Below are 57,671 nucleotides of genomic sequence, written 5' to 3' on the forward strand. Positions count from 1 at the left end.
ACCATAGCAAGAGTGAACCACCTGATCCCTTCCCGAACTCAGAAGTGAAACCTCTTAGCGCTGATGGTAGTGTGGGGTTACCCATGTGAGAGTAAGTCATCGCCAGCTCATTATTCCAAACACCCCAATCTCGAAAGAGATTGGGGTGTTGCTTTATGGGCGGAATAAAGGCGAAGTTTAATCCACAAATCTTTAGACATTAGATGTTTATAAAAATATAAACTAAAGGAAAATGGATCAGAAAACTATTTAAAGAAGTATAGAAGAAGAGCCTAACTTTAATTAAGTAAACTCTTCCGAGAATAATTATTTCAATTGCCTACGTGCATGTTTTAGAGCAGTGCGTAAGCCTTCTTCAAGAGTAGGATGATAAAAAGGTTTTTCTAGAATTTCATTTAAAGTTAATTCTTCACCAATAATCCAGCTTAATAGGTGAGCCATATGCTCCGTTGCCTCGGTAAATAACTCGGCACCAAGTAGCTTTTGGCTTTCTCGTTCTATATAAACTTCAATAGCCCCTTTATTCTTTCCGAGAACAATACCTCTTCCTTGTCTTTCATAAGATGCCTCACCTGTGACAAACTCTACTCCATTATCTTTTAGCTGTTTATAACTTTGCCCTACAATTGCCATTTCTGGATGACTAAATACTATTCCTAATGGAGTGAGAGTCTTAACTGATTTAACTTGTGGATAATTCAGACAGTTCTGAACAACTTTTTTGCCTTCATGGGCAGCTTCATGTTGTAGTGGCGTTGAAGTATAAGCATCCCCAGCAATAAAAATTGGATAGTTATCTAGTTGTTTTGTTTTAGCATTTATAGGTAATAACTTAATATCCTGAAAAGATTTATCAATATTCTCTAATTTTAGCGTATCTAGTAAGCTCGAACGGCCTGTTGCAGATAATACATACTCAGCTTGAATAGACTTTTCTCTTTCATCAATTTTATAATTTAATATAACGCCATTAGAAGTAGACTTTACTTTGGTTGGTAATGTTTCAAATAAAAAATTTAACTCTTTACTTAGCTCTTCTTGAGCAAGTTGCTGTAATTTAGAGCTAGTAAATATTCCAATTCTTTTACTACGAGCAAATATAGTTGTTTCTACTCCCAACCGATGCATAGCTTGTGCGATCTCAAGAGCAATTACTCCACTTCCAATAACGGCAATAGATTTAGGTAGAGTATCTAATTCAAATATTTGGTCTGTGGTAATAAGGCGATCACCTAATTCTTGTTTCCATGTTTGATCATAATTAGGAGTGGAACCAACTGCCAGAATAAAGCTTTTTGATTGGTATTGTTTACCATTCACTTCAATAGTTTCCGAATCAATAAAATGTGCTTTACCTGAAATTTTATGTTCAGTTGGCCATTGCTCTACATCTTTAAGGGTTGCCTTCGTAAAACGGTTACGTAAGGTTCTTACATGCTCCATAACCTGATCAGTATTAATATCTATGGACGCACTCAATCCAACTTCTTGTGTATTTTCGATGTCATACATACGATTTGCTGTAGAGATAAGAACTTTACTTGGCATACAGCCTACACGTGCGCAAGTGGTATCCCATGGTCCATCATTTATAATTAAAATATTATTGGTATGTTTAACGGCTTCTTTATAAGCGCTAATACCAGCAGTACCTGCGCCAATGATAATTATATCGAACATTGTGATTAAGCTATGCTAATAGATATTTAGAATATATAGAAAAACCCTCTTGAACAGAGGGTTTGGTTCTAATTATTTAGCTTTAAAATGTAAATTTTTGCTCAAAAGGTGATTTTAAAGTAGTTGAAACAGTTCCATTTTGATTAATAGACTGACCTTCAATATTTATACTATTAATTACATGTTTGAAATTTAATATAGTTCCATTCGGAGACTGTTTAAAAGTGAAAATATTTTGTCCTTCCAGATAGATGCTACCATTAAATTTCTGTGTATTCGTTGTTGGAGATTGATTCTCAACGCGACTTCCTTCAATACCAGTAATACTTGGTAAACTCAATACTTGATTACCGTTGAGTTTCACTTGATATGTTGCATTATTCGTATTCCCAGGGGTCGAATTTACAACAAATGAAATTGGTTCTGCGTAAGGAACATTAGGGTTATCATTGATAAGTACGTTAAAACCAGACCCCCCTTGAATTACATATAGATCACCATCAGTTGATGTATTATCTTTGTATACGCTCATTGCACCTGTAGTGACTTCTTTTTCGGTTGGTTGACCTGTTTGTGGATCTTGAACAGTAGTCGTTGTGGTAATTTTATAATCGCTTGTGGTTGAGTTAATTAATACAAATCTCTTTTGTTTGGTTTGTTGAAGTCCCCATGATTGTTGGAATGGATATGCAAAAGCTCCAGTGATAGTTACATCTTGGAAATTTTTATCCTTATTTTCATTTTCAAAAATATAAATTCTAGTATTAGATTGATATTCTTGTAGATTTGGAGAGATGTTGTCAGAGGCGAGTTTAATATTCTTTAAATCATCTGCTGTAATATCAAAATCCCAATCATTATAACCTGTAAGTAATGATTTTATTTCTTCCCCTTTAAAAACGTAGCAGGCGCGATAGTCTGTAGTACTATTAATAAAACATTTGTCACGATAGTGATCTGAATATTTAGTGAGATCTACTTTTCTAATATCTAGAGTTAATTTTAAAGGTCCTTGTGCAAAAGTATCTAATGCATGATCGATATAACCTTTTGATAAATTTTCATCATTAAGATCATAGGCACCAAATAAATATTTTCCTTCTTGCTTTACGCTATTTAAAACAGAAGTAGCTAGTTCCTGATTTGTTGAAGGTGGAGTTGGTGTTGTTGTGGAACCAGAACTTGAACTTTGATCATAATAGCCTCCACTACCTCCGCCACCACAAGCTGATAAAAAAACAGCTAAAGTAATCCCACATACCCCTTGAGTAAGTTTCATCATTATCCCCATATAAAATGATATGTTATTTAAAATAATTTTTAGTTTTTTAAAATAACATATATTTCATGAGGTTGCTCACGATATTTATATTAAGAAATTTGTATTAGATACTTGTTCCCATACTTACACCGACTGTAGGTCGAACCTGCATAGATGAACATGCACTAAGAATAAGGCAACTTACCAGTAAAAATATAAGTTTATTCATAATAAAACTGAGAAATTTAAAGCGATTTGAATACTTTAGCTGAAGACTATTTATATATCTGTTGAATTGATGCAGTCGTATATATTCTTTTTATTAATGAAAGCTCCATTTTTAAGTAAAAATAGAGCTTTGGGTTAGTTCGTTCACTAATTTAATCGTCTAACAAATCCATTTGCTTGGCTAATTGATAAAGATTGTTTGAACGGTTTCCTGTACGACAAAACATAAGAACAGGTTTTGGAAGTTCATTATAGTGATTTGCAAAAGTACGAACATCAAGCTCAGTAATTTGACCTGCAACTACAGGTTGGTAAACGTAATCTAGACCTGCTTGACGTGCTGCTTCTTCAATTTGAGCACTTGTTGGTTGTTCTGGACCACCTTCCATGTCAGGACGGTTATTGATAATAGATTTAAATCCTTTTTCTACCACTTGTCCCACATGTTCTGGACCAATTTGACCTGCGAAACCAACATTATCTGACATTTCGTCACTCCAAAATTTAATAAAACCTCTTATGCTGTATCATAGCATTAAGCTTAACCTGAGATACAAGACACTAAAACGTTGTTCCTACATAGATAAAATTTATGTAAAAGAACAGCTATAGATTTTTAAAAGGCGATCAGGATGTTTTTTGTAAATTCATTACTTCGACCATAATGCCACGGAGCACATATGCACGCTTATACGGTTGAGCCTTTATATGTTCCATGTGATCAGGAAATGATCGCAGCTGACTTTTATATTCCAAAAACAAATAATAAATCCGCGGTAATTATCATGGCACATGGTTTTGCCGGTTTACGTCAATTCAAGCTTATCCAATATGCGCAGCGTTTCGCTCAGGCAGGCTATGCTGTTATTTTATTTGATTATCGATATTGGGGTGGGAGTACAGGTAAGCCCCGAGAGATGATTTCTATCAATTCTCAATTGGAAGATTGGAAGACCATTATTCAATATGCATCCACTTGTAAACTTATAGATAATCGAAGAATTGTTTTGTGGGGCACATCTTTAAGTGGGGGATATGCTTTAAGTCTAGCTTCTGAACTGAAAAATATTCAGGCCATTATGGTACAAATTCCATATGTAGACGGTGCTGAAACAGCAAAACTATATCCATTACAGCGTTATCCCCAAGCTTTAAAGTTGTCGAGCCAAGATTATATGGGTTCTAAAATGGGCCTTAATCCTAAGAGATTACCTGTTGTTGACCAATTTAAATTATGTTTTATGCCAACAGCAGATAGCTACTATGGGTATTTGTCGATTGTAAATCCAGATTATTATTGGAGTGGAGAAGTTCCTGCACGCGTCTTTTTTAATTTGATGCGTTACCGTCCAATTCAACTCGTACGTCAGATTAATATTCCAGTTTTATTTATTGCTGCTCAGCATGATTCTTTAATTCCAATTGAGTCTAGTCGTGAAGCTGCAACCAATATTGCGCCTTTTGTGAGTTATCATGAGTGGGATATGAAACATTTTGATATCTATCACGGTTCATGGTTTGAAAAAGCAGTGACGACCCAATTAGAATTTTTACATCAGCATATAGGAGTGATGTAAATGATTATTGTATGTGCATCGTGTGGTGCAAAAAATAGAGTTCCAGAGGAAAAACTTAGCGCGCAACCGAGTTGTGGACAATGCCATCAGCCATTACTCCCGCTTGCGCCGATTGAGTTAAATGAACAAAACTTTAGTAACTACATCACGAATAGTGATCTGCCTATTTTGATAGATTTATGGGCAGAATGGTGTGGACCTTGTAAAATGATGGCGCCACATTTTGCACAAGTTGCAAAACAAAATCCACGTGTTATTTTTGCCAAGATTAATACTGAAGAATCTCCTCGCTTGAGCCAAGCATTTAATGTGAGAAGTATTCCTACCCTTGTATTAATGAATAAAACCACAGAAGTTGCTCGAATGAGCGGTGCATTACGCGCTCCTGAATTGCAGCAGTGGCTAGATCAACAACTTCAAACGAATTTCAGGAGCTAAGGTGTCAGAAGCTTATACCAAACCAGAAGGAATTTTATCCTTACAAACGATTGCCATGCCAGCAGATACAAACTGGAGTGGTGATGTGTTTGGTGGGTGGATCGTGTCACAAATGGACTTGGCTGGAGCAATTCACGCAGAGCGTTTTAGTCGTGGACGCTGTGCCACGATTTCCATTAATCAGATGACCTTTTTGGTTCCGGTAAAAGTAGGCTTTGTCATTAGCTGCTATACCAAAATCTTAAAAGTAGGTAATACATCTATTCAAATGCAAATTGAAGTTTGGGATAGTCATGATGATTCTCGTGCTCCAATTCGTATTACCGAAGGGGTTTTCACCTTTGTCGCTGTTGATGTAAAAGGTAATAAGCGTCAGATTCCAGAAGAAGCGAAACAGAAATTCTTAGAAACTCAATAAAATATTTAAAGCCTGAATATAAGTATTCAGGCTTTAATTTTTATCACTAAAACATTGTATTAGCGTTTTTACTTTGCTCTGGAATGTTTTGTATAACATCCCAATGCTCTACAATTTCTCCATTTTCTACACGGAAAATATCAATAATTGCTCGGCCTCGGTCTTTTTCGTTTTCAGTCGAATGGACATGTAAAACGACAAGATTACCTTCAGCAATCGCACGTTTAATCTCATTTTTAGCTTGTGGATTTTTTTGGAATTTCTCAGTGAAGAAATTAACAAAAGGAGCTTTCCCATCAGGAACGTTAGGATTGTGCTGAATATATTGATGGCCAATATAACGGTCGGCATATTCTTTAACTTGATGTTTTAAAAAGACACCTTCATAAAAGTCGACTACTATTTTTTTATTTTGGGCACTTATTTTATCGATTGTCTCAGTTTTTGTTTGAACAATTTTATTGGTTTTATTTGTGGGCTCGGCAGCGTAAGTCGTAATTGCTGTAAATATGAAACTGGTAAATAACGAGGATAGAATCAATATTTTTTTCATTGTGACCTCAAGATATAAAATTGTAGTTTTTATATCTTGAGGTAAATAACAATCTAAAAATATTTTAGATTAGTTATCATTTCTTACGTTTAGGTAACCATGCCCAAAGCATTTGGCATTGGATTGGTTCATTACCTGCATCATCAATAACTGTCACTGGAATAACAAGTTCACCTTTCTCATGATCAGCAATATATTTTTGCTGTTCTGTAGAGAGGGTAGCTGTTGCTGTTAAACCGCCTTCAACTACTTTCAAATAATCAACGTGCAATGATTTGATTAATAAAATGCGGTTATCAGGAATATGTAAACCCGTTAAAAAACCTGTCGCAGTCTCTGCCAAAAGTGCCATTGCAGCAGCATGCACACCTTTAATATGGTTCTGCATGTTTTTCTGGTTTTCTAAGCGAACAGTCACATGGTTTACATCTACTTCCAGATAGCGAATATTGGCTGTACCCACCATTGGCACAATACGGCCAAATGCCTTGCTCCAAAGCGTACTCCGAACACCTTTAGGAAATTTTGAAGTCGCTTTTACCAGTTTTAATAGTCGATTGGATTGAGACATGGGATTACCTTAACTTTGAATGTCGCTAAAAGATATTAATCTTTAAAGTTATTAAACTGTAATGGCACACCGAATTGTTGTTCACGTAAAAAAGTCATGACTTGTTGCAAAGTGTCACGTTTTTTATCGGTCACACGGATTTTGTCGCCTTGAATAGAAGATTGCACTTTAACGCCGCTTTCTTTAATGGCTTTATTAATTTTTTTTGCTGTATCAGAGTCAAGACCATCTTTAAGCTTAATCACTTGTACAAAATTTTTACCTGAAGCAGCCGCCTTTTGTGGATCAAGTGCTTGCACATCAATTTTACGTTTATAAAAATGGTTTTCTAACATGTTATAAACTTGTTCACACTGGAAATCACTTTCTGTGCTGATTTTGATCTCTTTATTTTTTTCGTTTAGTTCGATAGAAACATCGTGACCACGGAAGTCAAAGCGTGTTGCAATCTCTTTTTGTGTGTTTTGAACCGCATGATTAACTTCAAATAACTCTAATTCAGAAACAATATCGAAAGAAGGCATAGTTTAGACCTTTACAAAGTGAAAGAATATTTGAGATGCTAAGAGGGTTTTCTTCATTTGCCAAGTGTTGTTTACATCAAAGGAGTGCACAATGATCCGTAAACAAGAAATTACAACATTTGAGTTCCCAGAAAATGCTGTTATCTGGGATGTCCGTGATTCAAGTGCTTATGCAGAAGGGCATGTTAAAGGTGCGGTAAGTCGCCCGATTAATGATTTAAATGCTGATATTTTGAACCAGGTCGCTGCGGATCAGCCGATTTATATTTTATGTGGTGGTGGTAGCAAAGCTCCTCGTGCAGCTGAGAAACTAGAAGACTTAGATGCCTCGCGTGAATATGTCGTGCTGATGGGGGGGACGCGTGCAGCTCGTGACGCAGGTTTACCTCTAGAGCAGGGCGCATAAAAAAAGCACCTTCGGGTGCTTTTTTATTGGAACTAAATTTTCTCAAGTGCACTATTGAGATTTAAAATACGGTTTCTTGGGTTTAACTTTCTTTTGAAAGCGCTCAGCACTTAATTTCTTTAATAGACTTTCCGGAACAGGACAAGTCTCACCCAAAATTTGGGCAACAAGTACTTCACTGCAAAGTGGCGCAAATAAAAAGCCCTTTGAACCTAAACCTGCAAAGGTAGAAATACGACTTTCACTCTGCATTTTTCCAACTACTGGGAAATAATCTGGACTTTGAGCACGAACCGCTGCTCGACCTTGCCATTGTTCTACAGGTGGTAATTGTTTTGCATAAGTAGGGAAGACACTGTGGATTAATTCAAAGTTATGCACATGGTCGTCGATGAGTACGTTTTGATCTTCTCTGTTTGGGTAGAAAGATGCCCCTAAAATGAGTTGAGAAGAGTCAAGCTGCATACAGTAGCCACCATAGCTATACGCTTCATGCAAAGGTAAAGGCGCAAAAGAGTTATTAACCCAGCTCACTTGTCCACGTATGGGCTTTAAAGGGGGATAGTTCTCAAATAAAGCGGCACTTTCTCGGGCACAGCACACCACAACATGATCTGCCTCTGCAATAACATCATTATTAGTCTTTAATTGAACTGTATTGTCAAAAGATTTGAGTGCCGTGATATTAGCAATTTTTAATTCAATACCTGAATGCTGCAAAATTTCATCACGTAACTGGTGTGGAGAAACTGCTCCAGCCTCGCTTAATACAATATGGGGATAGTCCGATTCAAGTGAGCTTGTTTGATGCGTAACAATATCAGCAGGATATTGATCAGCAAGATCGAGAAGATCTTGGGCATTTTTTAATGCCATTTGCTGTATTTGAATTGGGCGAAATGCTTGAAATTTTTTATAGAAATTCAGCGCATGTTGCCAGCTTAAAGTCATTAGATGCTCATGACTTTGTTCAATTGGGCAGAGCTTTGGGTTGAGCAATGCTAGAGGGTTGCCAGAAGCTCCTGATAAAGGCGCTGTACGCTCGAATAGGGTAACTTGGTGCCCACGCTCAGCAAAAGCCCATGCTGTGCTTAAACCAGCAATTCCTGCGCCAATAACGGCAATATGCTGCTGTTTAAAATTGAAAGTATGGTTATCTGGTTCTAGTGCAGTGTCTTCACTTAACGGTGCTTTCCACACTGCTTTAAGCATTTCACGTTTATGCCCGAAGCCGCGAGGACGTGAAATATCAATGTCATGGGCTTTTAGTCCACGTTTGAGAACACCCGCTACACTAAATGAGGCAAAGGTAGTGCCATAGTCAGAAAGACGAACAATATTGTTTAAAACGTTTTGTTCCCACATGTCTGGATTACACGAAGGTGCAAATCCATCTAGGAACCAAGCATTCACTGCTTTCGTTTTTACCATACTTGGAAAAATATCTTGTGCATCTCCTAACCATAGGTCGATGCTGAAACGGTCTTCTGGAAAACTTAAACGATGGCAACCTGCAATAGGTAAGGGATATTGCTCAATAAGTTGTTTGGAAAGCGGTTTAAGTTCATCCCATACATTTAAAGCACAAATGAGATCAGCTTTGCTTAAAGGAAATTTTTCTACGCTAATTGCATGTAAATGACTGTGGTTATTTGGACGGACTTGTTGCCAAAGCTGCCAGAGTGCAAGAATATTTAAACCAGTACCAAATCCGGTTTCTCCTACACTAAAATATTCAAAGTCTTGTAAATTGGCTAATCGTTCTGATAGGTCATTGCCATTTAAAAATACGTGTCTTGTTTCGAGCAGACCATTATCTTTAGAAAAATAGACATCACCAAATTGTTTGGAAATGGGAACCTCAATACCATCAATAGATTCCCAATCCAGCTCAGCAGTTTGTATACGGTTTGATTTGTTCATTCGGTTTAATAAATCGCTCAGAATTACCACTGACGACGACGTTTGGTGTAAACATAACTCGCAATAAAGAAACCAAGTAGTACGCCACCTGCTAGTGTTACTGCGCCATATAAGAACATTTGTGCGCTACGTTCACTTTGTAAAACTTGTACCTGAACAGACAAGTTATCGTTCTTTAGCTGTAACTCTTGGTTTTGTGCAAGTGCTTCAAGGTTTGCATGTTCTAGCTGTTTTAGGCGAGATGCTTGATCTTGAACTAAAGCTTTGATTTTTGCATCTTGCTGTTGCTTATTTTTTGCGATTTGTTCTGCTGTAAGCGGCTGTGTTGTAGCTGCCGCTGTTGTAGCGGTTGGTTTAGCTACAGTTGCAGAAGTAGGCGCTGGTTTAGCTGCCTGAGTTGCAGGCACAGTGGGTGGTGTTGCTGGTGTCGCAGCAGGTTCAACTGCGCCAGCAGTTGAACAGATCAAACACAAGCCAAGAAAGCTTTTGGTTGCAAACTGCATGCGTTTACCCTTTTGGAAATGCTTTATTAAACGGTTTGACATCAATGTGGCTATAAATGCCTTCTTTCAAAAATGGTTCTTCTTTTAACCATTCATCTAAAGCTTCACGACTATCAAACTCTACAATCATGGTACTACCATAAAAACCAGCTTGAGGATCATTCGGATCTTTTGGCATAGCTCCAGCGGCAACAAGACGACCTTCATCATCAAGTTTTTGTAAACGTTCGATATGTTGAGGGCGTACTGCTAAACGTTTCTCTAGAGTTCCTTCGTTATCGGTACAGCTTAGAACAAAAAAAGGCATGTCATCGTATCTCTATAATCAAACCGAAATCACATTAAGCTTCTGGTGACTTAAAATGTTTACGTAAAATAATGAACTGAATAATGATAAATGAAAACATGACGATCATGTCACCAAATGCAGTAAATTCGCCCCAATATTTTCCGCCGTGAAATAAAAACGCGAAGAAAACATGTAAACCAGACATTACGACAAACATGGCAGCCCAAGCGAAATTTAAATTTTTCCAACCTTTTTCGCTTAGCTCTAAAATTGGGTCGAATAAACGTTTAATCAGAGGCTTACGTTCTTTACCAAACCAAGGTGAAACCAAGAAAGCACCAGCAAATACCAAGTTCAAAATCGCAGCTTTTAAACGAATATAAAAATCATCGCTTAACATAAGGGTAATGCCACCAAAAATAACCGTCATAAACAGTACAATCCACTGTTGTTTATCTAAACGGAATTTTTGAATAACAAACAAAGCACCATACACGACAAGCATTGAAATAATTAAGCCTGTTGTAGCGACCAGAATATTATTGTTATTTACGCCGCCAGCGGAACCGATCAGTTTAAGCAAAGGGTGATGTGCGTTCGCAGGATCAACAGTTTTATATAAATAGAAGAAAATAATTAATGGAACAAAGTCCAGAAGTGCTTTCATGTTAGAGTATCTGATCAGGTTTGGTGAATGGCATAGTATAAAAGATGCAAGGCATAGATTTACATACACATAGCAATATTTCTGATGGAACTTTGTCTCCGGAATTGCTGGTGCAAGCTGCTGTGGATGTGAAGCTGCATACTTTGGCACTCACTGATCACGACACAATGGATGGTTTGCAGCGTGCAAAAAATGCTGCACAAGCCCATGATTTAAAAATCATTTCTGGTGTAGAGATTTCAAGCCAATGGTCTAGGCCAAGCACAAAAAAAAGCTATGGCGTGCATATTGTGGCTTTAAACATGCAAGATGAAGCACCAATTTTGGAAGCATTAGAACAACAAAAAAGAATTAGAGCACAAAGAGCAGAAGTCATTTGTGAACTGTTAAAAAAGTGTATTGGCTTTGATATTTATCAAGATGTACTCGATAAAGTTGAAAATCAGCCAGATCGTATTACCAGAACCCACATTGCCAAAACCTTGGTTGAAAAGAATGTGGTGAGCCGTCCTCAACAAGCTTTTGACCGTTTTTTAAAGGAAGGTAAACGCGCCTTTGTAAAGTTTGAAGGCTTGGGTTTACAAGAAACGGTTGAGGTCATTCATAACAGTAAAGGCTTGGCAGTTTTAGCTCATCCAACTCGTTATGACCTATCGGCAACCAATACGCGTTATTTGATTGAGTTATTTGCGAGTTGTGGTGGTGACGCCGTAGAGTTACCGCCGCCTGTAGATCCTTTATCTACTCGCCAAATGATTGATCGTATGATTGATCAGCATCATTTGGCTGTTTCAATTGGTAGTGATTTCCATGGAGAAAATATGCCATGGATTAAATTGGGTAACACCCCTAAGCCAAAGACTGACCAGCAGGGTATTTGGGAGCGTTTTCTTTAATAGCGCTCTAGAGTAAGTTGTTATCTTGAGCTTGAATTGGAGGAGGCGTTGGTTTACCCAGCGTTCCTAAAAGTTCAATTTCAATACTACGTACCATGGCATCTAAGGGTAAGTCATTACTTTGAGTACCGAAAGGCTCTTCGATTTCAGAGCTTAGAGCATCTAGACCTAAGAATGTGTATGCCAAAATTCCGACCAGTAGAGGTGTTGCTAATCCAAGTAAAGAACCCAAACTAAATGGCAACATAAAGCAGAAAAAGTAAACAGTGCGGTTGAGCAAAACTGAATAAGCAAAAGGAATAGGAGTGTTTGCAATACGGTCACAGCCAGTCTGTACCACACTTAAATCTGCAACATTCTTATTCATTTGAGCATAAATAATATCTGAGATTTCACCTTCTTTAAGCGCTTGTAATAATTCCCATTGAATAAGGCTAAGTGTATATTGCGGCGCGTTATTCTGTTGGTATAGCTGGGTCAATGCTTGTTGGCTCATGCCACTGGTTTGTATTAACTCGGTTGGGTTGGCTGTTTGGCGGCGTAAGCGGTCACGTAACACATTTGCAAACACAATAACGTGGTGAATGACTCGTTCACGGCGAGCCTGAGTTAAAATACGACAGTCGCGGTCAAAGTGTCGTGAAGTCGCAATCAGTACGCCCCATAATTTTCGTGCTTCCCACCAACGGTCATAACATGCTGTATTTTTAAAACCTAAAAAGATCGAAAGTACGACGCCAATTAAGGTGAAGCCAACTAAAGGAATTTCTGGAAAACGGTAGAGATTAATATATTCAACCCCACCAATGATTGCCGAAATCAGCATTACCACCCCTAAAGAGGGCAAAATTTTAGGTAATATCGTCCCTCGCCAAGAGAATAAAACTTTAAAAATACTGGGCTGTTCACGAACAATCATTTTATTTTAAACGTCGCTATTTTTGTTTTTGATATTCTAAGCTTAGTGAAGCTTTGTCAATATCATTGAACGGCTATTGTGATAGGGTTGAGCAGTTGTTGTTCAGCAAAAGAAAAGCTACCTTCTGGTGAGATAATAAAATGGTCTAGTAAACGTATTTCAACGAGCTGACAAGCCTGCTGAAGTTGCTTTGTGAGTTTAATATCTTCAGGAGATGGCTGTGCAGAACCAAATGGGTGGTTATGTGCTATCACTAATTGGCAAGCATGTTGTTGTAAGGCATAACGTAAGGTTTGATTCACTGAAACAGCGCAGTGTTGAACTGATCCAAAAAATAACTTTTTAAAATGCAGTTTCCGTAATTCGGCATCTAAGCAAAGTACTGCGAAGACTTCTTGTTTTTCACCTTTTAGTTCATAACGCAGATAATCTAGAACCAAATGAGATGAATGAAGGCTTAGCTCAGTCTGACTAAAATGATAGTCGAGATAACGCCGTCCAAGCTCTTTTACAGCCAGTAATTGGGAATACTTAGTAGCTCCAATACCATTAAATTGAGCTAATTCATTGAAAGAAGCATCGAAAACAGCATTGAGGCTTCCGAATTGTTGAATCAGTAAGCGGGCGAGTTCAACTGCTGAATGTTGACGTGAACCTGAGCGAAGAAAGATCGCAAGTAATTCAGAGTCAGAGAGGCTTTGAGGGCCTTGTTGTAATAACCTTTCTCTTGGCCGTTCTTGTTCTGGCCAATTTTTAATAGAAGTATTCATATTCCCCAGCAATATTCTGCTTAAAATTTTATTTTGTTTGCCCAATCAATCTTGGGTCTGCGCGTATTTAATGCTATTGTGAGCGCCACTGCAACAGAAAGGTATCCTGTTCGTGAGCTTTGATTTAAGTGTTATTCCTCATAAAAACATTGTTTTAGCTGTTACAGGTGGGATTGCTGCCTATAAGAGTGCCATTTTGGTCCGTCGTCTTAAAGATTATGGCTTTGACGTTCGGGTTGTGATGACACACGGAGCTCAAGCATTTATTACCCCTCTAACGTTTCAGGCTCTTTCTGGAAATCCTGTACATACCGAGCTTTTAGACCCTGAGGCTGAAGCTGGAATGGGCCATATTGAATTGGCTCGTTGGGCTGATTTGTTACTGGTTGCTCCTGCAAGCTGTGACACCTTGGCTAAGTTTGCTAATGGTTTGGCAGATGACTTACTCAGTACTTTATTTTTAGCGACTAAAGCGCCTGTGTGGGTTGCCCCAGCAATGAACCAGCAAATGTGGGCTGCAAAAGCAACTCAGCGTAATTTGCAAACGCTAGTTGAAGATGGCGTGCATGTGATTATGCCAGATTCTGGTGAGCAGGCTTGTGGTGATGTGGGTTTAGGCCGTATGCCAGAGCCAGAAGAAATTGCCCGTCAAGTCGCTGGTTATTTCCATCAAGCCCAACGTGCGATTGCTGAAAAATTTGGTTTGTTGGCAGGTAAGCGAGTTGTGATTACTGCTGGACCAACACGTGAAGCGATTGACCCAGTTCGTTATATCTCAAATCATAGTACCGGTAAAATGGGCTTTGCTTTAGCAGCTGCATGTTATGCAGCAGGTGCAAAAGTCACTTTAATTGCTGGTCCTGTAAGTTTAGATACACCAAACGGTGTGCAACGTGTAAATGTCGCCTCAGCACGTCAAATGTTAGATGTCAGCATGAACTCACTTGAGACTGGTTGTGATATTTTCATTGCGACAGCGGCAGTAGCTGATTATCGCGTTGCGGAAGTGGCTGAGCACAAGATTAAGAAAGCAGGGGATGAGCTGAATGTTTCCCTTGTAAAAAATCCGGATATTGTGGCAACCATCGCAGCTCAGGAAAAACGTCCATTTATGGTGGGCTTTGCTGCCGAAACGCAGAATGTTGAAGAATATGCAGCAGGTAAACTGGTTGCTAAAAAATTAGACATGATTGCGTGTAACGATGTTTCTCGTGCTGATATTGGTTTTGCTTCGGATGAAAATGCGATGACTGTGTTCTTTGCTGAAAGCTACCATATGAAAAAGCGTGAGTTAGAAAAAGCATCTAAACAAGAAATTTCTCAACAGCTGGTTGAAGCTATTTCGGATGCATTACGCCGTAAATAAGCTTTGAGCTTAATAAAAAAACCGCGAATAAATCGCGGTTTTTTTATATGTCTTGGTTTAACAATCAAGGAATTTCATCTTCAAATTCAGGTTTAACCTGAACAATGAAGTCTTGACGGTTAAGACCACGCCACAACGCAAATGCTGTACCGATATAAATCGAAGAGTAAGTACCGACAAAGACACCCACAAACATTGCAACAGAGAACCAGTGTAAGCCATCACCACCTAAGAACATCATTGCAAGTACTACGAGCAATAAGGTCATTGAGGTATGAATAGTACGGCGTAAAGTCTCAGTTAAAGCAATATCCACGATTTCACGTGGAGTTGCACCGCGAATCTTACGGAAGTTTTCACGGATACGGTCTGAAACCACGATGTTATCGTTAAGCGAGAAGCCAATCACCGCAAGTACCGCAGCTAAAACTGTAAGGTCAAATGGCCATTGGAATAATGCAAATGCACCAATAATGATGATGATGTCATGGAATAAAGACATTACGGCACCCATCGCGAGTTTAAACTCAAAGCGAATAGTCACGTAGATCAACATTAAGATCAGCGCAAGAGCAACCGCTCCAGCCGAACGAACATAAAGCTCATTACCCACCTGACCACCTACAGAGTCCACTTTATGAACTTCGGCAGCATTATTTGGTAATTGCACAGCTTTGGTAATCGCGTTATTAAGATCTTCAACCTTAACTTCTTGTACCGGCATACGCACGAGTAAGTCTTTATTACTACCTAGCGTTTGTACTACCGCATCTTTAAAACCAGCTTTGTCGAGAGCCTGAATAACTTCAGACTGATTTGCTGGTTGCGCATAGTTAAGCTCGGCAGAAACACCACCTGTAAAGTCCAAACCTAAGTTAAGACCTTTAGTCGCGATAAAGAAAATACTCGCTAAAGTAATAAGGACCGAGAAGATTGCTGCTGGTTTAGCAATCTTCATGAACGGGATGATTTTTGCATCATCCGGACGACCATATTGTTTTGAAGGCTGTTGAGTCACTTTAGTCATCATAGATCTCCTTAAATGCTCAACTTTTTCAAATTACGGCGTTTACCATAAATGAGCTGTACGATTGCACGTGTTACTGTAATTGCAGTAAACATCGAACACACAATACCAATCATTAATGTTACGGCGAAACCTTTGATCGGGCCTGTACCAATTGCAAATAGAATGAATGCAACGAGGAACGTGGTTAAGTTCGAGTCAAAGATGGTGTTATAGGCTCGATCATAACCCGCCACAATGGCCTGTTTGGGTGAGGCACCCCATAGCATTTCTTCTCGAATACGCTCACATATCAGTACGTTGGCATCGACCGCCATACCAATGGTAATAACGATACCAGCAATACCTGGTAAGGTGAGGGAAGCCCCTATCCAAGACATCACGGTTAAAATCATTGCTAAGTTAAATACAAGTGCAAAGTTTGCAATTAAACCGAATACGCGGAAGAACACGACCATCCAGATTGCAACAAGTAAGAAACCGATTTGAGTAGAGAGTACACCTTTATCAATGTTTTCTTGACCAAGGCTTGGACCAACAACACGTTCTTCAACAAAGTACATTGGCGCAGCTAAAGCACCAGCACGCAGCATTAATGCAAGTTCAGATGCTTCTTGAGGAGAACTTAACCCAGTAATACGGAAAGTTGAACCTAAAACAGCTTGAACTGTTGCAGCGTTAATTACGACAGACTCGGTATATGGCGTACGAACTTCTGTTTGAGCACCAGTTTTTGGATCTGTAACGTAGCTAATCTTTTGCTTATTTTCGATGAACAATACCGCCATGCGTTTACCAACAGCATTACGGGTTGCATCTGACATGAGCTTACCACCAGCACTGTCGAGCGTAATATTTACTTCGGCACCGCCAGAGTCTTGGCTAAAGCCAGAACTTGCATTTTGAACACGTTCACCAGTCAAGATACGGTTACGTTGCAACAAAAGTTGACGACCGCTATCTAAAGATTGATAAGCAAAAACTTCTGTACCCGGAGGTAAAGGTTGACCGTTATATTTACCCGTATATGGGTCAATATATTGATCATTTAAGTCAGATACCAAACGGAATTCGAGGTTAGCAGTACGGCCTAAAACACGTTTAGCTTCTGCTGTATCTTGAACACCCGGTAATTCAACGACAATACGGTTGCTACCCTGACTTTGTACTAATGCTTCTGCAACACCAAGTTCGTTAATACGGTTACGTAGTGTTGTTAAGTTCTGATTGACTGCATATGCTTGAATTTCTTGACGGCGTACATCGGTATAAGAGAGTTTTAAGGTAGAACCTGTCGTGCTCGCTAATGCCTGTTGGGTATATTCATTACCATTACGACGTAAAAAATCCATTGCTGCATCACGATCAGCATTGTCAGCAAATTGAACAGTGATCACATTATTATTTAACGCAAGGTTGTTAAATTTAATTTTGTTTTCACGGAACTGACGACGCAAATCAGTTGCAGAGGTTTCCATACGTTGGGAAATGGCTTTGTCCATATCTACTTCTAGCAAGAAGTGGACACCACCACGTAAGTCCAAACCAAGTTTCATTGGTTTAGCCCCAATTTTTTGCAACCATTCTGGTGTAGTTGGTGCAAGGTTTAGGGCAACAACATATTGATCACCTAAGTCACGGCGTAATACTTCTTTTGCTTTTAACTGCGCTTCAGAAGAGCTGACACGCAAGAGGGCAGCATTATTTGTAAAAGTATTATCGTGGCTCGCAATATTTGCTGTTTTTAAAATTTGCTCTGCTTTTTGCACCACACTTTGATCAATTTGGGTACCAGCTTTGGCACCGGAAATTTGAACTGCGGGCTCATCCGGATATAGACTAGGCAGTGCGTATAATGTACTGACTACCAGAACAACCAGAATCAGTAAATATTTCCATGCAGGGTAACGCATTCGCTTTCTTCTTAAATGAAAAAGCCGTGCTAAAGCACGACTGTTTTATGATTAAAGGTTATTTAGAGTGCCTTCAGGTAATACAGAAATTACGCTGGCACGCTGAATTTTTACTTCTACACCACGGTTAAGTTCAACAACCGCATAGTCACCTTCAAGTTTGGTTACTTTGCCCATTAAACCACCAGCAAAAACAACTTCGCTACCTATACCTAAGCTTTCGATTAAAGAACGGTGCTCTTTTGCGCGTTTTGCTTGAGGGCGCCAGATTAAGAAATAGAAGATTGCAACGAATACAACAATCATCAAAATGTTTGGCAAAAGACCCGGGCTTTGGGCTGCTGCTGGAGCTGCATGTGCAGTAGAAATGAACAAGCTCATTTTAATTTCCTAAAGTTAAAAAATATGAGTCAGATACCTGACATAATCCTAATTCGTTTTGCAATTTACCTTGTCTTGCGGTTGAGCGCAAATCTCGCTTATTCATCGACAGGGCAAGGTGGAACTTCTAATCCGCGGCGGGCATAAAAGTCCTGAACAAATTCATCAAAAGTGCCATTATCTAATGCATCACGCATACCTTCAGTTAAACGTTGGTAATAACGTAAGTTATGAATGGTACCAAGCATAGACGCTAACATCTCTCCACATTTTTCAAGATGGAACAGATAAGCACGGGTAAAGTTCTTACATGTGTAGCAATCGCAGTGTGGGTCAAGAGGACCTTGGTCATGGCGATATTTACTATTACGAATACGTACCAGACCATCAGTGACAAAATAATGACCATTACGTGCGTTACGAGTCGGCATTACGCAGTCAAACATATCGACACCACGGCGCACCGCTTCAACGATATCTTCAGGTTTACCTACGCCCATTAAGTAACGAGGTTTGTCTTGTGGCATTTTGTTTGGAAGATAATCTAAAACTTTGATCATCTCTTCTTTTGGTTCACCTACAGATAAACCACCAATTGCATAACCATCGAAACCAACTTCAAGTAAGCCATTTAAAGATTCATCACGTAAATCTTCATACATGCCGCCTTGAATAATGCCGAATAAGGCATTTTTATTTTTAAGTTCATCGTGGTGATGCGTTTTACAACGTTTTGCCCAGCGCAAAGAAAGCTGTAATGATTTTTGTGCTTCTTCGTGTGTTGCAGGGTATGGTGTACATTCATCAAAAATCATGACGATATCAGAGTTCAATACATGCTGAATTTCCATTGAAATTTCAGGCGATAAAAATACTTTTGAACCATCAATCGGAGAGCGGAAAGTAACACCTTCTTCCTTAATTTTACGCATAGCGCCAAGACTAAATACTTGGAAGCCGCCAGAGTCGGTCAAAATTGGCTTATTCCATTTAATAAAGTCGTGCAATCCGCCGTGTTGCTTGATTACTTCAAGGCCCGGACGTAAATATAAATGGAAGGTATTACCTAAAATAATTTGTGCCTGAATATCTTCGATATCACGCGGCAACATGCCTTTGACTGTACCGTAAGTCCCCACTGGCATAAAAACAGGTGTTTCAACAACACCATGTTCTAAAGTTAAACGACCACGACGGGCACGACCCGACTGACCTAATTTTTCAAACTTCATCTAAAAATCCTGAACAATAGCAAGCAATACCGTAGGGCAGTGCAAGGGCGAAAAAACAGTTCGCTGCTAAATAGGGGCTGTAACATTATGAGCTTTAAAACGGGAAGACCAATTTAAAAACACAAATAGCCCTAAAAATAAGAGGGCTATTTTCCTTGATTCTGCCAAGTAGTTCTACTACTAAATGTAGCTGGCTATAAAATAGGTCAATTTTCCGATTGAATGAGCACTTTTTTATTTAGACTAAAAGTTAGGTTTATAGTCAAAATTGTCTGTAGCCAAATTATCGCGAAAAGGACGAATTGCTTTTTTAGATAACGTCATTGTATTGATCAGGTTGTTTGGGAACACTTCAATCTGGTTGTTAAATACTTCGACATTGCGGTTAAAAATGCTGATTGCCGCGCCAACATTTTCGTTTTGTTCCTGAATATCGTCCATCATTTTGCTATAAAGCGTATCTGCTTTTAGTTCAGGATAGTTTTCAACTACGACATTTAGGCTACGGATCAGCTCTTTGCTCATTTTTTCAATCTGCTGTAATTGAGCAATATCAGTATGATCGACATTTAAACTGAGAATTTGCTGACGTAAAGCAGTCACCTTTTCTAAAGTCGATTTTTCAAACTGAGTATATTGATTGAGTGTAGTTTCTAGTGCTTCAAGTGTTTTTACTTTTTGGCGTTCGAAATTTGCAACCTCTGCCCAAGCGCGTTTGGTCGCGTTAAAATAACGCACAATGTTGTTACGAATGTGGATGCCCCACGCAATCAGTACGATGAAAATCCCCAAGAAAATGAATAAGCCTTTCATTTTCACTCCTCTTATTTTTATTCTCTCATTGAACCTTTTAACTTCTTATTGTTTATAAGTTGCTAGTTCAGCACTACGAGAGATTTATTTAATTAAATTAAGCATGAATTGCTGAAATTTTTCATATTGCGGCATGGTCATGGTACGTAAATGTCCACGTAATGCTGGAATATCATGAATTTCACTACGTTTGCTGGTGGTTTGAAAAAGATCTTGCTCACCGAGATAACATAATATTTGCTCTTCATGATGATAAATTAAATCACCGGTAAAATGTTGAAAAAAATCATGAAGTTTTAAAGTTAAACTTGGACTAATTTCTTTAGCTAACTGGTGCTGGTCAGTACCGAAGATATTGAGCTCTTGGTTAATCAGAATATCAGTACTTTGCCATTCGCATAAGTATGGTTCAAAAAAGCGAGAACGTTGATTACTTACAGCAATACCTAAGGCTGGCATTTGAAAAATAAAAGCGCCCCATAGGTCTTTATGAATCTCTTTTACTATTTTTTTATCGCTGTTCTGATCTTGAAGAATAGGTAAATTATTTACATAGTGGTATTTAAATAGCAGGACTTGATGATCTGTAATGCCATCATTCCATGTCACTGAAGCAAACTCTGTAATTTCATTAGCTTCATTGCCTCGATTAAACAATGGGAAATATTGTTTTAGTCTGCTCAAGACTAAAATGGGTTGGGCTTGAATTGGTAGATAAGCTGGTAACTGCTGAAACTGTAGGCCATAACGTAAAGCAGTCATACGCTGCTCTAAATAGTGAATGACTTCGGTTAGAGGCTTTTGCGGTTCATAGAGCAAATAGGCTAGGAAACCAGTTAAAAATGCCCATAACAGACTCCAAATATATTGAATATGAGGATGAAAAAAATATCCAAATAATAGCGTCGTAATACTGCAAATACCTAACAAATACGGCAATACATTAACAAAACGAAGGTTATGGTCTTCACGCCATGGATGTAACGCGTTTAAGAGTTCTTGATCTGTTTGTGACTTTTGTCCCACGTCCCAAAGTCGAGCAATATTACGAAAGACCTGTGCATTTTTTTTACGTCTTATATGAAGTGCTTGTTTTACGGTATCAATTGGCATGAAGGTAATGGGATGATTATAATAAAGTGCTAAGCCTAGATTATCTTTTAAATTGAAAGAGATAAATAGAAATAAGTTTTAAATAAATAATTACTTTTATGACTTCGGAATTTGAGTTTCATCAATGAAATGCTGCAATATATTTGCAAACTGCTCAAACTCTGGCATTGAAAGTGTTTCTAGACATTCAGCAAGCTCACGTACACTAGTGCCATATAAACTTTGCTGACGTAAAAGATTTACATTACAGAGCCAACATAATGCAGATGTTTCAGGGTGTACATAGAAGTCCCCCGGAAAATTTTCCAACATTTTTTCTAATAATAACAAACGGTCAGGGCTTAGAAATTTTACTAAGTCCAACTCATTAATTCCACTTTGTTGGTATTTTTGATTAAAACGAATATCACTTGATTCCCAAGCTACTCCTAAGCGGCAAGCCTTTTGCTGTTGACTTGAAATGCTGACTCCGCGAACTGGAAAACTCTCTAAAATAACGCCGTATAAATCATAGCTAACATCTTTAAGTTCCCAACTGCCTTTTGAGTTATAGGCCATCTCTCGATTGATATAATGATATCTAAAAATTTTATAGGGATGAGTTGTTTCTCTTACTTGCCACTTGCCGTGTATTGCTATTAGGACGGAATTTTGTTGATTACCTAACTTAAATAATGGAAAAACTGAAGCAGGTGTGCCTTCTTCCGGCAAATTATCTTCGGTTGCAAATTTAAAATTATATTTATGTTCATAATAATAAGTTTGGATATCTTGAAGCAGACAATTAAGTTCGGCAGTCGATGCTCTATGATGAAAGCCATAAAAGATCGCAAGAATCGAAAAAGGGAAGAAATATATCGAAATAAAAAAGCCTAAAGCCATACAAACTAAGGCAAAGATTGTAGCATTCCAAAAAATATAATTTTGTATATCAAGCTGTTGTGTACCTGTCCAATTCTTTAATGAATGAATAAGCAACTCAGGTGGTAATTCCTGATTAAGTAAATTTCTTAACGCTTCAATATTTTTTAAAGTAATTTTGTTGTGCGTATTTTGATTATCAAAAGTATTTCGAACTTTCTGGAAGATAGGATTCATAAATTTTTTTATTAATTAAAATAGTATCTAGATCAGCTGGGTTAAACCTCGAATTAACTTATAGGTTTAACCCAGCTTTAATTTTTAAACTTCTAATTTATCAATCAGCATTGCATCGCCATAACTAAAGAAGCGATAGCGGTCTTTAACCGCATGTTCATAAGCAGCCAAAATATTGTCTCGATTCGACAATGCTGAAACTAACATGAGCAGGGTGGACTCAGGTAAATGGAAGTTAGTAATTAAACGATCTACGATACAGAACTCATAACCCGGATAAATAAAGATTTGCGTATCACCATTCCACGCTGCGATTTTTCCGCCGTGTGCTTGGGCTGCACTTTCTAAGGCACGTGTTGCAGTTGTACCAACAGCAATTACTTTATTGCCACGTGCTTTAGTCGCCAAAATTAAATCAATGGTTTCTTGAGGAACGTCGCACCATTCACTATGCATGACATGGTTGGTAATGTCGTCAGTGCGTACAGGCATAAAAGTACCTGCACCAACGTGAAGAGTCACAAACGTTTTTTTAATGCCTTTTTGATCTAACTTTGCTAACAACTCTTCGTCAAAGTGCAAGCTTGCAGTTGGTGCAGCCACACTGGCAATTTTTTCTGGGTTATGGAAAACCGTTTGATAGCGTTCAGTGTCAATTTCTTCTGCTTCACGGTTAAAGTAAGGCGGAATAGGTAACTGACCATATTGCTCAAGTACAGGTAAAATTGGCTGTGAAAACTCAACGACAAATAAGTTTTCGTGACGGCCACGCACAATCACAGGAATATTACTTGCACCGACAAAAAGCTCAGCCCCTGCTTTAGGCGAATTACTCGCTTTAATATGGCAATACGCTGTGGTGTGGTTCAGCATACGCTCAACCAAAATTTCAATAGCACCACCTGTGGCACGTTTTCCTTTAAGACGAGCTTTCATTACTTTGGTATCGTTGAGTACCAACAAATCACCTTCTTCGAACAGATCGATAATATCTGTGAACATGTGATCGTGATATTGACCCTTTGCGTCTAAATGCAATAAACGTGAAGCACTACGTGATTCGAGAGGGTAACGGGCAATAAGTTCATCGGGTAATTCAAAGGAAAAGTCAGACAGTTGCATATTTAGGAAAAAACACCGCAAAAATTGGGGCTAGTATAAACTTTTTCGCTTTTTTATGGCTGTGCTTCTGACCTAAATCATAAAAAATGTTTAAATGATCTAAAAGTGAACGATAATATTCACTTAGGATTTGACAAGTTTTACAAACGCGCTAATATACGCAACACAAACATACTTCCTCTCCCGAGGTGGTGAAATTGGTAGACGCGGCGGACTCAAAATCCGCTGTCAGAGATGACGTGTCGGTTCGAGTCCGACCCTCGGGACCATATTCAGAATCGTAAGATTCTACGAAAACCCCTAAACTAACGGCTTAGGGGTTTTTTGTTGGGTTAAAATAACTGCCTATCAATTATAATTTTATCTTTTATTGTTAATTCTTAATTTATAGAAAGTTTAGATCTCTTATGAAATTTCATTTGGGAAGAGATTTGTGAAAATAAGTGATGACCTATAATTTTGGTGGAATAAATAGATCTGTCCTTCATTCAAAGTCTTGAGCTGTAAATTTTGATTAGAATATAAAAGACAAGATAGGATATATGATTTAGGTAGGATTATTTTTCTACCTATTATTTAAAAATTAGAGAGTAAATGATGAATAAAAAAATGATAGGGGTAATCTTCGGATTAATCATTTTGATTTTTGGATATTTATACGCTTCGCCTTATATCGTCTTAAATAGTATTAAGAATGCATTGAAAGACAATGATAGTGAAAAGGTTTCTGCCTATATTGACTATACAAGCGTACGTCAAAGTCTGAAAGATCAGGTGAATGCTTATATGCTAAAAGAGATTACAACTAAAGAAACAAATGGTTGGGAAGCTTTAGGTGCAATGATGGCTTCAACTTTGGCCGAAAAGATGGTCGATGCGGTAGTAACACCTGAAGGTATGACATTGATGTTACAAGGTAAGGACCTCAGAAAAAGTTTAACTGGTAATATAGAAGATAAGCCTAAAGAAAGAACAGATCCTCCAAAGATAGAATACAGTACTCGATATTTATCAATGAGCATGTTTGAGGTAACTTTTAAAAATAAAGAGAATGGTTCGGATGTAAAAATCATTATGGAACGTGATGGTTTAAGCTGGAAAATAAAAAAGATTGTTTTGCCCATGGATGAGATAAAGCCTAAACAAAAAATAGAGCCAACAACAATTCCTACAGTAGAAAAAATACCAGAATCTGAAACTCCACAAATGATAGAACCAACGACAACATTTAATTTTTCTGGTGTACAGAAGGGGGCAAAACTTGAATCTTGTTATCATGATCCATGTTCAATTATTCGGGTTATGGAGTTCAAGTTAATAAAGCAAACACCCACTGAATCAAATATTGAGTTGACAGTTGTGGGTGGTAGTCGAGGCTGGGATGCTAAAAAAATAGAATGGAACCATGAAGCTCATAAAATCCAGATTCAATGCTCTATCACTAAGCCAACATTACAGATTGAAGATCAGGTAACAATAATACCTTTAAATGATTCTGGGGTGCCTGGGGTCTTATGGTCAGATGCCGAAACTTATATGCAAGCATGCCATAATTACACGGGGGATATGGGAGCTGGCATTCAACAATATGGTTATAATGTACAAGATAGTTAAATTATTAATAAAATAGTAATCTGAAAAAAGGCTAGTTTATTGGCCTTTTTTCAAACAATACTTTTAAAAATTCTGAACTCGCATTTCTAACATCTTACAACTCATCACCTTCAAATAATTGTTGTATTTTTCTAAAGCATACCCACTTTATGTATCTGAAAACCTTTAATTGAAACTTCACATTTCTATTTCGAAAAGAAAGTTGCTCTTTTAATGTACTGTGTTAAAGTTTGTATTAGATCATAATGATTATAAGTACATTTCTCAAAGAGCGGTTCCGACTAACAACGACAAAATCTGTGAGGCGGGCATGACACAGCGATTAGAACTACATCAGGTCGAGCAATTAAGTGCTTGTAGAATATCACTATTACTTGGATTAAATGCCGAGCAGAACTACATTGAGCAATTTTTCCGGTTTAGTGTTCGCCTGTTGAAGTGTCAAAAAGCTTTGCTCACTTTTAATCAGGAACCTTACTTTTGGCATCACTGTCCTGAAGGTATGACTGCCATTTCATTTAAACCTTCAAGACACTTAAAACAATGTTTTGCTAAACAACAGGTGATTCATCACGATCATCCTTCTTATCAAAATTTAATCAACTATTTAAAAGAGCTTAATATTGACTGTGGTCGTGCTTTAGCTGTCCATTTGGTACAACCCGACCAGACTTCTATGGGATTTGCAGTTTTCTTTGATGATGATGAAACCACTTTCGAAAATGATCAAATTCAGTTGTTGCTCGATTATTGTTCTAGTTTTATGCAACAAGTCGAGTTGAAATTTAATTATGAAGAATTAAATGAACTCTATGAGCAGCAAGTCGCGCTTAACTCGAGTAAAACAAAGTTCTTTTCTATTATTTCGCATGACTTGCGGGCGCCATTTCATGGCTTGTTAGGTTTCTCCGAAGTGTTAGCTAAAGAGCGTGAAACACTGGATGAGTCGAGTATTCAAAATATTGCTGACTATTTATACGACACTTCTCAATCGACCTATAACTTACTTGAAAGTTTGCTGACATGGGCGATGGCAGAGGGTGGACGTTTTGTTTATCACCCAATTAATTTCAAGCTTAGACAAGTCAGCAATATTGTTTGCGATGTGCTGCATACGTTGGCTTTAAAGAAAAATATTGAATTGGTAAATGCGGTTTCCGAAGATTTAAAAATCTATGCCGATATTAATATGATGACTTCCGTGATCCAAAACTTGGTGTCAAATGCATTGAAATTTACCGATGTTGATGGCTCTGGCAAAGTGTTCATTGAAGCGAAGCAAGTAGGCACAAATGTCGAAATCACTGTACGTGATACTGGTCTTGGCATGAGCGAACAACAAATGGCAAATTTATTCCATCCGCGTATTACAGCGAGCTTTAAGGGAACAGCAGGTGAAAAGGGCGCGGGATTAGGTTTAAGTTTATGTAAGCGGTTTATCGAGATTAATCAGGGTAAGATTAGTGTGAATTCGCAAAAAGGTATTGGAACGACATTTAAAGTTTTATTACCTTCTGCCCAAGAAGTTCCCGAGCTTCATGTAGAAGAACAAAACACATCAGAAGCAAAATTAGTTTAATCCCTTTTCCTATTACTACGTGAACTGCTATAACTAAAAAGAGAGTCTGAGGAAAAGAGCTTTTTTATATGAATGCGGAGCAGTTACAAAAAACATTGCGTGCTAGTCAATACGCGGAACAAGTTTTGGGGTTACATCAGGCTGTTTTAGAACAAGATTATCAATTAGATCAATTTGCTGCGCCGCTCTCAACTGATCAGATTTATCAATTTGTAGACACCACACTCGATGGCATTGCCGATGAAACAACTTGGATGCGTGCACTTCGTATACTGCGCAGTCGTTTAATGTTTCGTTGGATTTGGCAGGATGCCAATCAACTGACCGATGTTGTCACACTCACACGCGAACTTTCTGATTTTGCTGATGCCAGTATTTGTGCAGCAAAAGTTTTTGCTCGTGTAGCACTAGTTGCTAAACACGGCGAACCATTAAGTTATTCAGGCAAAGTTCAAGATTTGATTGTGGTTGCCATGGGTAAGCTTGGTGCACAAGAGCTTAATTTATCGAGTGATATCGACCTGATTTTTGCCTTTGATGAACAAGGTGAAACCAACGGCCGCAAATGCATTGATGTACAGCAGTTTTGTATTTTATGGGGACAAAAACTTATTTATTTACTTGAACATATCACCGCAGATGGTTTTGTGTTTCGAGTAGATATGCGCTTACGCCCTTGGGGAGATGGCTCAGCATTAGCGATTAGTCATGCAGCTTTAGAAAAATATTTAAGTCAGCATGGTCGTGAATGGGAACGTTATGCATGGATTAAAGCGCGTGTTGTGACTGGCGGTAAAGAAGGACAAGACTTATTAGAAATGACACGTCCTTTTGTCTTCCGTCGTTATGTCGATTACACCGCTTTTGCTGCTATGCGTGACATGAAAGCGATGATTGAGCGCGAAGTATTGCGCCGCCATATTGAGGATGACATTAAACTCGGGGCAGGCGGTATACGCGAAATTGAGTTTATTGTTCAGGTTTTTCAGCTGATTTACGGCGGGTCTAAACGTGAGTTACAAGACCGTCAGTGTTTGGTTAGTCTAGAGCATATTGGTGAGGCAGGTTTGTTAGAAAAACAAGCCGTATTAGAGCTTGAAGATGCTTACCTGTTTTTACGTCGTGTTGAACATGCGATTCAAGCGCTCAATGATCAGCAAACGCAACTATTGCCAGAAGAAGTTGACCTAAGACAACGCATTATAGATACCTTAGGTTTTGCGAGTTGGGATGAATTTATTGATGTTCTTAATGAGAAACGTCAAAAAGTAAAAGTTCAATTTAAGCAACTCATTGAAGATACCAGCTCTAATGCAGCAACCGAGAACTTTGGACAGTTAGAACAACAGCTAGATGAAGTGCTAGATGACAATGCTAAAAATCTGATTCATGAGTTCTGGCATGGCCATGCACTTAAAAAACTTCCTTCAAATGCTGTGCAACGCTTGAAAACGTTTTGGCCTCATTTGATTGAAGCGATCTTACAGTCCGAACAACCACAAACTGCATTATTGCGTTTAATGCCGCTGATTGAATCGGTTATGCGTCGAACCGTGTATTTGGTGATGCTGATTGAAAGTAAAGGGGCATTACAACGCTTAGTGAAAATGGCGACGGTGAGTCCGTGGATTTGTGAAGAGCTAACGCAATATCCGGTGCTACTGGATGAATTTTTGTCGATGGACTTTGAATTACCAAAGCGTAAGGATTTGGAAGACTCATTACGTCAGCAATTGCTTCGCATCGAAATTGATCAGGTCGAAGATCAAATGCGGGTACTTCGCTTGTTTAAAAAGAGTAATGTGCTCACGGTCGCTGCAAGTGATGTATTAGCTGAAAGTCCGCTCATGAAGGTGTCCGATGCATTAACAGATATTGCTGAAGTGAGTGTTAATGCAACTCTCCATTTAGCTTATCAGACCGTAGCAAAACGTCATGGTTACCCAAAGGATGTTGAGGGAAAACGTTGCTCTCTTGACTATAAAGCCTTTGCTGTTATTGGTTATGGCAAAGTGGGTGGCATTGAACTGGGCTATGGTTCTGACTTGGATCTTGTCTTTATTCACTATCTAGATGAACAAGCCGACACTGATGGAACCAAGGCGATTACTGGCTTTGAGTTTGCTATGCGTGTTGCTCAAAAGTTTATGTCACTCATGACCACTCAAACGCTTGATGGCCGCGTCTATGAAATTGATACACGCTTAAGACCCTCAGGTGAGGCTGGTTTATTAGTGACCAGTCTGAAAGCCTATGAACACTATCAGTTGAAAAGTGCATGGCTTTGGGAGCATCAGGCACTCGTTCGAGCACGCTCTATCGCTGGTGATGAAACGCTTTGCCAAAAATTTGAAATATTTCGCCGCGAGATATTGACTCAATCTAGAGATGAAGCTTATGTTCGTGAAGAAGTGTTGAAAATGCGTCAGAAAATGAAAGACCACTTAGGTTCGTCTTCTGAACAAAAAAAACATGGTATTTTTCATTTAAAACAGGACGCAGGTGGTATCGTAGATATCGAATTTATGGCACAGTATGCTGTACTTGCATGGAGCGGGACGAAACCAGATCTCGCCCATTATTCTGATAATGTAAGAATATTAGAAGATGCTGCTAAAGCAGACTGCTTATCCAGTGAAGATGCCACAGCATTAATTCGAGCCTATCTTAGTGAACGTGCCGAAAGCCACCGCTTAGCCCTTGCGAATCAATCCATGCAAGTCAGCGCAGCGGACTGGCGTAGTACCCGTGCGGTCGTTTGCAATTTATGGCAAAGATTAATAGACCCAACCGCCTCGGTTGAGTTGGATAGTGAATGATTTTATAACAATTTGGAGTGTTCCATGAATTTGGCTGATCGTGATGGTTTTATTTGGCAAGATGGAAAATTAATTGATTGGCGTGATGCAAAGATTCACGTTTTAACCCATACATTACACTACAGTATGGGCGTATTTGAGGGTGTTCGTGCTTATGAAACGCCTAAAGGTACTGCAATTTTCCGTCTCCAAGACCACACAAAACGTTTGTTAAATTCAGCAAAAATTTATCAAATGAAAGTGCCGTATGATCAAGCAACGCTTGAACAAGCACAAATCGATGTTGTACGTGAAAATAAATTAGCTTCTTGCTATTTACGTCCGCTTATTTGGATCGGTTCAGAAAAACTAGGTATTGCTGCAACAAATAACACCATTCATGCCGCTGTTGCTGCATGGGCATGGGGTGCATACCTTGGTGATGAAGCAATGGCGAAAGGTATTCGCGTTAAAACTTCATCATTTACTCACCATCATCCAAACGTGACCATGTGTAAAGCAAAAGCATCTGGTAACTACACGTTGTCAATTCTTGCTCACCAAGAAGTTGCACACTCTGGTTACGATGAAGCAATGCTCATGGACCCACAAGGTTATGTATGCCAAGGTTCTGGCGAAAACGTATTCTTGATTAAAGATGGTGTTTTACATACTCCAGATATCGCTGGCGGTGCACTTGACGGTATTACACGTCAAACTGTGATGACGATTGCTAGAGATCTTGGTTACCAAGTTGTTGAACGCCGTATTACTCGTGACGAATTCTATATTGCAGACGAAGCATTCTTCACAGGTACTGCTGCTGAAGTAACACCAATTCGTGAATACGATGACCGTCCAATCGGTTCAGGTACCCGTGGCCCAATTACCACTGAAATCCAAAAAACTTACTTTGATGCAGTTCAAGGTAGAAATCCGAAATATGAACACTGGTTAACTTACGTAAAATAAGTTAATCCGCTAACATGAAAAGGCGAACATTGGTTTCGCCTTTTTATTTTTTGGTTAGGGAGTTTTTATGCATATTGTCTATGTCTCTGATGGTAAAGCAGGGCATCGCTCACAGGCTTTAGGTTTATTTCAGGCGATGCAAAGACAGCAGGCAAATGCAACTTTTGAAGAAATTTCTATTAATGACTTGCCTATTTTTTCTCTAATCAAAGCACTTTTCTTTTCAAAAAATACTCTATTTGAACAAGCACCCAATTTTATATTTGGGGTCGGGAGCCATACGCACTTTCGTGTCTGGTTACTGGGTAAAATTTTTAAAAAAGCCAAGACCGTTATTTTAATGAAGCCAAATTTACCTATTGCTTGGTTCGACTATGCTGTGATTCCAGAGCATGACGGTATTCCGGCAAATAGTCACGCTATTGTTACACGTGGTGCATTAAATCCCATTCGTAATGAAAATCGCCATCAAGCAGCCAGAATTTTAATTGCTTTGGGTGGTTCATCTAAACGTCACCAATGGAACCAAGAAAAAGTATTATTGTCTGTTCAACAAATTGTTGCGCATAATCCAGGCTCTGAAATTATTCTGACGACCTCACGACGGACTCCAGCCGGTTTTATAGACATTCTAAAACAACAAAGTTCCGCCAAAAAATTACAGATATGTCCGGTTGAGCAAACACCTCAAGGTTGGATTTTTGAGGAAATGCAAAAAGCAGAAGCGGTGTGGGTAACAGAAGATAGTGTTTCTATGATTTATGAGGCACTTACTGCGGGTTGCCGAGTCGGTGTGATTGCTATTGATCGTTTGAAAGAGGATAGAATTACGCACTCGATTGATCAAATGTTAGAATCACAATTGATTTCACAACAGACATGTGTTGTACAGTTACCACAACCTTATGCTTTTAAAGAAGCAGACCGTGTGGCAACATATCTTTTAGCGAAATAATGAGTTTGGCATTGTGATTTATATCCTGATTTTACTAGTTTTGCTTATCGTGTTATTTAGCTATAAGTATGCGTGGTGGAAGCCAGCAGTGGATTGGAACCGACCACGTGTATTGATGTATCACATGGTGCGAGACCATATTGACGGTGCCAAATTTAACAAACTTCGGGTGAAGCCCGTTGAGTTTGAAAAACAGGTCGCATGGATGAAAGCGCAAGGTTTTCACTTTGTTACTATGCAAGAACTACAAGAGAATTGGGGGAAACACCCAGCCAAAACAGTTGCCATTACTTTTGATGATGGTTATTTAGATAACTTACAAAATGCTTATCCAGTTTTAGAAAAATATCAGGCGAAAGCAACGATCTATGTTGTGGTTGATCGTCATGATCGGGATTGGTCAACCTATAAAAAAGAACATCACAATAGTGGTGAACTCATGCGTGAAGCTAAGTTGAATGATGCTCAAGTCAAGCAACTGGCAGACAGTGGGCTCATTGAAATTGGTTCACATACGTTAACGCATGCCAATTTAAGTAAGTTGGATGATGCAGACTGTTTAAAAGAACTCACTGATTCAAAGCAACAGCTTGAACAATTGACTGGGAAACCTGTGACCAGTTTTGCTTATCCGTTTGGGATTTATTCAGACCGAGATGTCAAATTGGCAAAACAGTCAGGGTATAACAATGCGATGACTACAGTGGAAGGCATTGATGGCGAACAGCCAGACTTTATGCAACTGCAACGTATAAAAATTAGCGGTAAAGATTCATTATTTGCTGTCAAGCTTCGTTTAAAACTTGGTAAGCGTGAGGGATAAGCATGAAAATTACGCTTGTGATGGCTGGCGATGAAGAAGGCGGTTTAGAGAAACATGTGGTCGAACTGGCGCACGGTTTGCAGCAACATGATCATAACGTTACTGTTATAGCACATGAAAAATATCATGATCGTTTACATACCAATTTTATTGCGGTCGATTTAAGCAAAAGTCGTCGAAATCCCTTTGTGTTGTACCAGTTGTATAAAGCGATTAAGGGATCAAGTGCCGATATCGTACATGTGCATGGAAATAAAGCTGCTGCAATGGTGGCTTCAGTCATGTCATTTGTACAAGTGCATACGGTTGCGACGCTACATAGCCGTAAAAAGAATACGAAAATGTTTAAAAACTATGAAGCCGTTATTACCGTAAGCCCAAATGCTGCGGAAGTGCTGGATCATCCAAATAAAGTGGTGATTTTAAATGGTATTGATTTACCAAAAGCGTTGCCATCGATTGCAAAACATCAGCCACCAGTTGTTTTGACCATTGGGCGGCTTGTCCCTGTTAAGGGATTTGATATTTTAATTGAGGCGTGGAAAGAGATTTCAGGTGCCGAGTTATGGATTGTGGGTGATGGTTTTGAGCAGGAAAAACTGCAAAGCTTGATTGCTAGTCACCAATTACAAAATCAAATTAAATTATTGGGTCATCGAACAGACATTTATCAACTGCTACAACAAGCCAGTTTATTTGTGATGTCATCTCATTATGAGGGCTGCCCATACACGATGGTTGAAGCTTTGCTGTGTAAGGTACCAATGATCTCAACAGCAGTGGGTGCTATGACCATGGTACTGCCTGAGAAATATTTATGTCCACCGAATGACGTTCAGGCTTTACATCGATTGATCGAACAGACTTTACAGAATTTGCCAGAAGTACAGCAAGATTTTGAATCGGTTTTTCAGTTTGCCGAACAGCATTTAGTTTTAGATGGCATGATTGATAATACGGTCAAAGTCTATCAATCATTGCTTTCAGCATAGGATGATGGATTGATGACACAACAAAAAACTTTCATCCTGGCGTTGACTGATGGTAAAGCAGGCCATGAAACTCAAACTCAAGGAATAGTGCAACTACTGAATCAACAACAAGATTATCAGGTGGAATGGGTTCAATTAAATCTACCTAACAAATGGTTGTATCGTGTTCTGAAGTTACTGATCAAGTTTTCAATAAATACGCAGTGGCTGCGTTATTTTCTTGATGCCCAAACCCTAAGCGCATTAGAGCAGAAACAGGTTGCTTATATTGTATCGGCAGGGGGAAACACTCTACTTGCCAATCTACTGCTCAAACAACATTTATACAAAGATCAGTCTGTGAAAAATTTGGTCGCGAGTTCATTACGGGGGATTCGCGCTGACTTATTTGATGTTGTATTTACCATTCATGAACAGCAAGCCGTTTTGCCTCATTATTTTTATTATCCAATTGCACCGAATAAAATGAGTGCTTTACCTCTAACATGCGAACAGGCACGAGAACATTTGGGTATTCAAAATGCTGAGCAAGCGATTGCAATTTTGATTGGTGGTGACACCAAAACAGTAAAAATTGGTGAAGCGGCGCAATGGGCAACTGTTTTACAAGAGGTTCGAAAGCAATATCCTACAGCGCGATTGCTACTGACAACATCACGAAGAACACCGATTACTTTTGAAAAAGAATTACAGCAGCTTGCTGAGCAGTATGGTATTTTTCAGCCCCATGACCAGTTAACATGGGTAGCACAAGGGCAAAGCTGTGATATCAAAGATTATATTAAAGCGGCTAATTGGGTGTTAGCTAGTCAGGATTCAACTTCTATGATTGCCGAAGTTATAATGTCTGGCTGTCCATTAGTAATTTTCTATAATGAGAATGATATGCATGATCAGGATATCAAAAAGCAGCTATTCTTTTTGAAAAAGAAATTATGGATTGCATTATTTGATCAGTTTACAGTACAAAATTTTGATCAAATGTTGCAAGATCTGGAGATGAAAGACCATGCAAAAGAGATTTTTTTCAAACTAAAGAAAAATTTATCTAGTCATAGAATTTAATTAATATTTTCAAATGTTATTATTTAATAAGTAATTTTAATTTAAGTGAATGTTGTTATGAAAGTTATAAATACTGTTTATGGGGATGCAACGGGTGGTCGTTGGCAAGCCATGTTGAACATATCTGATACATTGGAATTGAATGGCCATCAGGTTGTTCTGCTACGTGGTGAGGAAAATAAACACCTTAGTAGTGGTTCACGTCCAATTTATGTCATTCCTAATACTGGTTTTTATAGTATCAATGCTGCTTTAAAAGTTAGAAGTTTTTTACAAGAACAACAACCAGATGTAATTATTGCACATAGCGGAAAAGCTGTCTGGCTATTTAAAAATGCTCAGATCGGGATGTCAAGAAAGATACCTGTTATTGCTGTTAACCATAGCCATAATGTAAAAAGGACAATCAGAGCTGATGCATTTATTCATATCACACCTCATATTCAAGAGTTGGTGAAATATCTATTAACAGCGAAGCAAAAATCAACAAAAATGCATCGGGTGATTTCTAATCTGATGCATCTGCCAAAGGAGCCGGCACTTCCTCAACCTTTACGAAACCCCGTTACTATAGCAATGCTAACCCGCATGATTCCAAATAAGGGTGTCCATGTTCTGATTGAAGCTATTCACTTATTGAATCAAAAAAATATTCAGGTTAAAGCAATACTTGCTGGTGATGGAGAAAATAAAGCCGAATATGAAAAAATGGTTCAGGATTTCGGTATTGAACATTTGGTTCAATTTCCTGGATGGGTAAATGAGCAGCAAAAAATCGAGATTTACCATGCAGCAGATATTATGGCAATTCCTTCTCTAAATGATATTCAGCCACTTGGAATACTTGATGCTTTTGGTTGGGGAAAGGTTGTGTTGAGTAGTGATCATGTTGGCCCTTTACAAGTATGCAAGCATCGTGAAAATGCCTGGGTTACCAAAGTAGGTGATTCTCAGGATTTGGCAAATGGCATTGAGTATCTAATCAAAAACCCGGATTTTGCGTTACAGCTCGCACAGCAAGCCAAGAAAGAAGCATTAGAAAAGTATTGCTTTGAACAAATTGCAAAAGAGCATAACGATTTTATCCATGATGTTTATCATTACTATAACTAGTTGATTAGATGGATTAACTATTTTTAGAAAGATATTATAGTGAGTGCAAAAAATCTTAAATGAAGATATTTAATCAATTCAGAAGGGTAGACCGCATAATATCTATTAATATCAGCAAACTTACTCTGCAGGTTTTCTTTAGATGCCTGTTATCGGTATACCCTATTGTATAAAAGTAAGTATATAAAAAATGGAATGAGTTAAGCTTATTATGAGCTGATAATTTTTTAACTGTTAATTGAAATGGTAACTATATTGTTTTTAAGGAATAAAGTAAAAATAATTCAGATTTTTACTAGATGTGAGTATATTAAATGCAGCCTTTAGTTTCGGTAATTATACCTTGCTATAATCATCGCCAGTATATTCTTGATAGTATCAAATCTGTTATAAATCAAAATTATAAAGCTATTGAACTCATCGTTATTGATGATGGTTCAAAAGATGATTCATTTGAGGAAATAAAAAAAATAGAGTCAGAATGTCGAGGAAGATTTAAACGGTTCGAATGTTACACACGTGAAAATAAAGGTCTGAGTGCGACACTAAATGAAGCAATACAATGGTGTCAGGGAAAATATGTATCTCTGATTGCGTCAGATGACATAATGTTCCCTGAGAAAACATCCAGACAAGTCGAATACCTTGAAAATACTCCTGTTATTGGAGTATTTGGTGCAGTAGCAATTATTGATGCGAATGGAAATGCAGTTACTAAGAGAATCTCTAATAAGACATCATTTTCATTTGAAGATATTATTCTAAATAAGCATGATTTGCCTGCATGTACACAAATGCTTCGTTTGAGTACTTTAAAAGATGTAAATGGGTATGATGAAAGTATAAAAGTTGAAGATTGGTACTTGTGGTTAAAGCTAACAAAGGATGACGAAAGACTCCACTATATACCAGAAGTCTTTTGTGGTTATAGGGTACATGACTCTAACTTTTCTCATAATGATTTAGCAATGTATAATGATATGAAAAAAATCATACAAGACTATAAATGTCATTTTTTATATCCTCTGGCTGAATATAAAATTAATAGACAAATAACAAAAGCACTTTTTAAAATAAATAAATCTTTTTCTGGATATTTATGGCTAAAAGTAAGTAACTGGTTTAGATATTATTTATTGAAGTTGAAAATCTGGAAATGAAGAAAATACTTTTTATCGTTGATAACTTAGGTAAGGGTGGTGCTCAAAGCATTACATGTGCTCTGGCGAACTTTTTAAGTCGCTCTTCATTAATAAAAGTCACAGTTTGTGCACTTGATAATACGAATCAGGAATGTCATCTTGAACCATCAGTTGAACTTATTAGTCTAAATATTCGCTATGATTTTTCTTATGGTAAATTGTGGAAAAGGAAAACTTTAAAAGAAGCTGAACAGGTTATGGTTGAAGAAAAAATTAATAACAGGAATTATAGTTTAATTATTTTAGGATTTCACAATGGATATTATCTTTATGACTATCTTAGACAAAAAGATAAAATCTGGTTTTGGGTACATGGGGAGATATTAGAGAGAAGACCTTTTAAAGATACTTGGGGGCGGTTGCGTAGTTATTTACGTTACGAACGTCATAAAATTTATTTTAAACAATTACTTAATGGGAAAAGAATTGTTATTGTCAGTAAGCATCTCGAAGAAGCATATAAAAAGATCCTAGAATTATCAGAGTTTGTAACAATTCCAAATGGTATTGAATTACCAGAAAACACAAACCGTTTTAATTCAAAAAAATGGGATATTTTATTTTTAGGCCGCTTAGTGAATCTTAAGCAGGTTGATCATACTATTATGGCGTTTTATAAAGCAAATGTGAGTGGAAAGCTCGGAATACTAGGTGAGGGTCCTGAAATTTTACCTTTAAAAAGTTTAGTGAGTAAATTAAATATACAGGATCGTGTAGATTTTCTTGGCTGGTCTAATAGTCCGCAAGATTTTATATGCCAATCTCGTTGTGTGGTTATGAGCTCATCAAGTGAAGGAAGCCCAATATCTTTATTACAGGCATTGAGTTTAGATATACCAATAGTAAGTTATAACTCAAGTAGCAGTATCGCATTACTCTTTAATAACCCGATTATGAACCGTTATCTAGTTCCAAAAAATGACATAGAGAAATTAGCCATTGCTTTAAAAGAATGCGTTAATCATCCTTATGACATACCTAAAAAAGTCAAAAGTACTATAGATATGGAAACGATGGCTAAGACTTTCATGAACTTGGCTCGGGATTAGATTCATGAATTTTATTTATGATCGGCATTTCCTTTAAGTACCATATAAATTAAAGCAACAAAAATGAGCAATGCACCAACCAAGCTACTTACACAGAAAAATAAAATACGTTGATTTGTAGTCATGTTAAATAATTCATTTGCAAGAATATAGCGCATGAAAAACCATTGTGCGAGGGAGAATACAATCACGACTAAAGCATGTCGACGTACATCAGGGCGCATAGCCATATAGCTGACCTCTTAATTGAAAGCAGCCTATTATGCCACTGACGTACTTTTTCGCAAAGCATAGCTTATGAAAACTGAATGTTTGTTTGATTTTCTCAATTAAAAAACCCTGCATAAGCAGGGTTTTTTAATTTGAAAATCTAAAAATTATTTAGATTCTTCAGCTTTTGGCTTTTCACGTAAGCGGATGCCCAAGTCACGAAGCTGGTTCGCTTCAACAGGAGCAGGTGCTTGAGTAAGTGGACATTCAGCAGTTTTCGTTTTAGGGAATGCAATAACGTCACGAATTGAAGTCGCGCCAGTCATAAGCATTACTAAACGGTCAAGACCAAATGCCAAACCACCGTGAGGAGGAGCGCCATAACGAAGTGCGTTAAGTAAGAAGCTGAATTTCTCTTCTGCTTCTTCATCAGAAATACCAAGCGCTTCAAAAATCGCTTTTTGCATTTCTAATGTGTAAATACGAAGTGAACCACCGCCAACTTCAGTACCATTCAATACCATGTCGTAAGCAACAGAAAGTGCTTCGCCTGGATTGCTCTTCACGTCTTCTACGCTAGATTTAGGCAATGTGAATGGATGGTGAACAGAAGTCCATTTGCCATCGTCAGTTTCTTCAAACATTGGGAAGTCAACAACCCAAAGTGGAGCCCACTCACAAGTTGAAAGATTCAAGTCATGACCAATCTTGACACGAAGCGCACCCATTGCATCATTTACAACTTTAGCTTTATCAGCACCGAAGAATACGATATCGCCATCTTGCGCGCCAACACGTTCCAACAGCTCAAGTACGATCGGTTCAATGAATTTCACGATTGGAGATTGAAGACCTTCAATTCCTTTAGCGAGTTCATTAACTTTGATGTAAGCCAAACCTTTTGCACCATAGATGCCAACGAATTTAGTGTATTCATCAATTGCACTACGTGGCAATGATGCTGCACCTGGAACACGTAAGGCAACAATACGGCCTTTAGGATCTTTTGCAGGGCCAGCAAATACTTTGAACTCAACTTCTTGCATTAAGTCTGCAACGTCAACGAGTTTTAACGGAATACGCAAATCTGGTTTGTCAGATGCATAGTCACGCATAGCTTCGCTATATGGCATACGGCGGAATTTTTCAAATTTTACGCCAAGCAAGTCATTAAATAATTTAATAGTCATGCCTTCCATCAAATCCATGATTTCATCGTCATTTAAGAACGATGTTTCAATGTCGATTTGAGTGAATTCTGGCTGACGGTCAGCACGTAAGTCTTCATCACGAAAACATTTCGCGATTTGGTAGTAACGATCGATACCACCCACCATCAATAATTGTTTAAACAATTGCGGTGATTGTGGAAGTGCGTAGAAGCTACCATTTTGTACACGGCTTGGTACTAAATAGTCACGTGCGCCTTCAGGAGTTGCACGAGTTAAAATCGGAGTTTCAACGTCTAAGAAACCGTGATCGTCTAAATAGTTACGAATCAAGTTAGTTACTTTAGAACGGAAACGTAAACGATCTAGCATTTCTGGACGACGGATGTCCAAGAAACGATATTTTAAACGGTGTTCTTCTGACACGTTAATCGTGTCATCATTTAACGGGAATGGCGGAGTTTCAGAAGCAGCAAGAACTTCGATTTCTTTGCCTAAAACTTCGATTTGACCACTCACCATATTTGGGTTTTCAGTACCTTCATAACGGCGACGAACACGACCTGTAATTTTTAATACATATTCAGAACGTGCTTTATCTGCAGTTGCAAATGCTTCTGGAGTATCTGGGTCAATAACCACTTGAACGAGACCATCACGGTCACGCATATCAAGGAAAATAACACCGCCATGGTCACGGCGACGATGTACCCAACCGCATAATGTAACGGTTTGGTCGATTTGGGCTTCAGTTAAAGAGCCGCAGTAATGAGTTCGCATCATGATGAAGATTATCCAAACTATATTGGCTGAAAAGACGGATGCGTAAACCGCGCACCGTCAAAAAAGTAAGTTTTCGATTATGCCCTGTTGAATGGCATGCGACAAGAACTAGATCAAAAAACAGCTATAATTTAGCTAAAAATGAGCAATTTGGCAGCAAGTTTACCCATTAGCCCATTCTTTGTTGCCGATCTAAAAACAAGAATAATAAGCATCCTAAACTGAAAGTACTTAACCAACCTTGCATGAACTCATTAATAGATCGACCTGTAAAATAATAGGTGTCGGTATGCCAAACCTCATGAGGAATGTAGCGGGCATAATCCCAAAAAGAAAATAAGCCCAAAAGGGTAGATAAAATAAACAATGACCATGCAAAAATTTTAATTTTATGACTTATTTTCCAGTGCTGTTTATGTTTTTGATAGTAATGAATACTCATCCAACCTAAAAATGGTAATGCTAGAGCAGAAGAACCGAGTTGAAGTAGACGGTGCAAAGGATATGGACGACCAAACAAGTGAACCGTTTGGGATAAGAAATCTTGGAAGATGAATGTTCTAAAGTCAGAGTGGGTAAGACCATCCCAAATGAGATGAGTGGCTATCCCGATAATAAGTGCGAATATAATTCCAATAAAAAACTGGATAAAACGTTTAAAAGAGCCTAATTTCAAATCATGCTGAATACCAAAAAAACGGTAAACAACAGGCCGATAAAGTAAATACCAAATAGCACAGAACAATAAACCTAATGCAAGGTTTGGGTAGAGCAAACCTTTCCATTGATGAGTCAGCATACTGGACTGAACTGTAAATAAGCGGTAAAGGTCAGGTGTCATACTGCCAATAGCGAGTGCAGCAATAGGCAGTGTGTTTCGACTTAGTTTAGCAATCGGTGGGGCGATAACAGCATGAGAGATTGTAAAAGGCATTGGAAAAGGAAGCTTCTCACATCATCAAAACAATGAGTCTAACGAAACATACCTACGACTAATGTTTTTTATTGCAAAACGTTTGGAATGTTATAATATAACAAAAAAATATGGGTCATTGACTATGCAGCTCAAAACACAGCTTTTTGTTCTCTCATTATTATCATTTTCTATTCAGCAAGTGATGGCAGCAGATGAGACAAATACTAAGGAAGAGAAACCTGCCGAATTGGCAACAATTACGGTTAAAGCAGAACCTACAGCACCACCTAAGAATACGTCTTTGGCAGAAGGGGCAACCAGTATTGGTAATGCTTTAAATGGTCAGGCAGGGGTTTATTCAGCTCAATATACGGGAGGGGCGAGTCGTCCTGTCATTCGTGGTCAAGATGGTACACGCGTCAAGATCGTACAAAATGGTGGCGATGTAATGGATGTTTCATCTGTATCGCCAGACCATGCTGTTACGGTTGATCCAAACTCAGCCCAAGATATTCAGATATTAAATGGCGCTGAAGCATTACTATATGGTGCAGGCTCAGTCGGGGGACTGGTGAATGTTGTTGATGAAAAAATTCCAACCAGCATGCCAGATAAGGGCTATCAAGGAAAAGCTGGTGTTCGCTACAACTCAGGTAGTGATGAGCTACTTTATTCAGGGCAAGCGACAGTCGGTTTAGGGGATCATGTTGCGCTACGTGTTGGTGGTTTAAAGCGCGATGCCAATGACTATATTTTGCCTAAAGATTTACAAACAGATGAGCGTCGTCAGGACAGCACTTTTGCCGACTCTAAAAACTATAATGCTGGACTGTCTTGGATTGGTGACCGTGGATTTATCGGTGCATCATTTAGCCAACGCCATGATCAATATGGTATTCCTGCTGATAATGAGCTTTTTGGTTCATGTGAACGTGATGGCTTGCATCTGGTGTGTGGAGCAGGTGATTCAACCGATCATGAGCATGATCACGAACATGATGCTTCATGGATTAATCTCAAAGAAAAGCGTTATGACTTAAAAGGTGAGTTAAAAGACCCATTTGCAGGTTTTGCTAAAGTTGCAGCGCAAGCAAGCTATACCGATTATCAACATGAAGAAATGCATAATACTGATGTCGGAACAACCTTTAAAAGCAAAGGGATTGATAGCCGAGTTACATTAGAAAATAATGCTTGGGCTGGTTGGACAGGGCAAATTGGCGCGCAATATACCCAACAAAAACTGAATATTGTTGGTGATGAGTCCATTATGGACCCAAGCAAAACCCAACGTTATAGCGTATTTGGTTTGCAACAAAAACAAATCAATAACGTCAATCTTGCTGTTTCTTCTCGTGTTGACCATCAAACTATCGACATTGAGTCAGATCAAAAGAATTACACGGGTACTGGATATTCGGTTGCTGGTACAGCAAGCTGGGAATTTATTCCGCAATATAAATTGTCCCTCACAACTTCACACCAAGAGCGTTTGCCATTTGCTCAAGAATTGTATTCGGACGGTATTCATATGGCGACCAATACCTATGAGTTGGGTAATGATGACCTTAAGAAAGAACGCTCAAATAATGTTGAGTTAGGTTTGCACTTTAATAATGACCTTTTAAAATACAACGTAAGCGTGTTCCATAACCGTTTTGATAATTTCATTTATGCCAATACTTTGGATGAGTTCCAAGGCTTCCGTCTTATTCAATATAGCCAAGATGCAGCGAAGTTCTATGGTGTCGATGCTGACCTAAGCTACCAAATTTCACCTGTATATAATTTAGGGTTATTTGGCGATTATGTTCGCGGCAAAATTGATAATGAAAATGCACCACGTATTCCTGGTGGACGTTTAGGTACTAAAGTCAAAGCAGATTTTGGTGATGGCTGGGATGCTTCTGCCGAGTATTATCATGTGTTTAAACAAGATGATATTGCTAATTATGAAACCAGAGGGCAGAGCTATAACATGCTGAACTTGGGCGTTGGATATAACGGGAAATATAGCAACATTGGTGATTACCGAGTGTTCCTGAATGCCAATAACTTGTTAGACAGCCGTATTTATCAACATGAGTCTTTCCTTGCAAATGTTCCACAAGTCGGACGTAATTTTACTGTAGGTGTAAACTTTAGTTTCTAAGGCCTAACACGAAACTAAACTTGAAAAATCAAGCTAAAAGACCTAATTTGAAATGATCAAGTTAGGTCTTTTTTATGCGTATTTTTCAGCGAATTCATCAAAAAATAAATTGGTCAGGGCGTCGTTATATGGCGGTATTACTTTGCGTTGTTGCTATTGCATATGTTGCATCGGCAATTTACCACACAGTAAAACCATTACCACAGGGCATTAACTTTAGTGGCAAGCTTAGACATGCCGATGTCAAATTTTTAGCAGATAAAACCTATCTGGATGCCAATGGTCAGCAGAAGCTTGATCAGCATATTTTTGATGAAATCTTAAAAATGATTGATGAGGCAAAGACTACGATAGTGGTCGATATGTTCTTGTTTAATTCAGAAGTCGGTGATTCAAAAATAAAGCAAAGACCATTGATGCAAGAGCTGACTGATGCATTAATCAATAAAAAAAGACAAAACCATCAAATTCAGATTGTATTGATTACTGACCCGATCAACTCAGTTTATGGTGGTTTAAGGCCTGAACATTATCGTCAATTACGTCAAGCTGGTGTCGATGTTATCGAAACAAATCTGGCTCCTTTACGAGCGTCGAATCCACTTTGGTCAGGTTTTTGGTATATCTGTTGTCAGAATGTCGGAAATAATCCAGACAAAGGCTGGCTACCCAACCCATTTGGTAATGAAAAAATTACGCTACGAAGTTATCTGAACTTATTTAATTTTAAGGCCAATCACCGTAAGACATTGGTCGTTGATACTGATGCTGGCTGGAAATCATTAGTCACTTCAGCAAATCCACACGATGGTAGTTCGAGACACTCTAATGTGGCGTTGGTTGTAACAGGAGCCACAGCTACTGATATTCTCCAAACAGAAGCTACTGTTGCACAAATGTCTGGAAGTAGCTCACCATCACTGATTTTAGGTGACTTTGAAAAAGATATAACCAAGCCTCAAGTTCAAGTGTTAACTGAAGGCGCGATTTATGAATCTGTGCTGAAACTAATTAACTCGGCTAAACCTAAAGAACACCTCGATTTAAGTATGTTCTATTTATCTGAACGCAAGATTATTGAAGCTCTAAAAAATGCTCAAGCGCGAGGGGTTACTGTTCGGGTTCTACTTGATCCCAATAAAGATGCATTTGGTAGACAAAAAAATGGTATCCCAAACCGCCAGGTTGCCTCAGAACTAAATGCTGTAGGTATTCCAATCCGTTGGTGTGATACGCACGGTGAGCAGAACCATAGCAAAATGATTTTGAAATATAACAATCAGCAAGCTGAGTTGATTGTAGGTTCTGCCAACTTTACGGCCCGTAATTTAAAAAATTACAACCTAGAAACGGATATGTTGGTTATAGGCAAAGTTCAAGATCAAGTTTTTAAAGATGCTCAGGATTACTTCAATACTTCATGGTCAAACTTGCAGGGGAAACAGATGAGTGTGGATTACGCGAAGTATGCCGACGAGTCTAAAGTGAAATATTGGATTTATCGTTTTATGGAATGGTCAGGATTATCGACTTTTTAAGTGACTATAGTATTTTGATGAAAACGGAAAATGATTAATGGTTGAAACCTTAGAATATGCTTTGGCATTGAGTTATGGTAACCAGAATATTTTGATTGATTCAATTCGGGCAATTGAATCATTAAAAGTGTTAGCTACCCAAGAAAACCCACAAGCACTGTTTGAACTTGCTCTGTTTTATGATCACGAGAGGGGGGATTGCATGCTGCCTCGTAATATATATTTTCGTGATCAATATCTACTTCATGCGGCACATTTGGGCCATACTCAAGCCATTATCACATTATTTGATTTATTAAAAAGAAAAAATACGATTTTCGATATAGGGTATTACGATGAAAATTATATTGATCAAATCTATGGTGAATTACATCAAATTACAGATCAATTAATTGCGCAGGGAAATACTCAGGCGTTACTTATCAAAGTTAAGCATGGAGTTGCTTATCCAGACACTGAAAGTATGCAGTATCTGTATCAGGCCTGGAATCAGGGTGAAAAGCTGAGTACCAGTTTGTATTTGTCACGATATGATGATGAAGAATTGAAGCAGCTTGGATTATTTGATGCCGCGGCATGGAACGATTATTTTGAGCATGCGCAGCAAGACCTAATGCAGGATCTGGAACAAGCTTTTCAACGAGGCCATATCCAGAAAATTATTGAATTTCTTCGAACTGATGAAGCCAGTTATATATCAGAACAAAACCGAGAACAGTTGTGGCAGTGGCAACAGCAGTTTTATCAACAGCAAGCGACTTTAGGTACTGCGGATGCATGGCTGCAATTGTCAAGACTGACAGAAAATTCGTTAAACTATTTAAAAAATGCAGCAGAGTTGAATCATCCAGTCGCAATGTATGCCTATGCCTATGAGTTAGATCAAAAGCCTGATCTCGGTAATGATGAGTTAGATGAAATTGAAAAATATTTTACTATTGCTGCGGAACATAAACATGCACAAGCATTATATGAAAAAGGACGTTATTACATTGAGGATGATTCAGAGCTTGCTAGACAATATTTTCAGCAAGCTAGCGAATTAGGCTGTCTGGACGCGGTTGAATGTATGGTTGCTTTAACTGAACAGTGTGAACAGGCGCAGTGGGCAGAGCTGGCTTTTAAATATGGTAGTATTGACAATAAAGTTGCAGAGGTCTTAGTTGTGGCATTGAGAGGTGGTTTTGGAATTCTGGAAAATCATCGATTGGCAGATGAGCTGAAATTACGTTTAGAGGCGATCAGTTATTGGGATCAGGTCTTTTCGTTTGCTTTACCTGCTGCTCAACAACACTATGAAAAACAGATACAACCGCAAATAGAAGGGCTTTTTGATGAAAGTGCAGAACAGCCGGGTTTTAGAAGCAGAATAGCATCACATATAAAAAACTGGTTTAAATAGAGAGACTTCTCTTTAACTTTTGAAGAAAAATTCTTTGAAGTTAAAGAGAAGAATTATTTGCTTTATTAAAGCGCTGGCGGAATCAATTGATCCAAAGCCTTATCATCTAACTTTTCTATTTCACTCAAATCAGTCTTAATTTTCCACTGCGATTCATCATCTACTGGATTTGGTAAACGCGCCTCAAGCCAATCACAAACGACATCTGGATTAAACTCAGGGTGATTACACTGAATGATCCATGATAGAAAGTCTTTTGCTTCACCATTCATATAGGGTGGGGGTGACACCGGAAAAAATAGTGTTGGTAGACGCTCATTCGTCGAGAGATAATTTAAAACGTGACCGAGTTCTTGTACGGTTTGCCATGCAAGTGGGTGTTCTACATCAATACTGAACTTAAACCACCAAGCGTGTTCGCCATCTGCTCCATGCGCCATGATACGGGCTTCTTGTACACTTGGAACTTTGCAGAAAAATTGATGAAGACGTTCAAAACTGATTTCAGACACAGCAATTGACCTAGCTTGGAAAATGCTAATGGTAGCACAGATACAGATTCTTCATATTTTCTTTATAGTCATTACAAACAATATCAATCAAGTCTGTTTTATTCATGGTTTCTCCTTGACTCTCTTTTACTCTAGCTCTATATCAAGACAAAAGGGATGCACCATGAAAAAGCCAATCGTTCTTGTACTTTCAACTTTAATGTTGGGTATGTCTGCTACTGCGATGGCGGATTCAAATAATCGCTGGGATAACTATCACGGTAAAGACTATCGACATTATGAACAACGTCACGATCATCGTTATGATCGACGCGATGACCATAGACCACCAGTTTGGTCAAATGCGAACCGTGGCCATGAATATGTCGTAATCAAGCGAGGGGAGCGTATACCTGTAGAATATCGTGATAACCGCTACTTCGTTTCAGACTGGCGTGCACACCGTTTATATGAGCCACCACGTGGATATCACTGGGTGAAAACACCGAATCAATATTTATTAGTTGATTCACACCATCAAGTTTATCGTGTTCGTTAAGTCTGAAATATAGAATATAGATCATAAAAAAGCCTCAATTTGAGGCCTTTTTTATGCTAATTCATCATCTTGTGGTTGAGGAGTTTTTAGAGATGCTGGAGTCTTTGAGTGCTTTTCTTTCATTACCGATGGATAATTCCATGAAGCAAAACGAACCACTAAAATAGAAATCGCTAAAATTAAAATTGAACCGGTAATAATGACTTGATCGATATCTGCTTTATGGTCATGTTGGATATCTGAAATCAGCAAACGAGTTAGGGCCGTAATTGCCACATAAATAAGAAATCGAACCGGCATATGATTGGTTTTAAAGTAAATCCCAACCATTGCGCCAAGTTCTAAGTAGATAAATAATAATAAAATATCATCAATTGAAGCATACTTTTTGACAGTTAAAATTTCAAAAACGGTATGTGCAGCTGACCAAGCCACCATACAGCCGATAATGAATAAAGCTAAATAATGAAAAGCTTCAACGGCATAGTGTCCAAACCGGTCGAGCGTTCTTTCAAACTTTTTAGGATCAGGCATAGTAAGATCTTTTTTGATATGAGTATGCCTGGAAAATAAACAAATTTTATGCCAATAGAAATAGTAAATACAAAATAAAAAACGCCTGATTACTCAGGCGTTTTTTTATGAAAACCTAATTATGCTTGGTTCGTAAAGTAATCTTCACTAAAGCCCATAATTAAGTCAGCACCCGCTTTAATTTTAGCGATACGTGCATCAATATCCGGCAAGATACGTTCAACAAAGTATTGAGCTAAAGCAAGTTTGTTTTGGTAGAAATCACCAGATTTGTCTTTAGCTGCAGCAGCAATTTTCGCAAACATATAAGAGAAGCTGAGTAAGCCCACTGCATGTAAATAATCAACAGCAGCAGCATTTGGGAAGTCTACATTTTCAGCAGCTTGTTCAATAATAAACTGAGTAATCGCTTCAATTTCAGTTGCAGCATCTAAAGTCGCATCTTTAATGAAGTTCAAATCTGTGTCTAGGTCATTTGCAAAGTCACGAATCTCAGTGATGTATTCAGCAATGAATGCACCGCCACATTTAATAGTTTTACGACCAATTAAATCTTGAGATTGAACACCGTTGGTACCTTCGTAGATTTGAGCAATACGAAGATCACGAATACATTGTTCCATACCCCATTCACGAATATAACCGTGACCACCAAATACCATTTGAGCATCTAAAGTTGCTTGGAATGCTGTATCTGTAAGGTAAGCTTTTGCGATTGGTGTTAAAAGCGCAACGCGATTATTGGCTTTTTTCACAGCTTCTGCATCAGTTGAGAACTTAGTGATATCGAGCTGTTGACCTACATAAACTGCAAATGCACGAGAAGCTTCGTTGTTTGCACGTACGTTTAACAACATACGGCGTACATCACCGTGTACTAAAATGCTGTCAGCAGGTTTGCTTGGTGATTGAACGCCCGCAGCACTACGACCTTGTAAACGATCCGTCGCGTATTGAGCAGCATTTTGATAAGCAAATTCAGAAGCACCTAAGCCTTGAATACCCATTGATAAACGTTCGTAGTTCATCATAACGAACATTGCAGCAAGGCCTTCGTTTTCTTTACCAACGAGGTAACCTTTTGCTCCGTCAAAGTTCATCACACAAGTAGCAGATGCTTTGATACCCATTTTATGTTCAATAGAACCTGGGCCAACATGGTTACGGTCGCCTACAGAACCATCTTCATTTACAAGGTATTTCGGAACAATAAATAGCGAGATTCCACGTGAACCAGCAGGAGCATCAGGAGTTTTAGCAAGCACTAAGTGAATGATGTTTTCTGCTAAATCGTTATCACCACCTGTAATGAAGATTTTAGTACCGGTAATGTTATATGTACTGTCATCATTACGCTCTGCTTTAGTTTTGATAATACCTAAGTCAGTACCTGCGTGTGGTTCAGTCAAACACATGGTACCTGACCATTCACCTGAATAAATCTTAGGTAAATACGTTTCTTTTTGCTCTTGAGATGCGTAGCTGCTTAAAGCCATACCAGCACCTACTGAAAGAAGCGGGTAGAGCATGAAAGATGGGTTTGTTGCAAACAACATTTCATCGGCAAGAACGGTAAGCATTTTTGGCATGCCTTGACCGCCCCATTCTTCATCTGCGCCTAAGCCAATCCAACCACCTTCTGCATATTGACGAAATGCATCTTTAAAGCCAGCAGGAGTAAAGACTTCGCCATTTTCGTAACGAGCACCTTCTTCATCACCAGTACGGTTTAATGGATGAGTCACGTTCTGAGCAAATTTAGCCATTTCTTCTAAAATTGCTTCAGCAGTTGCAGCATCTACATGAGCGAGTTTCTCATTAGACTGCCAAAATTGTTCTGCTTTAAATACATCATTTAAGATGAATTTCATATCAGCTAAAGGAGCATTGTAAATTGGCATAATCGTTCACCTTTTTTATGCACATCGACCTGTGCTAGATATCCTGTAAAACGAAATGGATATTGAATTTAAAGTCTAAATTTATCACTGATTTTATAAAAAAAGGACCGTCAAAACTGAGCAGTCCTTTTTTGGTTTTTAACATTGCATATCGCAACTAACTATGGTTAGAAAGCGAAATGTTCAGCATCTAATGACATCAATGGGTCTAGACCACCAGCAATCACGTCTACATGAGAACGTACGCGTGGCAAGATTTTCTTGAAGTAGAAGCGAGCAGTTGTAACTTTCGCATTATAGAAATCAACGTCAGTTGTACCTTCTGCCAATTTCTCTTGTGCTACAAGTGCCATACGAGCCCATAGATACGCTAAAGTTACGTAACCAGCGAAGTAGAGGTAATCTACAGCTGCTGCACCCACTTCATCCGGATTTTGCATTGCACGCATACCGATTTGCATAGTGAGGTCGCCCCATTCTTTGTTTAGCGCAGCAAGTGGCTCAACAAATTCTTTCATGGCAGCATTGTCTTTATTTGCTTCTACAAACTTGTGAACAATCTTGGTGAAATCACGAAGCATTGCACCTTGAGTTTGTAAAACTTTACGGCCTAACAAGTCTAGTGCTTGAATTTCAGTTGTACCTTCATACAAGCAAGCAATACGTGTATCACGTACGATTTGCTCCATACCATGCTCAGAAATAAAGCCATGACCACCGAAGACTTGAACACCGTGCTTAGCAGACTCAGAACCTGTTTCAGTTAAGAATGCTTTTGCAATTGGAGTCAATAAAGACAAGATGTTGTCAGCAAACTTGCGCTCTTCTTCAGATTCGCCTTTCTCAACGATATCTGCATATTGAGCAAGTAAGTAAACAAGTGCACGACCACCTTCAGCAAACGCTTTTTGAGTTAAAAGCATGTTACGAACAGCAGGGTGAACAATAATAGGATCTGCTTCTTTTTCTGGAGCTTTAGGACCAGAAAGTGAACGCATTGCTAAACGCTCTTTCGCGTAAGTTAAGGCACCTTGGAAAGATGACTCAGAAGCTGCTAAACCTTGAACAGCAGTACCAATACGTGCTGTGTTCATGAAGGTGAACATACAGTTCAAACCACGGTTTTCAGGTCCAATTAAATAACCTTTAGCTTGGTCAAAGTTGATGACACAAGTCGCGTTACCATGGATACCCATTTTGTGTTCGATAGAACCACAACGTACCGCATTACGCTCGCCCACAGTTCCATCTGCATTTACATGGAATTTAGGAACGATGAATAACGAAATACCTTTAGTACCTTTAGGTGCACCAGGAAGGCGAGCAAGAACGATATGGATGATGTTTTCAGCCATATCGTGTTCACCAGCAGAGATAAAGATTTTCTCGCCAGAGATTGCATAGCTACCATCTGCATTTGGTTCTGCTTTAGTACGGATAATACCTAAGTCTGAACCTGCATGAGATTCAGTTAAGCACATCGTACCTGTCCAAACACCTGAAACAAGGTTTGGTAAGTACGTATTTTTTTGCTCATCAGAACCATGATGTTCTAATGTACGTACTGCTCCGTGAGACAAGCCAGGGTACATACCCCATGCCCAGTTAGAGCTACCCACCATTTCAGAAATTGCGATACCTAAAGAGTTAGGTAAGCCTTGACCGCCGTATTGTTCTTCTGCTGATAAAGACGGGAAGCCAAGTTCAATATATTTTTGATAAGCTTCTTTAAAGCCTGTTGGTGTAGTTACAACACCATCATTCCAAGTACAACCTTCGCGGTCACCAACTTGGTTTAAAGGAGAAAGTTCATTTTCACAGAAGTCTGCCGCAGCTTCTAAATATTGATCAACCAATTCACGGCTTACGTTACCTTGGAAATCAGGTAATTTTGCATAGTGTTCTTCAGCATTTAATAATTCATGCAAAACGAATTGCATATCACGTAAGGGCGCTTTGTATTGTGGCATATCGGGTTCCTCAATACTGGTGAAACCAGAGTTATAATCCTAATCTACGATAATGTGCCATAAGAGGCACCTTGAACCATTACATCGTGCAACAACTTGCATAACTGTACAAGCACCTCAGGGCCTTTACTTTGTGACTGCAAAGTCAAGAAAAAAATACTTGAACTATGTAAGTGCTTTGAGTGTAAACACTTTTGGTGAAGTTTAGATGAGACAAATAGTCAAAATCGTAAGTAGTTATGTACACAAAAAAAGGCACCTATAGGTGCCTTTTATTTGAGTATTTTTAGAATTATTTTGCTTGAGGTGCTACTGGAGCTGGGGCATTTATTGGAGGTTGAGGGCGCTTTGGCTCAAAACGAAGATTACATGTACCTTCAAGTGTTCTATCTCCAACTTGAACATTTACAGCTTGACCATTTGCTTTGCCTTCACATGCTTTTTGAATCTGTTCAAAACGAGCTTGACGTTCTGCACGATGCTGTTCCCATGCTGCTTTTTGCTCAGGCGTAAATTCACGGTGTTTCATACGGTGGTGGCCATCTCGTGGACCATCTTGCATCATGTGATGTTCTGAATTAGGCGTTTGCGGGTTTGATTGACACGCAGCCAAACTACCCATAGTTACAATTGCTGCACTGAATAATGCGATTTTAGCCGTCATTTTCATGTTTAAAGCCCTTTAATGTTTGTTTTCAGATGGCTTAAAGATTAGATAATAAAGATGAAGAAACAATGGAGAGTTTTTCTTATCGTTGTTGGTTACAATGCAAAATATAGGATAAAAATGAGAGAGTGCTTTTGAACGTTCTACGTGTTCCCATTGCATTGCGGCTATTTTTAACGGTCTTGCTTACTACGCTGTTAATTGCAACCGCAAGTTTGAGTGTTCTGCACTGGACGATGCAAAAGAACTTTGCCAAATATGTGGCCGATGTTGAAATGCAAAAGCTAGATCGGCTCATGACCAATCTTGGGAATGTCTATACCGTTTATCATGATTGGGGCAATGCGATTCAGGCGCAAATCTTACAAATTGAAGGAACGGCAGCTCCAGATGATTATGACCGTCTTTCGCAGTGGTGGTTAAGACGCCAATATGATATTGCCATTCAGCAGCATTCGTTCGATGAACACACTCTCATTAATGTTTCTCCAGATGGTGCGACTGCAAATAAAAACTCTATTTTTAGTGATGAAGAGCTACGCACACTGGAAAAGAATTTACCTTCTGAGTATCAGCCATTTGAAGGTTTGAAATTCCCATTAAGTGCCAACCAGTTCCGTCCGCGTGATGACAGTAAAAGCAAGTCAAAAAGAGGAAGTCTAAAAGACATTGAGACTCAAAATGGTAAGAAGCGCTTTATTGCTTTGCCAGACCGTTTGGGCTTAAGTTCTCGTTTATCTTTATATGATGCTAAACACCAATTTGTAGTCGGCGAACCTCCATCTTCAGATCAGATGTCTTATCGTCCTATTATCGTCAACAATCAGGTTGTCGGTTATTTAGGTCTAAAACCAGTTCTAGATAAAGAAGATGCTTTAAGTATTAATTTCTTTAGTAATCAAAAGCGTTATTTACTTTTAATTTATGCCTTAACTTTACTATCGAGTTTAGTTGCAGCACTTTTAATGGCAACTTATTTTAAAAAGCCAATTCAACGTTTATTAAATGCAACAAAGGAGTTAACTAAAGGTAATTACCAACATCAAGTGGTCATTAAACGAAATGATGAACTTGGGGATTTATCAACTCAATTGAACCATTTGGCCGAGATTTTACATCAACATGAAGAATCACGCCGTCAATGGGTTGCCGATACATCTCATGAATTGAAAACACCATTAGCTGTATTGCAGGCGCAAATTGAAGCAATGCAAGATGGTATTCGAAAGGCGACCCCTGAACACCTTGATGCCATGATGCGACAAGTTTCGAGTTTAAAGAAACTCACTCAAGACCTTGCAGACTTGGCTCAGGCCGATGCTCAGCAGCTTAAATGTTATGTTAGTTCGGTCAATCCATGGGACGTTGTATTACAAGAGGTCGAAAATTTTAGACCTAAACTCGAACAGGCAGGTTTAGAAATTGAGGTTGCAGGTGAGGGCGTTCCATTATTATTAGACCGTGACCGTTTTAAACAAATTATCGTGAATTTGATTAGTAATAGTATTCGTTATACCGAAACAGGTGGAAAGATTCATATTCATACACGTCAAACCACCCAAGATTGGACTTTATATGTCGATGACAGCCCATTTGGTTTAAATGATGAACAATTATCACGTTTAGGTGAACGTTTTTATCGTGTCGATGATTCGCGCACGCGTAGTACAGGTGGAACAGGACTAGGCTTAGCTTTATCTTGTAAAATTGCGCAAGCGCTTGGTGGTACACTAAGTTTTGAACACTCACCATTAGGTGGTCTACGTTGTGTACTGACCTTTGAAAAGCAGAGTTAAATAAAAGGAAAAATGGCCCATGAAACATGTAATGTTGGTTGAGGATGAAGTCGAGTTAGCGCAGCTGGTGCGTGATTATCTTGAGGCTGCTGGTTTCGAAGTTAGCATGTTTCATGATGGTCAAGATGCTTATACGAGCTTTCAACAACGTAAACCAAATTTGATGATTCTGGACTTAATGGTTCCAAGAATGGATGGTTTAACGATTTGCCGTAAGGTACGTGAACAGTCAGATTTACCGATTATTATGGTGACTGCGCGTACTGAAGAAATTGACCGTGTTTTAGGTCTAAATATGGGAGCAGACGATTATGTGTGCAAACCTTTTAGTCCAAAAGAGTTAGTTGCCCGTGTACAAGCAGTTTTACGTCGTTTGGAACGTAAGGCCGAGCCAGAACAAAATGATTCGTTCCGCATCGATAAAGCTCAACAAAGAATTTGGTATCAACAAAAATCTTTAAGTTTAACGCCGACAGAATTTCGCCTACTTGAGCTATTTTTAGAACATGTAGGGCAAGTTTATTCACGTGCACAATTATTAGACCATATCAATCCGGATAGCTTTGATGTTGCTGACCGAGTTATTGATAGCCATATTAAAAACTTGCGACGAAAAATCACGGAAGTGGCCGAAACTGGTAACCGTCATGAGTGGATTCAAGCTGTTTACGGTGTAGGATATCGCTTCGAATATCCTGAAGAATAATTGCTTGGAAAAGTTATTCTGTGGATAACCACAATGTTATCCACAGAAAATGTGGATAGTTTTCAGAGATTATGGATAAATTATAATCTTGGTGTGATTGGGAACTAACTGCCAAATTTCATCTATATCTACATTTCTAACTGCGATACAACCTAAAGTCCAATCTTTGTGTGGCATATAAGTTGAACCAAAAGGCATTGAGAGTAAGGATTTTGGAACTGATCCGTGGATCATGATATTCCCACCTGTTGGCTGGTTATGCTGTTTAGCATAGGCAACATCTTGTGTATTAGGATAGGAAATATGCAATGATTTATAGAAAGCACTTTGTGGATTGCGCCAATCTATAAAATAGATTCCCTCAGGTGTTTTACCGTCATTTTCAAAGTTTTTGTGTCCTTCAGGGTTAAAGCCTAAGCGAATAGGATAACGACGAATTACTTCCTGATTACTTTTGAGTAGAAGTATGCGTTGGTTTTTAAACACTTCAATTGAGGTTACAGATTTTGTCTTTATAAGATGGGATATCTCATTACTTGTAAGTGCTTCATGAGAGCCTGAAAAAGTAGGTAAATATTTTTCATACTTATAAAAAGCAATTCCGAGTGGAATGAATAGAAGTGTACAAATAATGATAGGTCTAATTTTCATATATTATTCTTTGATGATTAAGAAACTCTCTTAAGTTAAGCCACTTAAGAGAGTTTTAGAGTTTTTATATTAAGACGAACAACTCACCGCTACATCGGGTACATCACTTGGTAACGGGCCTAAATCTTCTGGTTTTTCCAAGTCTGACTGTCGTGTATAAGGATGATTGAGTAGCTTAAACAAACGGTCTACCTCACTAAAATCATCTCGCTCCGCTGCTTCAATCGCTCGCTGTGCCATGTGATTACGTAAAATATAAATCGGATTTGCTTCTTGCATGTTTGTATCAAGTTCATCTGTATCTTGATGTTCACGAATGCTTTGATATTGGGTAAGGAAAGCATCAAATTGTCGTATATCGAGACAATCATCTCGTAGTACTTTGTACTCTTTATTCTGAAGTCGAATAAAGCTTTGAGTGTAATCAAGCTGCTCCGTTTGCAAAATACGCAAAAAGCTTAAGCCGCATTCAGTACTGTCTTTGTGGAAATGAGGAAGCCCCATTTTTTTACACAATCCAGTGGTGTAGTGCTCAATAAAGGTGGGCTCAAACTCTTCTAAGCAAGCAGCTAATTCTTCTTTGAATTGCTCTTTTTGCTCAGGTTCAGCAAGTGGAACTAGATTATTTAACCAAGTCCATAAGTTCCAATGCGCAATACTTGGCTGGTTTTGGTAGGTATAACGCCCTTGATAATCGGAGTGGTTGTTAATCCAGTTTGGACGGAAACGTTCCATAAAACCATATGGACCAAAATCGAGTGTAGAACCTGTAATATTTAAGTTATCGGTATTCATTACGCCGTGAGCAAAACCGACCAGCTGCCATTTGGCAATCATGATGGCTGTATTTCTAATCACAGCTTTAGCAAAAGCTAAAATAGGTTGTTCTTCTTGCTGGCATTCTGGATAGTGCCATTCAATACATTTTTGAGTGAACTCAGCTAATAACTCTGGTGCATATTGATTGATCCATTCAAAATGACCTAGACGAATATGGCATTCAGAGGTTCTAAGCAGCATTGCACCGGGCTCTAATGTCTCGCGTTGCACACCTTGAATAGAGCTTGTAAAACCTACAGCATGACTAGAAGCGATCCCTAGCGCATTTAAGGCATGACCTGCTAAATATTCACGAACAACTGAACGTAGAACTGCTCGACCATCTCCCATACGCGAATAGGGAGTAGGGCCTGCGCCCTTCAAATGCAAATCGATAGTTTGGCCTTTTTTATTCAAAATTTGGCCAATAAGTAAACCACGTCCGTCGCCTAGCTGACCTGCCCATTGTCCAAACTGATGGCCTGCATAAACCATTGCCAAAGGTGGAAACTCTGGGAAAGTCCGCTGACCACTGCAAATTTCTACCCATGCTTTTTTTTCTTCATCCGTCCATTGAAGCTCTTCGGCTAAAGCCAAATTGAAATGCCCAGCTTTTGCACCGCGAAGAGGAGTGGGCTGCTGTATATGAAAAAGCTTAGGATTGAGTGATGAATAAAGCGGATTGAATTGCATAGGCTGGACTAAATATTTGAGGCGAACTTCACTATACCATAGTTAAAAACCAGCCAAAAAAATAGCGCCTGCAAAGCATGGCTTTACAGGCGCTATTTCGAACTAGAGTCGTATTAGTCTGGTACGACGTTTGTGTTCTTTTTAATGTTGCGCATTAAAGTTTCTAAGCACTCACGGTGATGACTCAAACGATGTTCAAGCAATTGGAAATCAACCTTTAACTTATGATCCATTTTATGAATCTTTTCAGCCATAGCTGCTTTCTTCGCTTGTAACTCTTGTTCTTTGAGTTTCGCCCAGTCATTTAAAGTGTGGGTAAATGCTTCATATTCTTGAGCAATGCGTTGCTTCATTTGACTCATATCGGCATTTACGTCATGACCATAAATAGCAAGGTCTTGTTCAGCATATTTAAACTTCATTGCCAATTCTGCTTTTTTAATATTAAAGCTTGGAATACGACGTAAGTTCTTTGCTAAACCAACTTTAGAACATGTCCAGATTAACCATTTAGTCGGGTCATACTGCCACCATTTCACACCATTACGATAATCGTATTGGAAAATATGGTGATAGTTATGGTAACCCTCGCCCCATGTTGCAATCGCTAACCAGAAGTTATCGCGTGCTGAGTTTTCATCGGTATAAGGACGTTTACCAAACATGTGGCAAAGTGAGTTAATGAAGAATGTTACTTGATGGCTAATAATTAAACGTAATAAGCCACCGAGAAGAACAACTCCCCATAAATCGCCAGTTGCCCAACCAACTAAACCTAAAATGCCGACATGAACTGCTACAACCAGCAAAGCATAGTATTTATGCTGGAACATCACCAGTTTGTCATTCAGCAAATCAGGGGCG

54 protein-coding genes, 1 tRNA gene and 1 rRNA gene (1 of these 56 running past the window's edge) are annotated in these 57,671 nt (G+C 38.6%); 25 read left to right on the plus strand and 31 right to left on the minus strand.

The features are described 5' to 3' along the window. A 5S ribosomal RNA gene (gene rrf, locus ACH8JV_RS06895) occupies nucleotides 1–108 on the plus strand; the annotation flags it as partial. Nucleotides 109–306: 198 nt separating this feature from the next. Here rrf and ACH8JV_RS06900 read toward each other — a convergent pair. The 3 genes from ACH8JV_RS06900 to ACH8JV_RS06910 form a co-directional block, all read right to left on the minus strand. Continuing rightward, nucleotides 307–1,680 carry a dihydrolipoyl dehydrogenase gene (locus ACH8JV_RS06900; RefSeq protein ID WP_396520363.1) on the minus strand — a complete coding sequence of 458 codons (1,374 nt, stop codon included), beginning with the start codon at nucleotides 1,678–1,680 and terminating at the stop codon, nucleotides 307–309. A gap of 82 nt (nucleotides 1,681–1,762) precedes the next feature. After that, nucleotides 1,763–2,959 (minus strand): hypothetical protein, encoded by a 1,197-nt coding sequence (locus tag ACH8JV_RS06905; RefSeq protein ID WP_396520365.1) that lies wholly within the window; start codon nucleotides 2,957–2,959, stop codon nucleotides 1,763–1,765. Nucleotides 2,960–3,321: 362 nt separating this feature from the next. Then, on the minus strand, nucleotides 3,322–3,657 hold the full coding sequence (locus ACH8JV_RS06910; RefSeq protein ID WP_049063451.1) for a TIGR01244 family sulfur transferase: 336 nt from the start codon (nucleotides 3,655–3,657) through the stop codon (nucleotides 3,322–3,324). A 192-nt stretch (nucleotides 3,658–3,849) separates the two neighbouring features. Here ACH8JV_RS06910 and ACH8JV_RS06915 point away from each other — a divergent pair, with 192 nt between their 5' ends. The 3 genes from ACH8JV_RS06915 to ACH8JV_RS06925 are packed head-to-tail and all read left to right on the plus strand — an operon-like array spanning nucleotide 3,850 to nucleotide 5,602. Beyond that, a complete protein-coding gene (locus tag ACH8JV_RS06915; protein WP_263614602.1) occupies nucleotides 3,850–4,746 on the plus strand; it encodes an alpha/beta hydrolase in 897 nt (298 codons plus the stop codon). Beyond that, on the plus strand, nucleotides 4,747–5,184 hold the full coding sequence (trxC, locus tag ACH8JV_RS06920) for a thioredoxin TrxC (RefSeq protein ID WP_348885571.1): 438 nt from the start codon (nucleotides 4,747–4,749) through the stop codon (nucleotides 5,182–5,184). 1 nt (nucleotide 5,185) lies between these two features. Next, nucleotides 5,186–5,602, plus strand: a complete 417-nt coding sequence (locus tag ACH8JV_RS06925; RefSeq protein ID WP_002051216.1) for an acyl-CoA thioesterase — start codon at nucleotides 5,186–5,188, stop codon at nucleotides 5,600–5,602. Nucleotides 5,603–5,648: 46 nt separating this feature from the next. On the opposite strand, the gene ACH8JV_RS06930 is transcribed toward ACH8JV_RS06925, so the two are convergent. The 3 genes from ACH8JV_RS06930 to ACH8JV_RS06940 form a co-directional block, all read right to left on the minus strand. Then, nucleotides 5,649–6,155, minus strand: coding sequence for an ester cyclase (locus ACH8JV_RS06930; RefSeq protein WP_396520368.1), 507 nt, complete (start codon nucleotides 6,153–6,155; stop codon nucleotides 5,649–5,651). A 76-nt stretch (nucleotides 6,156–6,231) separates the two neighbouring features. After that, on the minus strand, nucleotides 6,232–6,726 hold the full coding sequence (locus ACH8JV_RS06935; protein WP_311069821.1) for a DUF4442 domain-containing protein: 495 nt from the start codon (nucleotides 6,724–6,726) through the stop codon (nucleotides 6,232–6,234). Nucleotides 6,727–6,761: 35 nt separating this feature from the next. After that, complete coding sequence (locus ACH8JV_RS06940) at nucleotides 6,762–7,250, minus strand: YajQ family cyclic di-GMP-binding protein (RefSeq protein WP_002051423.1); 489 nt, start codon at nucleotides 7,248–7,250, stop codon at nucleotides 6,762–6,764. Nucleotides 7,251–7,341: 91 nt separating this feature from the next. Here ACH8JV_RS06940 and ACH8JV_RS06945 point away from each other — a divergent pair, with 91 nt between their 5' ends. After that, a complete protein-coding gene (locus tag ACH8JV_RS06945) occupies nucleotides 7,342–7,656 on the plus strand; it encodes a rhodanese-like domain-containing protein (RefSeq protein WP_002051246.1) in 315 nt (104 codons plus the stop codon). A 51-nt stretch (nucleotides 7,657–7,707) separates the two neighbouring features. Here ACH8JV_RS06945 and mnmC read toward each other — a convergent pair whose 3' ends face one another. The 4 genes from mnmC to ACH8JV_RS06965 are packed head-to-tail and all read right to left on the minus strand — an operon-like array spanning nucleotide 7,708 to nucleotide 11,038. Next, complete coding sequence (mnmC, locus tag ACH8JV_RS06950) at nucleotides 7,708–9,579, minus strand: FAD-dependent 5-carboxymethylaminomethyl-2-thiouridine(34) oxidoreductase MnmC (protein WP_396520370.1); 1,872 nt, start codon at nucleotides 9,577–9,579, stop codon at nucleotides 7,708–7,710. 23 nt (nucleotides 9,580–9,602) lie between these two features. Further along, entirely contained in the window at nucleotides 9,603–10,082 is a 480-nt protein-coding gene (locus ACH8JV_RS06955) for a hypothetical protein (RefSeq protein WP_304456682.1), read from the minus strand. Nucleotides 10,083–10,086: 4 nt separating this feature from the next. Then, on the minus strand, nucleotides 10,087–10,389 hold the full coding sequence (locus tag ACH8JV_RS06960) for a YciI family protein (protein ID WP_002051453.1): 303 nt from the start codon (nucleotides 10,387–10,389) through the stop codon (nucleotides 10,087–10,089). Nucleotides 10,390–10,423: 34 nt separating this feature from the next. Continuing rightward, nucleotides 10,424–11,038 carry a septation protein IspZ gene (locus tag ACH8JV_RS06965; protein ID WP_304401442.1) on the minus strand — a complete coding sequence of 205 codons (615 nt, stop codon included), beginning with the start codon at nucleotides 11,036–11,038 and terminating at the stop codon, nucleotides 10,424–10,426. Between the two features lie 44 nt (nucleotides 11,039–11,082). Here ACH8JV_RS06965 and ACH8JV_RS06970 point away from each other — a divergent pair, with 44 nt between their 5' ends. Then, nucleotides 11,083–11,934: a PHP domain-containing protein gene (locus ACH8JV_RS06970; protein WP_396520372.1), complete on the plus strand. Its 852-nt coding sequence runs from the start codon at nucleotides 11,083–11,085 to the stop codon at nucleotides 11,932–11,934. Nucleotides 11,935–11,941: 7 nt separating this feature from the next. Here ACH8JV_RS06970 and ACH8JV_RS06975 read toward each other — a convergent pair whose 3' ends face one another. Both ACH8JV_RS06975 and radC read right to left on the minus strand, forming a co-directional pair. Further along, entirely contained in the window at nucleotides 11,942–12,853 is a 912-nt protein-coding gene (locus ACH8JV_RS06975; protein WP_004711921.1) for a bestrophin family protein, read from the minus strand. Nucleotides 12,854–12,915: 62 nt separating this feature from the next. Further along, on the minus strand, nucleotides 12,916–13,635 hold the full coding sequence (radC, locus tag ACH8JV_RS06980; protein WP_396520374.1) for a DNA repair protein RadC: 720 nt from the start codon (nucleotides 13,633–13,635) through the stop codon (nucleotides 12,916–12,918). A gap of 100 nt (nucleotides 13,636–13,735) precedes the next feature. Here radC and coaBC point away from each other — a divergent pair, with 100 nt between their 5' ends. Continuing rightward, a complete protein-coding gene (coaBC, locus tag ACH8JV_RS06985; protein ID WP_049063470.1) occupies nucleotides 13,736–14,989 on the plus strand; it encodes a bifunctional phosphopantothenoylcysteine decarboxylase/phosphopantothenate--cysteine ligase CoaBC in 1,254 nt (417 codons plus the stop codon). Between the two features lie 64 nt (nucleotides 14,990–15,053). Here the strand turns inward: coaBC and secF are convergent, their stop codons facing one another. The 8 genes from secF to queA all read right to left on the minus strand — a co-directional run bounded on the left by secF (nucleotide 15,054) and on the right by queA (nucleotide 23,688). Beyond that, complete coding sequence (gene secF, locus ACH8JV_RS06990) at nucleotides 15,054–16,019, minus strand: protein translocase subunit SecF (protein WP_396520376.1); 966 nt, start codon at nucleotides 16,017–16,019, stop codon at nucleotides 15,054–15,056. Between the two features lie 8 nt (nucleotides 16,020–16,027). After that, entirely contained in the window at nucleotides 16,028–17,929 is a 1,902-nt protein-coding gene (gene secD / locus ACH8JV_RS06995; protein ID WP_151760907.1) for a protein translocase subunit SecD, read from the minus strand. A 51-nt stretch (nucleotides 17,930–17,980) separates the two neighbouring features. Continuing rightward, entirely contained in the window at nucleotides 17,981–18,310 is a 330-nt protein-coding gene (yajC, locus tag ACH8JV_RS07000) for a preprotein translocase subunit YajC (RefSeq protein ID WP_396520378.1), read from the minus strand. A gap of 98 nt (nucleotides 18,311–18,408) precedes the next feature. Then, complete coding sequence (gene tgt / locus ACH8JV_RS07005; protein ID WP_002157357.1) at nucleotides 18,409–19,542, minus strand: tRNA guanosine(34) transglycosylase Tgt; 1,134 nt, start codon at nucleotides 19,540–19,542, stop codon at nucleotides 18,409–18,411. Between the two features lie 243 nt (nucleotides 19,543–19,785). Then, entirely contained in the window at nucleotides 19,786–20,355 is a 570-nt protein-coding gene (locus tag ACH8JV_RS07010; RefSeq protein WP_396520380.1) for a LemA family protein, read from the minus strand. A gap of 84 nt (nucleotides 20,356–20,439) precedes the next feature. After that, nucleotides 20,440–21,468 (minus strand): hypothetical protein, encoded by a 1,029-nt coding sequence (locus tag ACH8JV_RS07015; RefSeq protein ID WP_396520382.1) that lies wholly within the window; start codon nucleotides 21,466–21,468, stop codon nucleotides 20,440–20,442. A 96-nt stretch (nucleotides 21,469–21,564) separates the two neighbouring features. Beyond that, nucleotides 21,565–22,566, minus strand: a complete 1,002-nt coding sequence (locus ACH8JV_RS07020; protein ID WP_396520384.1) for a hypothetical protein — start codon at nucleotides 22,564–22,566, stop codon at nucleotides 21,565–21,567. Between the two features lie 84 nt (nucleotides 22,567–22,650). Continuing rightward, nucleotides 22,651–23,688: a tRNA preQ1(34) S-adenosylmethionine ribosyltransferase-isomerase QueA gene (queA, locus tag ACH8JV_RS07025; RefSeq protein WP_396520386.1), complete on the minus strand. Its 1,038-nt coding sequence runs from the start codon at nucleotides 23,686–23,688 to the stop codon at nucleotides 22,651–22,653. Nucleotides 23,689–23,870: 182 nt separating this feature from the next. Here queA and ACH8JV_RS07030 point away from each other — a divergent pair. The 12 genes from ACH8JV_RS07030 to ACH8JV_RS07085 all read left to right on the plus strand — a co-directional run bounded on the left by ACH8JV_RS07030 (nucleotide 23,871) and on the right by ACH8JV_RS07085 (nucleotide 37,850). After that, nucleotides 23,871–23,957: transfer RNA gene (locus ACH8JV_RS07030), tRNA-Leu, on the plus strand. Between the two features lie 325 nt (nucleotides 23,958–24,282). Next, nucleotides 24,283–25,302, plus strand: coding sequence for a DUF2939 domain-containing protein (locus ACH8JV_RS07035; protein WP_396520388.1), 1,020 nt, complete (start codon nucleotides 24,283–24,285; stop codon nucleotides 25,300–25,302). 310 nt (nucleotides 25,303–25,612) lie between these two features. After that, nucleotides 25,613–26,881 (plus strand): sensor histidine kinase, encoded by a 1,269-nt coding sequence (locus ACH8JV_RS07040; protein ID WP_396520390.1) that lies wholly within the window; start codon nucleotides 25,613–25,615, stop codon nucleotides 26,879–26,881. 68 nt (nucleotides 26,882–26,949) lie between these two features. After that, nucleotides 26,950–29,700, plus strand: coding sequence for a bifunctional [glutamate--ammonia ligase]-adenylyl-L-tyrosine phosphorylase/[glutamate--ammonia-ligase] adenylyltransferase (gene glnE, locus ACH8JV_RS07045; protein WP_396520392.1), 2,751 nt, complete (start codon nucleotides 26,950–26,952; stop codon nucleotides 29,698–29,700). A gap of 24 nt (nucleotides 29,701–29,724) precedes the next feature. Further along, nucleotides 29,725–30,651 carry a branched-chain amino acid transaminase gene (locus ACH8JV_RS07050; protein ID WP_004705670.1) on the plus strand — a complete coding sequence of 309 codons (927 nt, stop codon included), beginning with the start codon at nucleotides 29,725–29,727 and terminating at the stop codon, nucleotides 30,649–30,651. A 67-nt stretch (nucleotides 30,652–30,718) separates the two neighbouring features. Then, nucleotides 30,719–31,606 carry a mitochondrial fission ELM1 family protein gene (locus ACH8JV_RS07055; RefSeq protein WP_396520395.1) on the plus strand — a complete coding sequence of 296 codons (888 nt, stop codon included), beginning with the start codon at nucleotides 30,719–30,721 and terminating at the stop codon, nucleotides 31,604–31,606. A gap of 13 nt (nucleotides 31,607–31,619) precedes the next feature. Beyond that, nucleotides 31,620–32,429 (plus strand): polysaccharide deacetylase family protein, encoded by an 810-nt coding sequence (locus ACH8JV_RS07060; RefSeq protein WP_348888909.1) that lies wholly within the window; start codon nucleotides 31,620–31,622, stop codon nucleotides 32,427–32,429. A 2-nt stretch (nucleotides 32,430–32,431) separates the two neighbouring features. Beyond that, nucleotides 32,432–33,421, plus strand: a complete 990-nt coding sequence (locus tag ACH8JV_RS07065; RefSeq protein ID WP_396520397.1) for a glycosyltransferase — start codon at nucleotides 32,432–32,434, stop codon at nucleotides 33,419–33,421. A 12-nt stretch (nucleotides 33,422–33,433) separates the two neighbouring features. Next, nucleotides 33,434–34,486 carry an ELM1/GtrOC1 family putative glycosyltransferase gene (locus ACH8JV_RS07070; protein ID WP_348888907.1) on the plus strand — a complete coding sequence of 351 codons (1,053 nt, stop codon included), beginning with the start codon at nucleotides 33,434–33,436 and terminating at the stop codon, nucleotides 34,484–34,486. Between the two features lie 57 nt (nucleotides 34,487–34,543). After that, complete coding sequence (locus ACH8JV_RS07075; RefSeq protein ID WP_348888906.1) at nucleotides 34,544–35,599, plus strand: glycosyltransferase family 4 protein; 1,056 nt, start codon at nucleotides 34,544–34,546, stop codon at nucleotides 35,597–35,599. A gap of 314 nt (nucleotides 35,600–35,913) precedes the next feature. Beyond that, nucleotides 35,914–36,759, plus strand: coding sequence for a glycosyltransferase family 2 protein (locus tag ACH8JV_RS07080; protein WP_396520400.1), 846 nt, complete (start codon nucleotides 35,914–35,916; stop codon nucleotides 36,757–36,759). Continuing rightward, a complete protein-coding gene (locus tag ACH8JV_RS07085; RefSeq protein WP_348888904.1) occupies nucleotides 36,756–37,850 on the plus strand; it encodes a glycosyltransferase in 1,095 nt (364 codons plus the stop codon). Before ACH8JV_RS07080 ends, ACH8JV_RS07085 begins: the two co-directional genes overlap by 4 nt. Before the next feature lie 11 nt (nucleotides 37,851–37,861). Here ACH8JV_RS07085 and ACH8JV_RS07090 read toward each other — a convergent pair whose 3' ends face one another. The 3 genes from ACH8JV_RS07090 to ACH8JV_RS07100 all read right to left on the minus strand — a co-directional run bounded on the left by ACH8JV_RS07090 (nucleotide 37,862) and on the right by ACH8JV_RS07100 (nucleotide 40,946). Beyond that, nucleotides 37,862–38,080: a hypothetical protein gene (locus ACH8JV_RS07090; RefSeq protein ID WP_396520402.1), complete on the minus strand. Its 219-nt coding sequence runs from the start codon at nucleotides 38,078–38,080 to the stop codon at nucleotides 37,862–37,864. A gap of 147 nt (nucleotides 38,081–38,227) precedes the next feature. Then, a complete protein-coding gene (gene aspS / locus ACH8JV_RS07095; RefSeq protein ID WP_396520404.1) occupies nucleotides 38,228–40,012 on the minus strand; it encodes an aspartate--tRNA ligase in 1,785 nt (594 codons plus the stop codon). A gap of 169 nt (nucleotides 40,013–40,181) precedes the next feature. Beyond that, nucleotides 40,182–40,946 (minus strand): DUF4184 family protein, encoded by a 765-nt coding sequence (locus ACH8JV_RS07100; RefSeq protein ID WP_396520406.1) that lies wholly within the window; start codon nucleotides 40,944–40,946, stop codon nucleotides 40,182–40,184. 124 nt (nucleotides 40,947–41,070) lie between these two features. Between ACH8JV_RS07100 and znuD the strand changes: the two genes are divergently transcribed. From znuD to ACH8JV_RS07115, 3 genes are all read left to right on the plus strand, one after another. Continuing rightward, nucleotides 41,071–43,080 carry a zinc piracy TonB-dependent receptor ZnuD gene (gene znuD / locus ACH8JV_RS07105; RefSeq protein ID WP_396520408.1) on the plus strand — a complete coding sequence of 670 codons (2,010 nt, stop codon included), beginning with the start codon at nucleotides 41,071–41,073 and terminating at the stop codon, nucleotides 43,078–43,080. Nucleotides 43,081–43,154: 74 nt separating this feature from the next. Continuing rightward, complete coding sequence (locus ACH8JV_RS07110) at nucleotides 43,155–44,618, plus strand: phospholipase D family protein (RefSeq protein WP_396520410.1); 1,464 nt, start codon at nucleotides 43,155–43,157, stop codon at nucleotides 44,616–44,618. A 37-nt stretch (nucleotides 44,619–44,655) separates the two neighbouring features. After that, nucleotides 44,656–46,020, plus strand: coding sequence for a sel1 repeat family protein (locus ACH8JV_RS07115; protein WP_396520412.1), 1,365 nt, complete (start codon nucleotides 44,656–44,658; stop codon nucleotides 46,018–46,020). A 65-nt stretch (nucleotides 46,021–46,085) separates the two neighbouring features. Here the strand turns inward: ACH8JV_RS07115 and ACH8JV_RS07120 are convergent, their stop codons facing one another. Beyond that, nucleotides 46,086–46,532: a hypothetical protein gene (locus ACH8JV_RS07120; RefSeq protein WP_396520414.1), complete on the minus strand. Its 447-nt coding sequence runs from the start codon at nucleotides 46,530–46,532 to the stop codon at nucleotides 46,086–46,088. A 163-nt stretch (nucleotides 46,533–46,695) separates the two neighbouring features. On the opposite strand from ACH8JV_RS07120, the gene ACH8JV_RS07125 reads away from it, so the two are divergent. Beyond that, a complete protein-coding gene (locus ACH8JV_RS07125) occupies nucleotides 46,696–47,070 on the plus strand; it encodes an RcnB family protein (protein ID WP_396520416.1) in 375 nt (124 codons plus the stop codon). 51 nt (nucleotides 47,071–47,121) lie between these two features. Here ACH8JV_RS07125 and ACH8JV_RS07130 read toward each other — a convergent pair whose 3' ends face one another. The 4 genes from ACH8JV_RS07130 to ACH8JV_RS07145 all read right to left on the minus strand — a co-directional run bounded on the left by ACH8JV_RS07130 (nucleotide 47,122) and on the right by ACH8JV_RS07145 (nucleotide 52,145). Then, nucleotides 47,122–47,604 carry a phosphate-starvation-inducible protein PsiE gene (locus ACH8JV_RS07130; RefSeq protein WP_068936731.1) on the minus strand — a complete coding sequence of 161 codons (483 nt, stop codon included), beginning with the start codon at nucleotides 47,602–47,604 and terminating at the stop codon, nucleotides 47,122–47,124. 119 nt (nucleotides 47,605–47,723) lie between these two features. After that, a complete protein-coding gene (locus ACH8JV_RS07135) occupies nucleotides 47,724–49,505 on the minus strand; it encodes an acyl-CoA dehydrogenase C-terminal domain-containing protein (RefSeq protein ID WP_396520418.1) in 1,782 nt (593 codons plus the stop codon). 167 nt (nucleotides 49,506–49,672) lie between these two features. After that, a complete protein-coding gene (locus ACH8JV_RS07140) occupies nucleotides 49,673–51,475 on the minus strand; it encodes an acyl-CoA dehydrogenase C-terminal domain-containing protein (RefSeq protein ID WP_019457492.1) in 1,803 nt (600 codons plus the stop codon). A gap of 292 nt (nucleotides 51,476–51,767) precedes the next feature. Then, nucleotides 51,768–52,145, minus strand: coding sequence for a hypothetical protein (locus ACH8JV_RS07145; protein ID WP_263614566.1), 378 nt, complete (start codon nucleotides 52,143–52,145; stop codon nucleotides 51,768–51,770). A 131-nt stretch (nucleotides 52,146–52,276) separates the two neighbouring features. Here ACH8JV_RS07145 and baeS point away from each other — a divergent pair, with 131 nt between their 5' ends. Next, on the plus strand, nucleotides 52,277–53,938 hold the full coding sequence (gene baeS / locus ACH8JV_RS07150) for a sensor histidine kinase efflux regulator BaeS (RefSeq protein WP_396520420.1): 1,662 nt from the start codon (nucleotides 52,277–52,279) through the stop codon (nucleotides 53,936–53,938). 19 nt (nucleotides 53,939–53,957) lie between these two features. Then, on the plus strand, nucleotides 53,958–54,644 hold the full coding sequence (locus ACH8JV_RS07155; RefSeq protein WP_263614564.1) for a response regulator: 687 nt from the start codon (nucleotides 53,958–53,960) through the stop codon (nucleotides 54,642–54,644). Between the two features lie 69 nt (nucleotides 54,645–54,713). Here the strand turns inward: ACH8JV_RS07155 and ACH8JV_RS07160 are convergent, their stop codons facing one another. The 3 genes from ACH8JV_RS07160 to ACH8JV_RS07170 all read right to left on the minus strand — a co-directional run. Then, a complete protein-coding gene (locus tag ACH8JV_RS07160) occupies nucleotides 54,714–55,295 on the minus strand; it encodes a murein L,D-transpeptidase family protein (protein WP_396520422.1) in 582 nt (193 codons plus the stop codon). A 69-nt stretch (nucleotides 55,296–55,364) separates the two neighbouring features. After that, a complete protein-coding gene (locus ACH8JV_RS07165) occupies nucleotides 55,365–56,807 on the minus strand; it encodes a YdiU family protein (protein ID WP_396520424.1) in 1,443 nt (480 codons plus the stop codon). 113 nt (nucleotides 56,808–56,920) lie between these two features. After that, nucleotides 56,921–57,671, minus strand: the 3' portion of a protein-coding gene (locus ACH8JV_RS07170) for an acyl-CoA desaturase (protein WP_263614561.1). It continues 422 nt past the right edge of the window; only the last 751 of its 1,173 coding nucleotides appear in the window; the start codon falls outside the window, past its right edge; its stop codon occupies nucleotides 56,921–56,923.

It is taken from the genome of Acinetobacter sp. ABJ_C5_2, assembly GCF_044538485.1.
Taxonomy (GTDB): Bacteria; Pseudomonadota; Gammaproteobacteria; order Pseudomonadales; family Moraxellaceae; genus Acinetobacter; species Acinetobacter nosocomialis_A.

Excerpts from the sequence above, each read along its gene's own strand:
- ACH8JV_RS07015 (WP_396520382.1), bottom strand. The coding sequence starts at position 21,468 with ATGCCAATTGATACCGTAAAACAAGCACTTCATATAAGACGTAAAAAA.
- ACH8JV_RS07110 (WP_396520410.1), top strand. The coding sequence starts at position 43,155 with ATGCGTATTTTTCAGCGAATTCATCAAAAAATAAATTGGTCAGGGCGT.
- ACH8JV_RS07070 (WP_348888907.1), top strand. The coding sequence starts at position 33,434 with ATGACACAACAAAAAACTTTCATCCTGGCGTTGACTGATGGTAAAGCA.
- ACH8JV_RS07160 (WP_396520422.1), bottom strand. The coding sequence starts at position 55,295 with ATGAAAATTAGACCTATCATTATTTGTACACTTCTATTCATTCCACTC.
- aspS (WP_396520404.1), bottom strand. The coding sequence starts at position 40,012 with ATGATGCGAACTCATTACTGCGGCTCTTTAACTGAAGCCCAAATCGAC.
- ACH8JV_RS07075 (WP_348888906.1), top strand. The coding sequence starts at position 34,544 with ATGAAAGTTATAAATACTGTTTATGGGGATGCAACGGGTGGTCGTTGG.
- ACH8JV_RS06960 (WP_002051453.1), bottom strand. The coding sequence starts at position 10,389 with ATGCCTTTTTTTGTTCTAAGCTGTACCGATAACGAAGGAACTCTAGAG.
- ACH8JV_RS07085 (WP_348888904.1), top strand. The coding sequence starts at position 36,756 with ATGAAGAAAATACTTTTTATCGTTGATAACTTAGGTAAGGGTGGTGCT.
- ACH8JV_RS07155 (WP_263614564.1), top strand. The coding sequence starts at position 53,958 with ATGAAACATGTAATGTTGGTTGAGGATGAAGTCGAGTTAGCGCAGCTG.
- ACH8JV_RS06905 (WP_396520365.1), bottom strand. The coding sequence starts at position 2,959 with ATGAAACTTACTCAAGGGGTATGTGGGATTACTTTAGCTGTTTTTTTA.
- ACH8JV_RS06935 (WP_311069821.1), bottom strand. The coding sequence starts at position 6,726 with ATGTCTCAATCCAATCGACTATTAAAACTGGTAAAAGCGACTTCAAAA.
- ACH8JV_RS06910 (WP_049063451.1), bottom strand. The coding sequence starts at position 3,657 with ATGTCAGATAATGTTGGTTTCGCAGGTCAAATTGGTCCAGAACATGTG.
- ACH8JV_RS07090 (WP_396520402.1), bottom strand. The coding sequence starts at position 38,080 with ATGGCTATGCGCCCTGATGTACGTCGACATGCTTTAGTCGTGATTGTA.
- ACH8JV_RS07040 (WP_396520390.1), top strand. The coding sequence starts at position 25,613 with ATGACACAGCGATTAGAACTACATCAGGTCGAGCAATTAAGTGCTTGT.
- ACH8JV_RS07020 (WP_396520384.1), bottom strand. The coding sequence starts at position 22,566 with ATGAATCCTATCTTCCAGAAAGTTCGAAATACTTTTGATAATCAAAAT.
- ACH8JV_RS07050 (WP_004705670.1), top strand. The coding sequence starts at position 29,725 with ATGAATTTGGCTGATCGTGATGGTTTTATTTGGCAAGATGGAAAATTA.
- ACH8JV_RS07145 (WP_263614566.1), bottom strand. The coding sequence starts at position 52,145 with ATGAAAATGACGGCTAAAATCGCATTATTCAGTGCAGCAATTGTAACT.
- ACH8JV_RS06915 (WP_263614602.1), top strand. The coding sequence starts at position 3,850 with ATGCACGCTTATACGGTTGAGCCTTTATATGTTCCATGTGATCAGGAA.
- queA (WP_396520386.1), bottom strand. The coding sequence starts at position 23,688 with ATGCAACTGTCTGACTTTTCCTTTGAATTACCCGATGAACTTATTGCC.
- secF (WP_396520376.1), bottom strand. The coding sequence starts at position 16,019 with ATGATGACTAAAGTGACTCAACAGCCTTCAAAACAATATGGTCGTCCG.
- tgt (WP_002157357.1), bottom strand. The coding sequence starts at position 19,542 with ATGAAGTTTGAAAAATTAGGTCAGTCGGGTCGTGCCCGTCGTGGTCGT.
- yajC (WP_396520378.1), bottom strand. The coding sequence starts at position 18,310 with ATGAGCTTGTTCATTTCTACTGCACATGCAGCTCCAGCAGCAGCCCAA.
- znuD (WP_396520408.1), top strand. The coding sequence starts at position 41,071 with ATGCAGCTCAAAACACAGCTTTTTGTTCTCTCATTATTATCATTTTCT.
- ACH8JV_RS06900 (WP_396520363.1), bottom strand. The coding sequence starts at position 1,680 with ATGTTCGATATAATTATCATTGGCGCAGGTACTGCTGGTATTAGCGCT.
- ACH8JV_RS06965 (WP_304401442.1), bottom strand. The coding sequence starts at position 11,038 with ATGAAAGCACTTCTGGACTTTGTTCCATTAATTATTTTCTTCTATTTA.
- ACH8JV_RS07065 (WP_396520397.1), top strand. The coding sequence starts at position 32,432 with ATGAAAATTACGCTTGTGATGGCTGGCGATGAAGAAGGCGGTTTAGAG.
- secD (WP_151760907.1), bottom strand. The coding sequence starts at position 17,929 with ATGCGTTACCCTGCATGGAAATATTTACTGATTCTGGTTGTTCTGGTA.
- ACH8JV_RS07010 (WP_396520380.1), bottom strand. The coding sequence starts at position 20,355 with ATGAAAGGCTTATTCATTTTCTTGGGGATTTTCATCGTACTGATTGCG.
- ACH8JV_RS06975 (WP_004711921.1), bottom strand. The coding sequence starts at position 12,853 with ATGATTGTTCGTGAACAGCCCAGTATTTTTAAAGTTTTATTCTCTTGG.
- mnmC (WP_396520370.1), bottom strand. The coding sequence starts at position 9,579 with ATGAACAAATCAAACCGTATACAAACTGCTGAGCTGGATTGGGAATCT.
- ACH8JV_RS07100 (WP_396520406.1), bottom strand. The coding sequence starts at position 40,946 with ATGCCTTTTACAATCTCTCATGCTGTTATCGCCCCACCGATTGCTAAA.
- ACH8JV_RS07135 (WP_396520418.1), bottom strand. The coding sequence starts at position 49,505 with ATGCCAATTTACAATGCTCCTTTAGCTGATATGAAATTCATCTTAAAT.
- ACH8JV_RS07140 (WP_019457492.1), bottom strand. The coding sequence starts at position 51,475 with ATGCCACAATACAAAGCGCCCTTACGTGATATGCAATTCGTTTTGCAT.
- glnE (WP_396520392.1), top strand. The coding sequence starts at position 26,950 with ATGAATGCGGAGCAGTTACAAAAAACATTGCGTGCTAGTCAATACGCG.
- ACH8JV_RS07125 (WP_396520416.1), top strand. The coding sequence starts at position 46,696 with ATGAAAAAGCCAATCGTTCTTGTACTTTCAACTTTAATGTTGGGTATG.
- trxC (WP_348885571.1), top strand. The coding sequence starts at position 4,747 with ATGATTATTGTATGTGCATCGTGTGGTGCAAAAAATAGAGTTCCAGAG.
- ACH8JV_RS06940 (WP_002051423.1), bottom strand. The coding sequence starts at position 7,250 with ATGCCTTCTTTCGATATTGTTTCTGAATTAGAGTTATTTGAAGTTAAT.
- ACH8JV_RS07035 (WP_396520388.1), top strand. The coding sequence starts at position 24,283 with ATGATGAATAAAAAAATGATAGGGGTAATCTTCGGATTAATCATTTTG.
- ACH8JV_RS07130 (WP_068936731.1), bottom strand. The coding sequence starts at position 47,604 with ATGCCTGATCCTAAAAAGTTTGAAAGAACGCTCGACCGGTTTGGACAC.
- ACH8JV_RS06955 (WP_304456682.1), bottom strand. The coding sequence starts at position 10,082 with ATGCAGTTTGCAACCAAAAGCTTTCTTGGCTTGTGTTTGATCTGTTCA.
- ACH8JV_RS06930 (WP_396520368.1), bottom strand. The coding sequence starts at position 6,155 with ATGAAAAAAATATTGATTCTATCCTCGTTATTTACCAGTTTCATATTT.
- ACH8JV_RS07080 (WP_396520400.1), top strand. The coding sequence starts at position 35,914 with ATGCAGCCTTTAGTTTCGGTAATTATACCTTGCTATAATCATCGCCAG.
- ACH8JV_RS07165 (WP_396520424.1), bottom strand. The coding sequence starts at position 56,807 with ATGCAATTCAATCCGCTTTATTCATCACTCAATCCTAAGCTTTTTCAT.
- ACH8JV_RS06945 (WP_002051246.1), top strand. The coding sequence starts at position 7,342 with ATGATCCGTAAACAAGAAATTACAACATTTGAGTTCCCAGAAAATGCT.
- ACH8JV_RS07055 (WP_396520395.1), top strand. The coding sequence starts at position 30,719 with ATGCATATTGTCTATGTCTCTGATGGTAAAGCAGGGCATCGCTCACAG.
- ACH8JV_RS07115 (WP_396520412.1), top strand. The coding sequence starts at position 44,656 with ATGGTTGAAACCTTAGAATATGCTTTGGCATTGAGTTATGGTAACCAG.
- ACH8JV_RS06970 (WP_396520372.1), top strand. The coding sequence starts at position 11,083 with ATGCAAGGCATAGATTTACATACACATAGCAATATTTCTGATGGAACT.